Annotated in this window: 59 protein-coding genes and 1 pseudogene; 30 read left to right on the top strand and 30 right to left on the bottom strand. The window is 66.1% G+C overall.

The features are described 5' to 3' along the window. Positions 1–677: 677 nt before the first annotated feature. From H7841_11600 to H7841_11590, 3 genes and pseudogenes are all read left to right on the top strand, one after another. A complete protein-coding gene (locus H7841_11600; GenBank protein ID MEO5337522.1) occupies positions 678–1,664 on the top strand; it encodes a hypothetical protein in 987 nt (328 codons plus the stop codon). 10 nt (positions 1,665–1,674) lie between these two features. After that, positions 1,675–3,327 carry a hypothetical protein gene (locus tag H7841_11595; protein MEO5337521.1) on the top strand — a complete coding sequence of 551 codons (1,653 nt, stop codon included), beginning with the start codon at positions 1,675–1,677 and terminating at the stop codon, positions 3,325–3,327. A gap of 12 nt (positions 3,328–3,339) precedes the next feature. Then, positions 3,340–3,432: pseudogene (locus H7841_11590) on the top strand (phosphoribosylformylglycinamidine synthase subunit PurQ). 4 nt (positions 3,433–3,436) lie between these two features. Here the strand turns inward: H7841_11590 and H7841_11585 are convergent. Continuing rightward, complete coding sequence (locus tag H7841_11585; protein MEO5337520.1) at positions 3,437–4,333, bottom strand: hypothetical protein; 897 nt, start codon at positions 4,331–4,333, stop codon at positions 3,437–3,439. A 99-nt stretch (positions 4,334–4,432) separates the two neighbouring features. On the opposite strand from H7841_11585, the gene purL reads away from it, so the two are divergent. From purL to H7841_11525, 12 genes are all read left to right on the top strand, one after another. Further along, positions 4,433–6,646 (top strand): phosphoribosylformylglycinamidine synthase subunit PurL, encoded by a 2,214-nt coding sequence (purL, locus tag H7841_11580; protein ID MEO5337519.1) that lies wholly within the window; start codon positions 4,433–4,435, stop codon positions 6,644–6,646. A gap of 12 nt (positions 6,647–6,658) precedes the next feature. Next, positions 6,659–6,898, top strand: a complete 240-nt coding sequence (locus tag H7841_11575; protein ID MEO5337518.1) for a BolA family transcriptional regulator — start codon at positions 6,659–6,661, stop codon at positions 6,896–6,898. Positions 6,899–7,032: 134 nt separating this feature from the next. Further along, positions 7,033–7,302, top strand: a complete 270-nt coding sequence (grxD, locus tag H7841_11570; protein MEO5337517.1) for a Grx4 family monothiol glutaredoxin — start codon at positions 7,033–7,035, stop codon at positions 7,300–7,302. Beyond that, the gene (locus H7841_11565; GenBank protein MEO5337516.1) at positions 7,303–9,330 is read left to right on the top strand and encodes a tetratricopeptide repeat protein; all 2,028 of its coding nucleotides are present in this window, start codon (positions 7,303–7,305) and stop codon (positions 9,328–9,330) included. It begins immediately after the preceding gene. 92 nt (positions 9,331–9,422) lie between these two features. After that, positions 9,423–11,126 (top strand): SpoIIE family protein phosphatase, encoded by a 1,704-nt coding sequence (locus H7841_11560; protein MEO5337515.1) that lies wholly within the window; start codon positions 9,423–9,425, stop codon positions 11,124–11,126. Between the two features lie 13 nt (positions 11,127–11,139). Beyond that, positions 11,140–11,472, top strand: a complete 333-nt coding sequence (locus H7841_11555; protein ID MEO5337514.1) for an STAS domain-containing protein — start codon at positions 11,140–11,142, stop codon at positions 11,470–11,472. A gap of 1 nt (position 11,473) precedes the next feature. After that, positions 11,474–12,295 carry an ABC transporter permease gene (locus H7841_11550; GenBank protein ID MEO5337513.1) on the top strand — a complete coding sequence of 274 codons (822 nt, stop codon included), beginning with the start codon at positions 11,474–11,476 and terminating at the stop codon, positions 12,293–12,295. After that, on the top strand, positions 12,295–13,131 hold the full coding sequence (locus tag H7841_11545) for an ABC transporter ATP-binding protein (protein ID MEO5337512.1): 837 nt from the start codon (positions 12,295–12,297) through the stop codon (positions 13,129–13,131). Before H7841_11550 ends, H7841_11545 begins: the two co-directional genes overlap by 1 nt. Then, positions 13,128–14,135, top strand: a complete 1,008-nt coding sequence (locus H7841_11540) for an MlaD family protein (GenBank protein MEO5337511.1) — start codon at positions 13,128–13,130, stop codon at positions 14,133–14,135. Before H7841_11545 ends, H7841_11540 begins: the two co-directional genes overlap by 4 nt. Further along, positions 14,132–14,743 (top strand): PqiC family protein, encoded by a 612-nt coding sequence (locus H7841_11535; GenBank protein MEO5337510.1) that lies wholly within the window; start codon positions 14,132–14,134, stop codon positions 14,741–14,743. The genes H7841_11540 and H7841_11535 overlap by 4 nt, the downstream gene beginning before the upstream one ends. Further along, a complete protein-coding gene (locus tag H7841_11530) occupies positions 14,740–16,005 on the top strand; it encodes a class I SAM-dependent RNA methyltransferase (GenBank protein ID MEO5337509.1) in 1,266 nt (421 codons plus the stop codon). The genes H7841_11535 and H7841_11530 overlap by 4 nt, the downstream gene beginning before the upstream one ends. Positions 16,006–16,160: 155 nt before the next feature. Then, complete coding sequence (locus H7841_11525) at positions 16,161–16,325, top strand: hypothetical protein (protein MEO5337508.1); 165 nt, start codon at positions 16,161–16,163, stop codon at positions 16,323–16,325. A gap of 7 nt (positions 16,326–16,332) precedes the next feature. On the opposite strand, the gene elbB is transcribed toward H7841_11525, so the two are convergent. Both elbB and H7841_11515 read right to left on the bottom strand, forming a co-directional pair. After that, the gene (elbB, locus tag H7841_11520; GenBank protein MEO5337507.1) at positions 16,333–16,992 is read right to left on the bottom strand and encodes an isoprenoid biosynthesis glyoxalase ElbB; all 660 of its coding nucleotides are present in this window, start codon (positions 16,990–16,992) and stop codon (positions 16,333–16,335) included. Between the two features lie 7 nt (positions 16,993–16,999). Next, positions 17,000–17,242 carry a DUF2312 domain-containing protein gene (locus tag H7841_11515; GenBank protein MEO5337506.1) on the bottom strand — a complete coding sequence of 81 codons (243 nt, stop codon included), beginning with the start codon at positions 17,240–17,242 and terminating at the stop codon, positions 17,000–17,002. A gap of 158 nt (positions 17,243–17,400) precedes the next feature. Here H7841_11515 and H7841_11510 point away from each other — a divergent pair, with 158 nt between their 5' ends. Further along, the gene (locus H7841_11510; GenBank protein ID MEO5337505.1) at positions 17,401–18,474 is read left to right on the top strand and encodes a response regulator; all 1,074 of its coding nucleotides are present in this window, start codon (positions 17,401–17,403) and stop codon (positions 18,472–18,474) included. Here H7841_11510 and H7841_11505 read toward each other — a convergent pair. From H7841_11505 to H7841_11495, 3 genes are all read right to left on the bottom strand, one after another. Beyond that, complete coding sequence (locus H7841_11505; GenBank protein MEO5337504.1) at positions 18,437–19,261, bottom strand: N-formylglutamate amidohydrolase; 825 nt, start codon at positions 19,259–19,261, stop codon at positions 18,437–18,439. The two genes, H7841_11510 and H7841_11505, sit on opposite strands and share 38 nt — an antisense overlap. Further along, positions 19,258–19,650: a YbaN family protein gene (locus H7841_11500; protein ID MEO5337503.1), complete on the bottom strand. Its 393-nt coding sequence runs from the start codon at positions 19,648–19,650 to the stop codon at positions 19,258–19,260. Before H7841_11500 ends, H7841_11505 begins: the two co-directional genes overlap by 4 nt. An 84-nt stretch (positions 19,651–19,734) precedes the next feature. After that, positions 19,735–19,905 (bottom strand): hypothetical protein, encoded by a 171-nt coding sequence (locus H7841_11495; GenBank protein MEO5337502.1) that lies wholly within the window; start codon positions 19,903–19,905, stop codon positions 19,735–19,737. A gap of 615 nt (positions 19,906–20,520) precedes the next feature. On the opposite strand from H7841_11495, the gene H7841_11490 reads away from it, so the two are divergent. Beyond that, the gene (locus H7841_11490) at positions 20,521–20,766 is read left to right on the top strand and encodes a hypothetical protein (protein ID MEO5337501.1); all 246 of its coding nucleotides are present in this window, start codon (positions 20,521–20,523) and stop codon (positions 20,764–20,766) included. Here H7841_11490 and yacG read toward each other — a convergent pair. The 15 genes from yacG to nifA all read right to left on the bottom strand — a co-directional run bounded on the left by yacG (position 20,656) and on the right by nifA (position 31,258). Beyond that, positions 20,656–20,895 carry a DNA gyrase inhibitor YacG gene (gene yacG, locus H7841_11485; GenBank protein MEO5337500.1) on the bottom strand — a complete coding sequence of 80 codons (240 nt, stop codon included), beginning with the start codon at positions 20,893–20,895 and terminating at the stop codon, positions 20,656–20,658. The two genes, H7841_11490 and yacG, sit on opposite strands and share 111 nt — an antisense overlap. Next, positions 20,892–21,944, bottom strand: a complete 1,053-nt coding sequence (locus H7841_11480) for a ribonuclease E/G (GenBank protein MEO5337499.1) — start codon at positions 21,942–21,944, stop codon at positions 20,892–20,894. Before H7841_11480 ends, yacG begins: the two co-directional genes overlap by 4 nt. Then, the gene (locus tag H7841_11475; GenBank protein ID MEO5337498.1) at positions 21,923–22,510 is read right to left on the bottom strand and encodes a Maf family protein; all 588 of its coding nucleotides are present in this window, start codon (positions 22,508–22,510) and stop codon (positions 21,923–21,925) included. Before H7841_11475 ends, H7841_11480 begins: the two co-directional genes overlap by 22 nt. Before the next feature lies 1 nt (position 22,511). Beyond that, positions 22,512–22,730 carry a translation initiation factor IF-1 gene (gene infA, locus H7841_11470; protein MEO5337497.1) on the bottom strand — a complete coding sequence of 73 codons (219 nt, stop codon included), beginning with the start codon at positions 22,728–22,730 and terminating at the stop codon, positions 22,512–22,514. Between the two features lie 62 nt (positions 22,731–22,792). Then, the gene (locus H7841_11465; protein MEO5337496.1) at positions 22,793–23,236 is read right to left on the bottom strand and encodes an arsenate reductase ArsC; all 444 of its coding nucleotides are present in this window, start codon (positions 23,234–23,236) and stop codon (positions 22,793–22,795) included. Between the two features lie 2 nt (positions 23,237–23,238). After that, on the bottom strand, positions 23,239–23,712 hold the full coding sequence (locus tag H7841_11460; GenBank protein ID MEO5337495.1) for a UPF0262 family protein: 474 nt from the start codon (positions 23,710–23,712) through the stop codon (positions 23,239–23,241). Positions 23,713–23,718: 6 nt separating this feature from the next. Then, the gene (gene hisD, locus H7841_11455) at positions 23,719–25,017 is read right to left on the bottom strand and encodes a histidinol dehydrogenase (GenBank protein ID MEO5337494.1); all 1,299 of its coding nucleotides are present in this window, start codon (positions 25,015–25,017) and stop codon (positions 23,719–23,721) included. Continuing rightward, complete coding sequence (gene hisG, locus H7841_11450) at positions 25,001–25,675, bottom strand: ATP phosphoribosyltransferase (protein ID MEO5337493.1); 675 nt, start codon at positions 25,673–25,675, stop codon at positions 25,001–25,003. Before hisG ends, hisD begins: the two co-directional genes overlap by 17 nt. Before the next feature lie 48 nt (positions 25,676–25,723). Then, a complete protein-coding gene (locus H7841_11445) occupies positions 25,724–26,554 on the bottom strand; it encodes an SIR2 family protein (GenBank protein MEO5337492.1) in 831 nt (276 codons plus the stop codon). Continuing rightward, entirely contained in the window at positions 26,547–26,759 is a 213-nt protein-coding gene (nifT, locus tag H7841_11440; GenBank protein MEO5337491.1) for a putative nitrogen fixation protein NifT, read from the bottom strand. The genes H7841_11445 and nifT overlap by 8 nt, the downstream gene beginning before the upstream one ends. Beyond that, positions 26,756–27,025 carry a nitrogen fixation protein NifZ gene (locus H7841_11435; protein ID MEO5337490.1) on the bottom strand — a complete coding sequence of 90 codons (270 nt, stop codon included), beginning with the start codon at positions 27,023–27,025 and terminating at the stop codon, positions 26,756–26,758. Before H7841_11435 ends, nifT begins: the two co-directional genes overlap by 4 nt. After that, positions 27,015–27,773 carry a hypothetical protein gene (locus H7841_11430; GenBank protein MEO5337489.1) on the bottom strand — a complete coding sequence of 253 codons (759 nt, stop codon included), beginning with the start codon at positions 27,771–27,773 and terminating at the stop codon, positions 27,015–27,017. The genes H7841_11435 and H7841_11430 overlap by 11 nt, the downstream gene beginning before the upstream one ends. A 6-nt stretch (positions 27,774–27,779) precedes the next feature. Further along, positions 27,780–27,974: a 4Fe-4S binding protein gene (locus tag H7841_11425; protein MEO5337488.1), complete on the bottom strand. Its 195-nt coding sequence runs from the start codon at positions 27,972–27,974 to the stop codon at positions 27,780–27,782. A 16-nt stretch (positions 27,975–27,990) separates the two neighbouring features. Further along, positions 27,991–29,454, bottom strand: coding sequence for a nitrogenase cofactor biosynthesis protein NifB (gene nifB, locus H7841_11420; GenBank protein MEO5337487.1), 1,464 nt, complete (start codon positions 29,452–29,454; stop codon positions 27,991–27,993). 133 nt (positions 29,455–29,587) lie between these two features. After that, complete coding sequence (gene nifA / locus H7841_11415; protein ID MEO5337486.1) at positions 29,588–31,258, bottom strand: nif-specific transcriptional activator NifA; 1,671 nt, start codon at positions 31,256–31,258, stop codon at positions 29,588–29,590. A gap of 252 nt (positions 31,259–31,510) precedes the next feature. On the opposite strand from nifA, the gene H7841_11410 reads away from it, so the two are divergent. The 3 genes from H7841_11410 to H7841_11400 all read left to right on the top strand — a co-directional run bounded on the left by H7841_11410 (position 31,511) and on the right by H7841_11400 (position 33,679). Continuing rightward, the gene (locus tag H7841_11410) at positions 31,511–32,413 is read left to right on the top strand and encodes a D-hexose-6-phosphate mutarotase (GenBank protein ID MEO5337485.1); all 903 of its coding nucleotides are present in this window, start codon (positions 31,511–31,513) and stop codon (positions 32,411–32,413) included. Between the two features lie 151 nt (positions 32,414–32,564). Then, positions 32,565–32,948, top strand: coding sequence for a response regulator (locus tag H7841_11405; protein ID MEO5337484.1), 384 nt, complete (start codon positions 32,565–32,567; stop codon positions 32,946–32,948). Positions 32,949–32,977: 29 nt separating this feature from the next. Further along, on the top strand, positions 32,978–33,679 hold the full coding sequence (locus tag H7841_11400) for a TIGR04283 family arsenosugar biosynthesis glycosyltransferase (GenBank protein ID MEO5337483.1): 702 nt from the start codon (positions 32,978–32,980) through the stop codon (positions 33,677–33,679). On the opposite strand, the gene H7841_11395 is transcribed toward H7841_11400, so the two are convergent. Both H7841_11395 and H7841_11390 read right to left on the bottom strand, forming a co-directional pair. Continuing rightward, entirely contained in the window at positions 33,622–34,464 is an 843-nt protein-coding gene (locus tag H7841_11395) for an undecaprenyl-diphosphate phosphatase (protein ID MEO5337482.1), read from the bottom strand. The two genes, H7841_11400 and H7841_11395, sit on opposite strands and share 58 nt — an antisense overlap. A 53-nt stretch (positions 34,465–34,517) precedes the next feature. Then, positions 34,518–35,522 carry a DegT/DnrJ/EryC1/StrS family aminotransferase gene (locus H7841_11390; GenBank protein MEO5337481.1) on the bottom strand — a complete coding sequence of 335 codons (1,005 nt, stop codon included), beginning with the start codon at positions 35,520–35,522 and terminating at the stop codon, positions 34,518–34,520. 38 nt (positions 35,523–35,560) lie between these two features. Here H7841_11390 and H7841_11385 point away from each other — a divergent pair, with 38 nt between their 5' ends. Further along, positions 35,561–36,178: a class I SAM-dependent methyltransferase gene (locus tag H7841_11385; protein ID MEO5337480.1), complete on the top strand. Its 618-nt coding sequence runs from the start codon at positions 35,561–35,563 to the stop codon at positions 36,176–36,178. 232 nt (positions 36,179–36,410) lie between these two features. Here the strand turns inward: H7841_11385 and H7841_11380 are convergent, their stop codons facing one another. The 6 genes from H7841_11380 to H7841_11355 form a co-directional block, all read right to left on the bottom strand. Beyond that, positions 36,411–36,818: a hemerythrin family protein gene (locus tag H7841_11380; GenBank protein MEO5337479.1), complete on the bottom strand. Its 408-nt coding sequence runs from the start codon at positions 36,816–36,818 to the stop codon at positions 36,411–36,413. A 34-nt stretch (positions 36,819–36,852) separates the two neighbouring features. Beyond that, the gene (locus H7841_11375; GenBank protein ID MEO5337478.1) at positions 36,853–37,272 is read right to left on the bottom strand and encodes a plastocyanin/azurin family copper-binding protein; all 420 of its coding nucleotides are present in this window, start codon (positions 37,270–37,272) and stop codon (positions 36,853–36,855) included. 178 nt (positions 37,273–37,450) lie between these two features. After that, a complete protein-coding gene (locus tag H7841_11370) occupies positions 37,451–37,921 on the bottom strand; it encodes a cytochrome c (GenBank protein MEO5337477.1) in 471 nt (156 codons plus the stop codon). 129 nt (positions 37,922–38,050) lie between these two features. Continuing rightward, on the bottom strand, positions 38,051–38,971 hold the full coding sequence (locus H7841_11365) for a hypothetical protein (GenBank protein MEO5337476.1): 921 nt from the start codon (positions 38,969–38,971) through the stop codon (positions 38,051–38,053). Positions 38,972–39,137: 166 nt separating this feature from the next. Beyond that, positions 39,138–40,805: a NapC/NirT family cytochrome c gene (locus tag H7841_11360; GenBank protein MEO5337475.1), complete on the bottom strand. Its 1,668-nt coding sequence runs from the start codon at positions 40,803–40,805 to the stop codon at positions 39,138–39,140. A 165-nt stretch (positions 40,806–40,970) separates the two neighbouring features. Then, positions 40,971–42,572 carry a nitrite reductase gene (locus tag H7841_11355; protein ID MEO5337474.1) on the bottom strand — a complete coding sequence of 534 codons (1,602 nt, stop codon included), beginning with the start codon at positions 42,570–42,572 and terminating at the stop codon, positions 40,971–40,973. 178 nt (positions 42,573–42,750) lie between these two features. Here H7841_11355 and cobA point away from each other — a divergent pair, with 178 nt between their 5' ends. The 9 genes from cobA (at position 42,751) to rnr (ending at position 50,544) form a co-directional block, all read left to right on the top strand. After that, positions 42,751–43,548 carry a uroporphyrinogen-III C-methyltransferase gene (gene cobA / locus H7841_11350; GenBank protein ID MEO5337473.1) on the top strand — a complete coding sequence of 266 codons (798 nt, stop codon included), beginning with the start codon at positions 42,751–42,753 and terminating at the stop codon, positions 43,546–43,548. Next, the gene (locus H7841_11345) at positions 43,541–43,855 is read left to right on the top strand and encodes a cytochrome c (GenBank protein MEO5337472.1); all 315 of its coding nucleotides are present in this window, start codon (positions 43,541–43,543) and stop codon (positions 43,853–43,855) included. The genes cobA and H7841_11345 overlap by 8 nt, the downstream gene beginning before the upstream one ends. A 17-nt stretch (positions 43,856–43,872) precedes the next feature. Then, positions 43,873–45,033 (top strand): protein nirF, encoded by a 1,161-nt coding sequence (locus tag H7841_11340; GenBank protein MEO5337471.1) that lies wholly within the window; start codon positions 43,873–43,875, stop codon positions 45,031–45,033. Next, a complete protein-coding gene (locus tag H7841_11335; protein ID MEO5337470.1) occupies positions 45,033–45,494 on the top strand; it encodes an AsnC family transcriptional regulator in 462 nt (153 codons plus the stop codon). The genes H7841_11340 and H7841_11335 overlap by 1 nt, the downstream gene beginning before the upstream one ends. After that, complete coding sequence (locus tag H7841_11330; GenBank protein ID MEO5337469.1) at positions 45,485–45,982, top strand: AsnC family protein; 498 nt, start codon at positions 45,485–45,487, stop codon at positions 45,980–45,982. The genes H7841_11335 and H7841_11330 overlap by 10 nt, the downstream gene beginning before the upstream one ends. Continuing rightward, positions 45,979–46,446: an AsnC family transcriptional regulator gene (locus H7841_11325; GenBank protein MEO5337468.1), complete on the top strand. Its 468-nt coding sequence runs from the start codon at positions 45,979–45,981 to the stop codon at positions 46,444–46,446. Before H7841_11330 ends, H7841_11325 begins: the two co-directional genes overlap by 4 nt. Continuing rightward, the gene (locus H7841_11320; protein ID MEO5337467.1) at positions 46,443–46,916 is read left to right on the top strand and encodes an AsnC family transcriptional regulator; all 474 of its coding nucleotides are present in this window, start codon (positions 46,443–46,445) and stop codon (positions 46,914–46,916) included. Before H7841_11325 ends, H7841_11320 begins: the two co-directional genes overlap by 4 nt. Further along, positions 46,917–48,059 carry a heme d1 biosynthesis radical SAM protein NirJ gene (gene nirJ / locus H7841_11315; GenBank protein MEO5337466.1) on the top strand — a complete coding sequence of 381 codons (1,143 nt, stop codon included), beginning with the start codon at positions 46,917–46,919 and terminating at the stop codon, positions 48,057–48,059. It begins immediately after the preceding gene. A 247-nt stretch (positions 48,060–48,306) separates the two neighbouring features. Continuing rightward, complete coding sequence (rnr, locus tag H7841_11310; protein MEO5337465.1) at positions 48,307–50,544, top strand: ribonuclease R; 2,238 nt, start codon at positions 48,307–48,309, stop codon at positions 50,542–50,544. Here the strand turns inward: rnr and H7841_11305 are convergent. Then, positions 50,536–50,913: DUF2064 domain-containing protein (locus H7841_11305; protein MEO5337464.1), on the bottom strand; the 378-nt coding region annotated here is incomplete at its 5' end. The genes rnr and H7841_11305 overlap by 9 nt on opposite strands.

Below are 50,913 nucleotides of genomic sequence, written 5' to 3'. Positions count from 1 at the left end.
ACGACAGAGAAAATGTTCCACTACATTTTTCGCCAGGTCCGGATTTCAGGCCAAAAAACCCAATATTTTCAATAGGGGCCTCTCCCAAAACGCCCCTCCACTGTTCAAGTTGGGTATGAGAAGCTCATGAAGAGCAAAAAGCTGGGTGAGGCGATCCAAATTGCAGAGCAGATGTATATGCTAGACGATAGGTCGATAAAGCTATTGCTATCTGCTGTACAATCCAAAGATAGAACGCCACAAGATGCTGCGCGTCATGTGCTGCACAGACTAGAATTGATAACTACAGAACACCGCCCCAGTAACGCAAGGAATGCTGTATGCAATGCTATATCTGATTATGTTACAAGGCCGCGGGAATACAACTCTGACATGGTATCTCTTGATTTGTCTGAAAAATACCTATGCGACTCAATACTCCAATTCATACATGATATGTACAGCTTGGGGGGGGAGGGATGCTGTGGTAGAAAAATACGACAACAAAGAGGTCACAATTGATGCAATAAATGATATGGTTGCGAGAATGGAGAGTGTTTGTTACAAAATTCAGTTCCCGACTGGATCAGGGCATAGCATTTGCAAGTTTCCCGAAGATAAGCTGCATGCACGCAAGGGAGGATAATACTATGTTGGGATTGTGTGGATTTAGAACCACATTTGCAGTCATGTATACCATGGCATTCCTGTTGCCGTTGCCAGCGGATGCTCAGGCGTTGCCTGGGGTAAATTGCGGGCTTATTGAGCCTGTCGAAGGGGATGATCCCTTGTGGCTCGTGATACCGCTTCCGCTGATCGATGTTAGCTCTAATGTCCAGGAAGTGACTCAGCTACCCGAACAGACCGCGATAGCCACGTATTTGGCATCCGGATTGAAGAATAAGTTTTTAGGCATACACAAGGCGCTTGGCATTGAAGTTGATCGACAAAATATTAATACCTACAGGGTACATAGATGTTGGTCTGTGTTCACTAGTGCGGATCAGAGAGATCCGGTACGTAAAATGAAGAACGTTGTCGCTGCGGGCAATAGGCAAATTCGCGAGAGCGGCAGAGAAAGGCGCGTATTTGCAGCCGCAAGATTTCTTAGCACAGATACGGGTAACTTTGTATCCACGGGAAAGATGGATCAGTTGCGAATGAGCTCAATCCAAATTGCCGTGGAGCCTACACCCAATAAGATTGTTGATGATATCTATCTGCTTTGGAATGGAAGAGAGGATGTCGGGTATCGTGCTGCATGGCTTCGGATATACGGTGCGTTTGTCGACTCCTGGATTGGGTTGATCGAGAAGCGAAGGATCATCGGAAGGCAGACAGACGGTACAATCGGCCGGGGGGATTTTCAATGTAATTCGCCCGAGGTCCTGGATTCGATCAGCCGCGCAAGATTGCTTAAGGAAAATATCCGCCGAGGATCGGTCGAAGATTTGGTTCATGCCGAGTGGGACAACACGACAAAGACGCTTTTCGGTCGAGATTTTTCGAACCACGCATACGCACATGGGTATGAAATAGGAAAAACGTTGGCATCGACCTTGCGTCAACTGGACGAGCTGATCGGCCTTTGTCCGACAGCGGGCGAGCCGACGAATCCGGAGTGTGTAGCCGGGGAAGCCGGCGAAGATTATCAAAGACCCGTAGCCGGTTGTGCGGAATCCTAAGGAGGGTACGATGGCTTTCCAACTCAAGAGCGTTGTCGTTGCCGTATCTGTGGCGGGGGCCGCTTGCAGCGGTTGCACAGGGCTTGAAGTTCCGGCTGCAGCGGTCGTGTACGGTGGCAACACGGTCGATGGCCTGTTCAATCTTTCCGGGATCTCGTGGGAAGAGACCGTTACTTGCGCGGATCTGCCGAAGGCCATCGACAGGACCGACAGGCCGTTGGTGGTGATCGCGTTGCCGTATGTCTATGACGGCATGGCGGATGACCAGCAAGCGGAGGCGAGGGGTATCGATCCGGGAGTCGATGTGGTCGCGCGGTCCATGCCTGTGCTGCTGCGCCGGGATATTCTCTTCAATCCGAGGGATCGCCAAGTGGCGGACATGACCGCGGGATACGAGGTGATCGCCGTAAAAGACGATAGTGGATGTACCGTTGCCGCCGTGGAGGAAACGCTGCTCCGGGATCGGACGGACGTGAAGAGGCACCGTATCGCGGCGATTTTGAGCGGGCGATTCTTCCATGGCGGAAGGGATGTCTACATGCAGACGGCGGCCCGCTTTCTGCGGATCCGGCCGGGCGGACAGGCCACCCTGTCGGGCGAAGTCATCGAGACCAGGGTATCCACCAATGGGCAGAATTTTCGGTTCAAAGCCGACCTGCCGGTCGGAGAGTTCGAGTTTCCGCGACGGACGGTAGGAAAGGCCGATTTGGCTGGCGCTCGGGAAAAGATGGAGAAGAGGGCGAGCGCCAATCCCGACGGATGGCGCCAATATGTCTATCCCATTTCCAGGGAACTGAACGCCTATCGTGGTGACGTCATCGCGGTGGAAGGCGACGAGATCGTTTTCTGGGATGCTGGTTCCTGGGGTGTGGGACCATGGAAGTGGCGCGCCAAGATTGCCGATGTCGATTTGCGGAAATTGGTTCCCGAGTTGGATTTCGTCGATGCTGCCGCCGAATTCCTGACCCTGGCGGACCGGTTGGAAAATCCCGACAGTCACCATGCAAGCAAATCGCTTGCAGCCTACCAAAACATATTAAGGGCGACGGAATCGTATACGGCGCGGGAGAAGGAAAGGCAAAAGGTCGATGGAACATCGAACATCGAACTGGCTTTTCCGCTGGGCTTGGCTCAGTCCATGGGCGCTGTCGCGGCCTTGGTCGCGGCGGGGGAAGGGGCTCAGGCACAGGGGACTGTGGATCCTTCCAGGGAATTCGCCAAGGACCTGGACGACACGCGCCAGTTCCTGCCGTCCCATCCGGGCATCGGCAACATCCGTGGCGCCTTGGCTATGGCCATGCTGAGTCTCGAACAGGGAAAGGCCGAGCGTCATTTGGCTCCACGCGATGCGTTGGGCGGATTCTTCGATGCAGTCCGGCTGGCATCTTCCAATCCTCTATATGTGGAAAATCTGAAGGCGTTCTACGAATATTTTGCTGCCGCCGATCGAAAGCTCGACTTGTCCACTCCTGAAAAGCGCACGATCCTGGAGCCAGAAGTTCTGAGGGCGCGCGTCGAAAAGCTGGACGCCGCCAAGCAGAATCTCGGTCCTACTCCGCACAAGGAGGCAACCATCGTTTTGTCCTTCCCCCATCCAATAGCGGACGATACCGGGGACGTGCCGCCGATGCGGACATCCTGCGCCTGTCCGGAGGAAAACTGACCCTGGAATGCCCTGCTGCCCCACCCGGAACGCCTGATCGAACCCGCCTTGGGCGGCACCGACGGCAAGCCCATGTTCGATTCGCTGCTGGCGGCCTTCGGCTGAAGACTCAGCCCCCGCGGCCGGAAGACCGGTCCCCGGCCAGGTGGGCCATGCGCTGGGCCAGCACCTGCTGGTTGGTCAGATCGAGCCGCTCCGAGAAGGCGCGCCGACACATCAGGCCCTTTTTCAGGTCCTCGGGCAGAACGGCCAGGCGGGCGATCAGGTCGTCGTAATCCTCGATGCCGCCGACGATGACGTCCGACCAGTTGAGGCGCGCGTCGGCGATCGCGGGCAGGCGGTTCAGTTCCAGGCAGAGCCGGCCGATCTTGGTCGCCTGGTCCAGCAGGATGATGTCCATCCCGAATTCCTCGGCGGCGATGCGTCGGCGCAGCGACAGGTCCCAGCGGATGCTGATCTCGGGCAGGAAGATGTAGCGCAGCCCGGACACCAGGGCCACGGACCCCTGTCCCGCGGGAATGGTGGTGAAACCGTCGATGGGCCAGCCTTCGCCGGGGAAATTGCCGATCAGGTCGATCAGGCCCGCCAGGTCGCGGATGCGCTGCGGCTGGCGGAAGCGCACCGTCAGGCTGGGCCGCGAGCTGTCGGTCCATTCGTCGTCGTGCAGCTTCCGGGCGATGAAGGCGTCGGTCTGGCCGTGATCGCGGGCCAGGCGGAACAGCGCCGCCGCCAGGTGCATGGCCTTGAAGTTCCGCCCCACCGAGAAATCCAGGCCCAAGGACAGCTCCAGACTGCGGCCGTAGCGGCCGAGGACGGCCCCGACGTGGCAATGGCGGACCTCCGGGTCCTCGGCCTTCAGCAAGGACAGCATGGGGCGACCGAATTCGAGCACGTCGGCGGCGCGCGGATAGACCAGGTTGGCCGGCCGGACCACCGACGACCCCAGGCGGGCGATGCCGCCCGCGTGCCGCTGCTTGGTGATTCCGACGAAGTATTCGTCCCACATGGCCTTCCCGTTTCGAACCGGAGGCCAAGGTAACCCGTTTGCGCCCGCGCGGTCATCTGCTATGAACGGGCTACCGGATTCACCAGGAACGCCGATCCCATGACCGCCATCACCCCCGACGTCGTCGCCGCCCACGGCCTCACCGAAGAAGAATACGAACTGGTGCTCCAGATCCTGGGCGGGCGGGCCCCGAATCTCACCGAACTGGGCATCTTCTCGGTGATGTGGAGCGAGCATTGCTCCTACAAGTCCTCCAAGAAGTGGCTGAAGACCCTGCCTACCAAGGCCCCCTGGGTGATCTGCGGGCCCGGCGAGAACGCGGGCGTCATCGACATCGGCGACGGCCAGGCGGTCATCTTCAAGATGGAAAGCCACAATCATCCGTCGTTCATCGAGCCCTACCAGGGCGCCGCCACCGGCGTGGGCGGCATCATGCGCGACGTCTTCACCATGGGCGCCCGCCCGGTCGCCAACCTGAACGCGTTGCGCTTCGGCGCCCCCGGCAATCCGAAAACCCGCCACCTGGTCTCGGGCGTGGTGGCCGGTATCGGCGGCTACGGCAACTGCATGGGCGTGCCCACCGTGGGCGGGGAGTGCGAGTTCCACGCCTCCTACGACGGCAACATCCTGGTCAACGCCATGACCGTGGGCATCGCGCCCGCCGACCGCATCTTCTATTCGGCCGCCGCCGGCGTCGGAAACCCGGTGGTCTACGTGGGTTCCAAGACCGGGCGCGACGGCATCCACGGCGCCACCATGGCCTCGGCCGAATTCAACGAGGATTCCGAGGAAAAGCGCCCCACCGTCCAGGTGGGCGATCCGTTCACCGAGAAGCTCTTGCTGGAAGCCTGCCTGGAACTGATGGCCACCGACGCCATCGTCGCCATCCAGGACATGGGCGCCGCCGGCCTGACCTCGTCCTCCTTCGAGATGGCGTCGAAGGGCGGGGTCGGCATCGAGATGGACCTGGACCAGGTCCCCCAGCGCGAAGCCAACATGACGGCTTACGAGATGATGCTCTCCGAATCCCAGGAACGCATGCTGATGATCCTCAAACCCGGCAAGGAGGATATGGCGCGCGCCGTCTTCGAGAAATGGGACCTGGAATTCGCCGTCGTCGGTCACCTGACCGATACCGGCCGCATGGTTATCCGCCACCGGGGCGAGACGGTCGCCGATCTACCCATCGACCCCCTGGCCCTGGCTTCCCCCGAATACAACCGCCCCTGGATTCCGACCCCCGCCCGCCCGGCCCTGGACCCCGAGGAGGTGCCGGCCCCCCAGAGCCTCGTCGAGGCCCTGAAGACCCTGGTCGGCGGCCCCGACGGTTGTTCCAAGGCCTGGATCTGGCAGCAGTACGACCACATGGTGATGGGCGATACCTTGGCTGTCGGCCGGCCCGGCGGCGACGCCGCGCTGGTGCGGGTGCACGGCACAAGCAAGGGCCTCGCCATGACCAGCGACGTGACGCCCCGCTACTGCCTGGCCGACCCGGCGCAAGGCGGCAGGCAGGCGGTCGCCGAAAGCTGGCGCAATATCACCGCCTGCGGCGCCACGCCGCTGGCGATCACCGACAACATGAACTTCGGCAATCCCCAGAAGCCCGAGATCATGGGCCAGTTCGTCGGCTGTATCGAAGGCATGCGCGACGCCTGCGAGGCCCTCGACTATCCGGTCGTCTCCGGCAACGTGTCGCTTTATAACGAAACCGCCGGCAAGGCCATCCTGCCCACGCCCACCATCGGCGGCGTCGGCCTGATCGACGACGTGACCAAGGCGGTGGGCATCGCCTTCCGGGAAGCCGGCGAGACGATCATGCTGATCGGCGAGACCCAGGGCCACCTGGGGGCGTCCATGTACCTGCGCGACGTCTGCGGTCGCGAGGAAGGCGCCCCGCCCGGCGTCGATCTGGCCGTCGAACGGCGCAACGGCGATTGCATCCGCCGCCTGATCCTGGACGGCAAGGTCACCGCCTGTCACGACTTGGCCGATGGCGGCCTGGCGGTCGCCCTGGCGGAAATGGCCCTGGCCGGCAACCTCGGCGCCCACGTGGATGCTCGCCCGCCCGCCGACCTGCCGGCCCATGCCTTCTGGTTCGGCGAGGACCAGGGCCGCTATCTGGTAACGACTCGCGACGCCACGGCGGTGACCACCGCCTGCGTCCATGCCGAGGTTCCGGCGCTCAAGCTGGGCAGCACCGGCGGCACCCACCTGACCCTGGCCCCGGGCGAGACCATCGCCCTGGCGGACCTGAAAGCCCTGCACGACGGGTGGCTGCCCGGCTTCATGGCCGCCCCCGACGCCACCGCCTGAGGAGCCCGCCCCATGGCCATGGACGCCCATGAAATCGAACGCCTGATCCGGGAGGGGATTCCCGACGCCCAGGTGACCATCGAGGACCTGCGCGGCGACGGCGACCATTACGCGGCGCTGGTGGTATCCGCCGCCTTCAAGGGCAAGAGCCGGGTGCAGCAGCACCAGATGGTCTACGCGGCGCTGCAGGGCCGGATGGGCGGCGAACTCCACGCCCTGGCCCTGCAGACGGCCGTTCCGGGAGAGGCCTGACGCCGTTGACAGAACGGGAGGGGGGGCCCATATCAAGGCCGCTTCACCAGTCAGCGAGGATTCCTCCCGTGAATACCAATCCCGTCTTTACCCGCATCCAGAAGGAAATCGACGACAACCCGGTCGTGCTGTTCATGAAGGGCACGCCGATGTTTCCCCAGTGCGGCTTTTCCGCCGCCGTGGTGCAGGTGCTGAGCCAGCTAGGCGTCAAGTTCAAGGGCATCGACGTGCTGCCCGATCCGGAACTGCGCGAAGGCATCAAGCAGTTCGCCAATTGGCCGACCATTCCCCAGCTTTACGTGAAGGGCGAGTTCGTCGGCGGCGCCGACATCGCGCGCGAGATGTTCGCGTCGGGCGAACTGAAGCAGCTTCTCGAAAGCAAGGGCGTGCCCTTCGCCCGCTGAATGGGAAGCGATCTGGACGACGGACTGGCGAAATTCCGGGCCGGCGACCCGCAAGGGGCCGCTGCCTGTTGCCGCCGCGTCCTGGACGGCGATCCCAGGAATTCCGAGGCCCGGCACCTGCTGGGCCTCGCGCTTTTCCAGACCGGGGATCTGGCGGAAGCGGTCTCGCAGATCCGCCGGTCGGTGCTGCTGGAACCGGCGAACGTGGCCGCCTGGCTGAACCTCGGGGTCGGGCTGAAGCGCCTTAAGAGGCGCGACGATGCGGAAGCCGCCTTCCTGGAAGCCCTGAACCGCGACCCGTCCTTTGCCGGCGCTTGGTTCAACCTGGGCAATCTGTACCTGGAATCGGCCCGCCCCTGCGAGGCCGAATCGGCCTACCGCCGCGCCCTGGACATCGATCCGGACGATGGCCGGCCGCTGCAGAATCTGGCGGTGGCGCTCAGGGACATGGGAAGGCTGGAGGAGGCCGAGGCTCTGCTGCGCCAGATCGTCGCCGCCCAGCCCGCCGACGTCGGCGCCCTCAACAACCTGGGCAACGTGCTCCGCGAACGCAAGCGGGCCGATGCCGCGATCCCGCTGCTGGAGGAAGCCGCGAGCCGGGACCCGGCGTCGGCCGACGTGGCCTACAATCTGGGGGCCGGCCTGGCTGAGGAAGGCCGGACCGGCGAGGCCGATCGGGCTTTCGGCCGCGCGGTGGTCTTGCGGCCCGCCTTCGTCAAGGCGCGCTGGGCGAAGGCGCTGGCCCTGCCCATCCTCTACGATAGCGAAGACGAGATCGAGGATTGGCGTTGCCGCTATGCGGCCGGCCTCGCGGAACTGGACCAAGGCCTGCGCCTGGATTCGCCGTCGGAGATCGCCGAAGCCCTGGAAGCGATCCGGGAACGCACCAATTTCGCCCTGCCGTACCAGGGGCGGAATGACCGCCAACTGCAGATGCAGTATGGCGCCCTGGTCCACCGCATCGCCGCGGCCGCATTTCCCCGCCATGCCGAACCGTTGGCTCCGCGAAGCCGGAACGGGCGCCTCAAGGTGGGATTCGTCTCCGCCCACTTCCGGCAGCATACGGTGCTCAAGCTGTTCGGCGGCTGGCTGACCGGGCTCGACCGCGACCGCTTTGCGGTCCATGGCTTCACCACCGGCCTGCTGACCGATCCGGTCACCGAGAACATCCGCGCCCGCCTGGACGGCTTCCATCCGGCTACGGTCGAAACCCTGGCGGCGGCGGCCTGCGACACCTTGATCTACCTGGACATCGGCATGGACCCCCGCGCCCAGGTTCTGGCCGCCCTTCGCCTTGCGCCACGCCAGTACGTGGCCTGGGGCCATCCGGAGACTACCGGTCTTCCGACTCTCGACGGGTTCCTGTCCAGCAGCGGAATGGAGCCGGAAGATGGGGAATTGCACTACACCGAGTCCCTGATCCGTCTCCCCAACCTGTCCATTTCCTACCCCCGTCCGCCGGCGCCCCCGGCGGAACTACGAAAGGATGGCCCGCCGATCCTGCTGTGCGGCCAGAGCCTGTTCAAGCTGCTCCCCCGCTTCGACGCCCTGGCGGTGCGGCTGGCGCGGGAGATCGGGGCCTGCCGGCTGGAGTTCATCGCCCACCCGTCGGACGCCGTGACCGGGAAGTTCCGCGCCCGGATCGGCGCCGCCTTCCGCGCCGCCGGCCTGGACGAGGACCGCATCCGCATCCATCCCCGCCTGTCCCCGACCGACTTCCTGGCGGTCAACCGGAATGCCGACCTGGGCCTGGACAGCCTTGCCTGGTCGGGCGGCAACACGACCCTGGAGGCCCTGGCCTGCGGCTTGCCGGTCGTTACCCTTCCCGGCGACCTGATGCGCGGCCGTCACAGCAAGGCGATCCTGGAGCGGGCCGGCCGCCCCGACCTGATCGCCCGCGACGCCGACCAGTATGTGGAAATCGCCGCCCGCTTGGCCGCCCGCCCGGAACGCCTGGATACCCCCGCGTCCCTGTTCGACGACCCCGAACCGGTCGCGGCTTTGGGCGATCGGCTGGAACGGGGCTGACGCCTGCCATTTCCTCCGATTGCCGTGCGGCGGGTTTCCGGGCATAGTGGGGCCGCATGGCTAAAAGGGGGAACGGAGCGGATCGGGAAACATTGCAGGCCGACAACGGCTTGGCGGGTCCGCTTGCCCTGATGGCCGACATGAGCCAGGATTTCGCCGCTTCCCGCGACTTGGAAGACACCTTGCGCCGGGCGCTTGCCCGCATCTCCGACCATGTGGGCGCGGAAGGGGGAGCCCTGTTCCTGCTGGACGAGGGGGCGACCAACCTGAATTGCCATGCCTGCGTCGGCCCCATCGACATCACCGGCCTCACCCTGCAGGCCGACCAGGGCATCGTCGGCCGCTCGGTGCAGAACAACATCCCGGAAATCGTCCGCGACGTGGAAAGGGACCCCAATTTCCACAAGACGGTGGACGACAAGACCGGCTTCACCACCCGCTCCATCCTCTGCGCCCCGATGGCGGTCAAGGACAAGCGGATCGGCGCCATCGAACTGGTCAACAAGAAGGGCGGCGACGGGCTGTTCTCCAGGGCCGATCTTCAGGTGTTGCAGGTGCTGTCCTCTTCGGCCGGCATGGCGATCCTCAACGCCCGCATGGCCGAGGCCCTGGTCGAGCAGGAGCGCACCCGCCACGAACTGGAATTGGCCGCCGAGATCCAGCGCGGCCTGCTGCCCGAGGCGGGGAGCGACGACTTCCCGGTGGCCGGGGTCAACGTGCCGGCCCGCATGGTGTCGGGCGACTTCTACGACTTCTTCACGCTGGAAGACGGCCGCATCTGTTTCGCCATCGGCGACGTTTCCGGCAAGGGCATGAACGCGGCCCTGCTGATGGCCAAGACGGCCAGCGTGTTCCGCTGCCTGGGCCGCACCGTGCACGAGCCGGGCCGCCTGCTGTCGCTGATCAACCGCGAGGTCTGCGAGACCACCACGCGGGGCATGTTCGTCACCATGGCGGCCGGCATCTTCAATCCCGCCAGCGGACGGGCCCGTCTGGCCAACGCCGGCCACGAACCGGCCCTTCTGCTACGCGCCGACGGAACGGCAGAGCGTTTCGAGGCCGACTCGCCACCGCTAGGCATCTCGCCCCTGCTGGTCCCCGAGCACGCCTTTCCCGAAGTCGAGATCGACCTGACCGGAGGAACGCTCTACCTGTTCACCGACGGCGTCACCGAGGGTACGGTCGAGGACGGCTCTGCCCTGGGCTCCGAGGGCTTCCAGCGGATGGCCGGCCGGGGACGCGAACGGCCGCTCGCCGAACGCCTGGCGGCGATCTCCGCCCTTCTGGCCCGACCCGGCGCCACCTTGCACGACGACGTCACCATCTTGGCCGTCGAGGATCGCGGCGGGGACCGGGCGGATGTTTTCGCCCCCACGGCCATTTCCGGCGAACGCTTGGTGAAACTTTCCTTCCCGGCCCGGCCCGACCGTCTCAAGCTGGTGCGTAGCGCGGTTTCCGAGGCGGCGCGCATCTGCGGCATGGGGGACGAGACCGTGCTCGACGTGGTGCTGGCGGTCGACGAAGCCTGCCAGAACGTGATCCGCCACGCTTACAAGAACTCGGGCGAGGGCCTCGTGGCCCTGGAAATCCATCGCACGGCCGACGAGATGACGATCCTGCTGCGCGACTACGCCGAACCGGTGGACGTCAGCAAGATCAAGCCGCGCGATCTGGACGACATCCGGCCGGGCGGCCTGGGCACCCATTTCATCCGCGAGGTGATGGACTCGGTCGAATTCCTGCCCACTCCCCCGGATGGCGGCAACCTGCTAAGAATGGTCAAACGCATCGGATGACACGAGGCGGAAAATGAAACACGACGTAAGGGATGAGGGCAAGGCGGTCGTGGTGGCCTTCCAGGGGGACGTGGACCTGGAAAGCTCCCGCGAGGCGCGCAAGGTCCTCTTGGAAGCGGCGGGACGCAAGAAGGCCCTGCTGGTCGATCTGTCGGGGGTTTCCTACATCGACAGTTCGGGCGTGGCGTCCCTGGTGGAGGCCCTGCAGACCGCCAAGAAGAACGGTCAGGCCCTGGCCCTGGTGGCGGTCAGCGAGGCCGCTCTCCGGGTGCTCAGGCTGGCCCGGCTGGACAAGATATTCGTCATCCACCCCACCGTGGCCGAGGGCCTGAACCTGGTTCCCTGACATGTCCGCCCCCGATGACAAGCCGCCCAGCGCCGCCGTCCGCTTCACCGAGAAGGTGGGGCGCAACGTCGTCGTGGCCGTCGAGGAAATCGGCAACTGCGGGGTCCTGCTGGGCGAAAGCCTGTTCTGGATGCTGCTGGGCCCCAAGTACCGCCAGCCGGTGCGCATGGTGTCCATCGTCGCCCAGATGATGGAAATCGGCATTCGGGCGGTGCCCATCATCGCCCTGCTGGCCGCCACCATCGGCGTCATGCTGGCCATCCAGGGCATCCACACGCTCCGGCTGTTCGGCGCCGAATCGCGCGTCACCATCGGCATCGCGTTGTCCATCACCCGCGAGTTCGCCCCCCTTATCACCGGCATCCTGGTGGCCGGCCGGTCGGGCTCGGCGCTGGCCGCCCGCCTGGGCACCATGAAAATCAACCAGGAAGTGGACGCCCTGCACGTCATGGGCATCAACCCGGTCCGCTTCCTGGTCGCCCCCGCCCTGTTCGCCATGATCGTCATGGTGCCGGCGCTGACCTTCTTCAGCGACCTGGTGGGACTCTATGCCGCCGGGCTCTACGTGGGCTTCGATCTGGGCATCAGCATGGCCGCCTACATCGACCAGGTGCGCGAAATACTCAACAACGACCACTTGGCGCACGGCCTGGGCAAGAGCCTGATCTTCGCCGTCCTGATCGCCGTCATCGCGGTGGTCAACGGCGCCTCGGTCTCGGGCGGCGCGGAAGGAGTCGGCAAGGTGACAACCCGCGCCGTGGTGCAGTCCATCTCGGCCATCGTGGTCACCGACATGATCTTCGCTTTCGTGGTGACCCGCTGATGAATGCCCCGGCGACCGCTTCCGGCCGTACCAAGGTGATCGAGGTCGACGACCTGGTCACCCACTATGGTCCCCGCCTGATCCTCAAGGGCATCACCATGGATGTCCGCGACGGCGAGATCATGGTCATCATGGGCGGCTCGGGTTCGGGCAAGAGCACCCTGCTCCGCCATCTGCTGGGCCTGGAACGCCCGACAACGGGGGCCATTCGCATCCTGGGCCAGGACATCACCAAGCTGACCATGAAGGAGATGTTCGCGCTCCGCCGGCGTTTCGGCGTCGCCTTCCAGGGCGGCGCCCTGTTCAGTTCGATGACCGTCGGCCAGAACATCATGCTGCCTTTGGTCGAGCATACCGACCTTGATCCCATGACCATGGAGATCATGGCCCGCATGAAGCTGGAGGTGGTCAACCTGGCCGGCTTCGAGAACCTGATGCCGTCCGAACTGTCGGGCGGCATGATAAAACGCGCCGCCGTGGCCCGCGCCATTGTCATGGACCCGCAGATCCTGTTCATGGACGAGCCGTCGGCAGGCCTGGACCCGGTGGTATCGGCGTCCCTGGACGACCTGATCCTGCGTCTGCGCGACGCCATGGGCATGGCCATCGTGGTGGTGACCCACGAACTGGAAAGCGCTTTCAAGATCGCCGACCGCATCACCGTCCTGGACAAGGGCAACATCCTGTTCGTCGGCACCGTCGAGGAAGTGCGCAACCATCCCAGCGAGCGCATCCAGAATCTGCTGAACCGACGCACCGAGGAAGACAACGTCGATCCCGAGGAATACCTGCGCCGGCTGATGGGGGAAGAAACCATGGGGAGGGCCAGGCTGTGAAAAGCAACAAGATCAATTACCTGCTGGTGGGCAGCTTCGTACTGGTCATGGTGGCGGCGCTGATTTTCGTTACCGCGGTGCTGTCGGGACGGACGGGAACGGCGGATGCCTACTACGCCATCTACAAGAACGTCACCGGCGTCAAGTTCGGCACCCAGGTGCTCTATGAAGGCTATCCCATCGGCCAAGTGGAAAAGATCACGCCGATGGCGGAAAAGGGCGGCATGCGCTTCCGGGTCGACCTGACGGTCAACCAGGGCTGGATGATCCCGGAAGACAGCGTGGCCAGCATCCGCGCGCCGGGCCTGCTGTCGGCCATCACCATCGCCATCGACGCGGGCAAGAGCGAAAGGCCGCTCACTCCCGGCGCCCAGATCAAGGGCCAGGATGCCGCCAACCTCTTCTCCGTGATGTCCAACGTGGCCTCCGACCTGGGCAGCCTGGCGGATACCCATCTGCGCCCCCTTCTGATCACCTTGGACCGCACGGTTGCGGTCTTCGGCAACCTCCTGGAGAAAGACGGCGAGCGCTTGGTCGGCGAGATCATCTCCCTGATCCAGGATATCAACAAGCGGGTGCCCAAGGTGGCGGAGGACATCGAGATCTTCAGCGGCGAGATGAGCAAGGCCAGCAAGGAATTGAGCGCCTTCCTCTCGCCGGCCAACCGCAAGGCGATGGAAGACATGATCGGCAACCTGGATGCCGCGTCCAAGGATTTGCACGGCGTTTCCGGCAAGGCCAACGCCCTGCTCGACAACTCCAACAAGCTGGTGACCGATACCGACGGCGTGGTGGTCAAGAACCGCGAGAAGATCGAGGCCTCGGTCAACGACATGCGCCATGTGCTCGGATCGTTGTCCCGCCACATCGACTCGATCAACCAGAATCTGGAAGGCACGGCGCGGAACATGTATGAATTCAGCCGGGAAATCCGCCAGAACCCGGGCCGCCTGCTGGGCGGTTCGAGTCCGAAGGACGAAGCGACGGAGGGGACCAGACGATGAGCAAGCTGAAGCCGATCATCCTCGCGCTGGGATTGTCGCTGGCCGTTGCTGCCTGCGGCGGCGGCGGCGGCCCGGTGCCGCAGAACACCTTTTATCGTCTTCAGGTGGCGGCGCCCGCCGCGTCCGGGGCGGCCGCGATCCTGCCGGGCATCCTGGAAGTGGACCGCTTCGTCGTCGAGGGCCTGACCGCCGGCCGGGCGATCGTCTATAGCGATAGCGCCAAGCCCCAGGAATTGCACGAGTACCACTACCACCTTTGGACCGAGCCCCCGGCCACCATGCTGCGGGACGAACTGGTCAACTTCCTGCGTGCCGGCAAGGCCGCCGCCCAGGTGGTCACCCCCGAGGTGCGGGTATCGCCCGACTACATGGTGCGCGGCCGCATCCTGCGCCTGGAGCGGGTCGTCGGAGGAACCCCTGGGGCCCTGGTGGAACTGGAGATGTCGGCCCGCAAGATCCGCGGCGACGAGTTGCTGCTGCTCAAGACCTACAAGGCCCAGGTGGTGCCTTCCGGCGACGCGGTGGGCGAGGTGGCGACCGCCTTCGGCAAGGCCCTGACCGACGTCTATGGCCGCTTCCTGGGCGACCTGGCCGCCGCGAAAAGGTGAGCCGCACCTTCGAGGCGACCGTCGAGGCCCTGGGCAGCCAGGGCGACGGCTTGGCACGGGCGGCGGACGGCACCCGCCTCTATATTCCCTTGGCCCTGCCCGGCGAACGGGTGCGGGTACGCATCCGCGACAAGCGCGGCGACGGCCTGCTGGCCGAAATGGAAGAGTTGCTCGAACCCGCACCCACCCGGGTCGCACCCTTCTGTCCCCTTTTCGGAAGCTGCGGCGGCTGCGCCTTGCAGCATGCCGATGCGGCCAGCCATGCGGCCTGGAAGGTGCAACAGGTCACCGAGGCCTTAGCCCATCGCGGTATCGAAGCCACCGTCGCGGCGCCGGTCATGGTGCCGCCCGGCCGGCGGCGACGCGCGACCTTCAGCGTCATGCGGCTCCAGGCCGGGGTCGTGCTGGGATTCAGCGAGCGGCTCGGGCGTCGGGTGGTGGATGTGCGCCGCTGCCCTTTGCTGCTGCCCGCCCTCGACGACCGCCTGCCGGCCTTGCGCGAGGCCCTGGCCGGCGTCTTGCGCCAAGGAGAGCGGGGCACCTTGCGCCTCACCCTGGCGGCGGAAGGACTGGACTTGGTGCTCGGCCTGGCCCGCCGCCCTGGCCCGGAGGAAGGCCTGCGGCTGGCTGCTCTGGAAGGGGTGGGGCGGGTTTCCTGGCAGAAGTCGGAAGCCGAGCCCGCCGAGTTGCTGGCCCAGCGCCGGCGCCTGCACATCACCCTGTCCGGCATCGCCGTGGAACTGCCGCCGGGCGGCTTCCTCCAGCCCAGCGCCGAAGGCGAAGCGGTCCTGGTCGGCTTGGTGCGCGAGGCCCTGGGCCGACCCAAGCGGGTTCTCGATCTTTACGCCGGCCTCGGAACCTTCGGCCTGGCTCTGGCGGGCGACGGGCTTTCCGTCCAGGCGGAAGAAGGCAACGCGGCGGCCGTCGACGCCCTGCGGCAGGCGGCAGGCCGGGCCGGCCTGGGCGGCCGCCTGGCGGCCGAGGTCCGCGACCTGGACCGTCGGCCCCTGGCTGATGCCGAACTCAAAGCCTTCGATGCCGCGATCTTCGATCCACCCCGTGCCGGCGCCCGCTTCCAGGCCGCCGCCCTGGCGCGGAGCCCTTCGATCCGGCGCATCGCCGCGGTGTCCTGCAATCCCGCCACCCTGGCCCGCGATCTGCGCCTGCTGGTCGACGGCGGCTTTCGGCTCCTCAAGGTGGTCCCCGTCGACCAGTTCCCCTACGCCGCCCACGTCGAGGCCGTGGCCATTCTTGCCCGCTGACCGGCAGAATTTGCCGGGCAGAAATTACCGCGGGCAGCGGAACGCTTTCGTTAACCTGTTGACGCTACACTATTTCCCGTGAGTTGCCGGACGATTTCCCGCTGGCACGGTTCCTGAAAGGGTAAGGGCAGGACCCGAAGGAGAGGAGGCCCACCATGAAGACCCCCGCCAAGATCGCCCTCTGGGACGTTCCCCCGCTTTACCGGCGCCGCCCCGACCAGCCGACCTGGCCGACCACGGTGGTCTGGCAGGTCGTCCCGGCATCCGAGCGCCGCTACCGCGTCGTCCCCGCCGCCCCCGGCTGGACGGAAGTCGTTTAGTCCGGCGTCATACCAGTTCGAGGAGCGCCCTGACCGCATTGTCCGCGCCGTCGGCGATCTGGCCGATAGTGGAATCCAGCATATAGCAGGGCGTCGTGACCAGCTTCAGGCGCCGGTCCACCACCACCTCGCCATGGCCGGCGATCTTGTGGCGGCCGCCCATGGCGACGATGGCTTCGGCCGTGGCGGCGTCGTGGCCGATGGTCACCTCCGCCCCTTCCAGCACTCGGGCCATCAAGGCCGGCGCGATGCAGAGCGCGGCGATCGGCTTGCCGGCCGTCACGGCCCCGCGGACGACCCGGACCACTTCGGGATCGACTTCACAGCCCGCACCGTCGAAGGCCAGGCCGCACAGGTTCTTGGCGACGCCGAAGCCACCGGGAAACAGCAGGGCATCGACCTTGCCGGGGTCCAGATCGCTTAGCGGCTTGATGTCGCCGCGTGCGATGCGGGCCGATTCCGCCAGAACGTTGCGCTTGCCGGTCTCCGGCTGGCCGGTCCGGTGATCGACCACCTGGGCCTGGTCGATGTCGGGAGCATAGCATCGGTAGGCAGCCCCCCGGCGATCCAGGGCCAGCAGACTGAGCACCGCTTCATGGATCTCGGCCCCGTCGAACACGCCGCAGCCGGACAGGACCACCGCCACCAGAGGTTTGCGTTCGGCCATGGTCGGCCTACATGTCTAGCGCGCGCTTGTAGAGTTCCATGATCTCCTCCTGCTCCTTGCGGTCGGCATGGTCGAGCTTCCGCAGGCGGACGATCTGGCGCACGACCTTGATATCGAAGCCTGCTCCCTTGGCTTCCGCGTAGACGTCGCGGATGTCCGCTGCAAGGGCGGCTTTCTCCTCTTCCAGTCGCTCGATCCGTTCGATGATGGTACGCAGGCGATCCGCCGCGATTCCCCCGACATCGGTCATGGCTAGGCCTCCCTTCGACAACCGGCGTATGAACCGGCGGCGGGCACCATAATCGGCTTTTCCGCGGATTTGCAAGGGATTCGCGCCGCAGGACGAAAGCAAGGGTTGCGGGATCGCGCGGGATTGCGCAACATCGCAGCCGAGAATGGGAGAATCATTTGGCGCCATACAATCTCGAACGGGTTTCGATCCTGTTGGTCGAGGATAACCGGTACGTCCGGAACATCATCCAGGACTTGTTGCGCCATTTCCGTTTCGGCCGTGTTTCGGTCTGCTCCAACGGGGAGGAAGCCATCGACTTCCTCAAATCCATGGGATCTGCGGCCATGCCGGGCGGAACGGCGGCACTCGACATCGTGATTTCAGACTTGGTGATGTCGCCGATCAACGGCCTGCTGTTGCTGCGCTGGCTGCGTTCGGCCAAGGAATCTCCCAACCGCTTCCTGCCCTTCATCATGCTGTCGGGAGCTGCCGACCGGGAATATGTGAATGCCTGCCGCGACCTGGGCGGCACCGAGTTCCTGGCTAAGCCCTTTGCCGTCGAGACGGTCTACCGGCACATTCTTGAGGTCATCGACTATCCGCGCCAGTTCGTCGCGACCCAGCACTATTTCGGGCCCGACCGACGGCGTCGCGTCCTGCCTCCGTCCGATGGCCATGAGCGGCGCATCGCCCGCGAGGAAGACGCCGTCGTCGTCTATTCCTCGGAGAGGGTGGTGAAGCCGCAGGAAACAGCCGATGTCTGGTTCTTCCGGCTGCCCAACCGCCTCAAGGAGAAAGCCGGCGGCCTGGGCAAGGGAGGAGGGGAACCCGGCGACATCCCCCTGGACCTTCTCAGAGAGGCGGAGGCCATGCTAGACCGGGCCGCCCTGGATTTTGCCCAATGGGCCACCACCTATTTGGCGAAGCTGTCGGACCTCTGCACCGACGCCGTGATGAAGCCCGGGCGCCGCGACAGCTATTTCCGCGAGATCAATCTGCTGGCCCACGAACTGCGCGGCCAGGGCGGGACCTTCGGCTATCCGTTGGTCAGCATGTTCGGCAAGATGCTCTACGACCTGACCGGCGAGAACTGCCGCGAGGACGACAATGCCGTCGAGATCGTCAAGGCGCACATCGACGCCATGCGGGCGGTGCTCCGCGAGAAGATTGCGGGCGATGGCGGCAAGATCGGCCGCGACCTGCTGGTCTCGCTCAACCAGGCCCTCGACAAGTATTCGGTAGTCCGCTGAAATCGACGTGCATATCCTCCAGGATTCCCGCCAGAAGGTCCGCCCAGCGGTCGATACCCGCCTTCGATTCCAGATGATCCTGGCGAATTTCAACCGTCCCATGCGGCAGGCCAGCGGGGACCGCGTGCCGGTCGATGGTATAGGCGACGCCGCGGCCGGAATAGGGCTCGTTGTCGCCGACCGTCAGCCCCGCTGCACACAGCCGGGCCATCAGGGGCGCCGCCAAGCGCAGATCCCGGTTCCACAACACGCCCGCGTCCCAGGGCCGGACCACCCCGCCCAGGCTAGGCGTGAAGCTATGGACGGAAAGCAGCCAGGGGACCGTGCCCGCTTCCCGGAAAAGCCCGAGGCGGGCGGCAACGGCCCGGTGGTAGGGTTCGTGGATGGCGGCGAGGCGAAGGGCCCGCTGGCGGACGCTCAAGTGCCGGTTGCCGGGGATGGGGACGCCGTCGCTGATCGCGGGGATGCAGGTCGGATCGGCCGGGTCCCGGTTGCAGTCGACCACCAGGCGCGAATAGGCGGACAGGACCCGCGGGGCTTGAAGTCGGAGAGCCATGCGACGCACGACCGCCGCCGCACCGATGTCGTAGCCGATGTGCCGGGAGAATTCGGCTTCCGCCAAACCCAGATCGCCGAGGGCCAAAGGCACACGGTTTCCCGCGTGATCGGCGATCAGGAGGAATGGGCGGGGTACGCCGTCAGGTTCGCCGGTTTCAACCGCCGGGGGATCGTCCGGACCGATCAGCACCGCTTCCATTGCCGGTCCGAACGATGGATTCGCGGTCATTCGGCGATCTTCCTCGGCAGGCTGGGCCGCGACAGTACGAACCAAGCCCCATAGGCGATGAACAGGGCCATGCCCCCTACCGCCGGCCAGGGCGCCCCGGAAAACCCCACCACGTAGACGAGGCTGACCGCCATCGCGCCCACCGACAGGAACTTGACGCGGAGAGGAATGACGCCGTGCTGTTCCCAACGCTGCAACGGAGGGCCCAGTTGGGGATGGTGGTAGAGCCAGGCGTGGAAACGCCCGGAACTGCGTGCGAAGGCCCAAAGGGCGATGAGCAGGAACGGTGTCGTCGGCAAAACCGGGAGGAACGCCCCCACGACTCCGAGGACGACGAAGGACCATCCGAGCACGATCAGCAGATATCGCTTGGTGGCGGCCGCGAGCATGGGCGAGACGATCCGGACTTCAGGCTTCTTCCTGAAGATAGGGCGCCGGCCCGCGGCAGGCCAGTCCTGTTTTCTTCCGTCCGATCAGATCGCGGCCGGCGCCGGCTGCGCCTCGGCCTCAGGCTCCTCGATCGGCGCGGCCTGCAAGGCGGCCAGACTGAGGAAAGGCTTGAGGATCAGGAAATGGACGGCCAGCCCGATCACCAGGGCAGGCGGCTCCGGGTCCCGGCCAACATCTCCCGAAGCGCCCCGCATTCGCTATCCGGCGCCGAATCTTCCGATTGTTGTTCCATATGCTGGGTGATCGTCATCGACATGGCATCCCCGCCCTTTCATGCTCAAAGTCTAGCGTGGCGGAAGACGAACCACACCATACGACAGCAGTTCTCATTATGGCGTCGAGCGGCGGTTTCTGGGGTTGCTGGAAAAGGAGGGGGTTGGCTTCCGTCGATCAAGCGGTCTGTGGCGGTGGGACTCCGGTTCGGATGGAGCGGAAGAGACTGGCCCACGAGGGGAAGACGAGATAGGCGGTGATGGTGTGGATATGCTCGAAGAGCCGGGTTCGGGCGCCGAGTTCTTGTTTGGCCTCGCGCTAGAGCATTTTCCACTCAATCGCGATCATAACCGAAGATGGTCGTGAAAAGACAACCTTGTCAGACAGGAGGCCTCGCCGCCTCCGCCACTCCCCTACCGCGAAGCGGTTTCGTTCAATCCCCTGCGATTCCTGCTGAGCGGAAAATGCTCTAGGCCTGTCGTTACCGGGTTGTCTGGCCGGATTTTCAACCTGCGGCCGCGGCCTGCGGGGGCGCGAGCCAGGGCGGCTGATGAAGTTGCCGTCCGTGGAGATACTTGCGCAGGGCTTCGCCGAGGATGCGCAGCCAGATTTGCGGCTTCGTCATCTTGCTGGAGCGCCTGGCCGCAGGCGGCGGACTGAAGGGCGCCCTGGTGACCATCGACGCCATCGCCCCCGCCGAGGCCGCCGGATGGAACGTCGATTACCTCGCCTCAATCCTCGGATTCACGCCTCATTACCCTGGATTCGTTGCCCTCCTCGCCGTCGGAAAGGTCCGGAATCTCCGGACTTTCGTCGGTCTGGACACGATAGCCCTCGCTTAACCAGCGACCCAGGTCGATGTCGGCGCAACGCTTCGAGCAGAAGGGTTTGAACGCTACGTCGACCGGCTTGCCGCAAAGCGGACACTTCCGGGGCTTCAGCGAAACGACTTTCGCAGGGGTGTCCGTCATGGCGCAACCAGGATGTGGAATGTATCGGCGGGAAAGTCGGCACGCGCTTCCAAGACCACCGGGTGGCCAAAGCGATTCCCCGTTTCCGGCAGGGCGGCAAGAGCGGATGGTGCGGCCAGCAAGCGAAGGGTGCCGCCCGGCCGTGCCCGCGCCTCGCGCTCCAGGGCGGCCAGGATGTCGGCGGCGATCCGGTCGGGGGAAGGGATTCTCCCCGCCCCGCCGCAGGCAGCGCAGGGAACGGTGAGCAGCCGGGAGAGAGACTCGCCCGACTTGGTCCGGACCATTTCCACCAGTCCGAGAGCCGTGAAGCCTCGCACCTGGACGCCGGCCGGATCGGTTGCCACGGCCTCGCGGAGAGCGGTCAGCACTTTGCGGCGCCCTTCATCCCGCTTCATGCGCAGGAAGTCGACCACCAGGGAACCGGCCAGGTTGCGCAGCCGGATCTGGCGGGCGACCTCCGCGGCGGCCTCCCGGTTCACCGCCAGATGGGATGCCTCGCGTCCGCCCCCCGCGCCCGGACCGGCATTGACGTCGATGGCGACCAGGGCGGCCGTTTCCTCGATCGCCAGGCTGCCGCCCGATGGCAAGGGGACGTAAGGAACCAACGCCGCCGCGACGGCATCTTCCAACTCTTCGCCGAAGGCTTCCTCGCTCAAGGCGGCTTCGGGGAAATCGAGCCGCAGGCGTTCCGCCAGCGAAGGCGCGGGGCGCAAGCACAGGGGCGGCCGCAGGCCGGTAGCATCGCCGGGAACCTGGGCCAGCTTGGCCCCCTTTTCCCCTTCCGGGTCGCGGACCACGCGGACCGCCAGGGCGTCTCCCTCCGACAGGCCGTCGCTCAGAGGCAGGAAGCCGTCTCGCTCCAGCCCGATGTCGACGAACGCCGCCTGCAAGCCCTTCGCCACCTTGCGCAGCCGGCCCAGGTAGACGGCGCCCACCCGGCTCTCGCGGCCTGGCCGTTCGACGCGCAATTCAACCAGACGCTCCCCGTCCAGCAGGGCGGCGCGACCCAGGCCGGGACGGGAGTCGATCAGGATGCGGTCGATGGCCACCGGTAGCCGAGCCCCCTCAGCAGAGCGGCCGTTTCGAACAACGGCAAGCCGACGACGTTGGAATAGGACCCCACGATGCCCCGCACGAACAGAGCGGCCCGGCCCTGGATGCCATAGGCCCCAGCCTTGTCGCGCCACTCGCCGGAGGCCAGGTAGGCATCGATCTCCTCGCCCGACAGGCGCTTGAAGGCGACGGCCGTGACGACCATGCGCGAATGCACCTTGCCGTCGGGGCCGACGATGGCCACGCCACCGTAGACCCGGTGGCGGCGGCCCGACAGCAGATCGAGAAAGCGCCGGGCCTCCGCCTCGGTTTCCGCCTTGCCGAGGATGCGCCGGCCGCAGGCCACCACAGTGTCGGCTCCCAGCAGATAGGCCCCGGGAAAGCCGTCGGCCACGGCGCGTGCCTTCGCTTCCGCCAGCCGCTGGGCGTGGCGGCGCGGCAACTCGCGCGGACGAACGCTTTCGTCCACGCGGGAGGGTTGGATGGCGTCGGGGACGATGCCCACCTGGGCCAGCAGCTCCACCCGCCGGGGCGAGGCCGACGCGAGCACCAGGCGCGACATGTTACTTGTAGCGGAAGGTGATGCGGCCCTTGGTCAGATCGTAGGGCGTCATCTCGACGTTGACGCGGTCGCCGGCCAGGACGCGAATACGGAACTTGCGCATCTTGCCGGCGGTATGGGCCAGGATTTCGTGGTTGTTGTCCAGCTTCACCCGGAACATGGCATTGGGCAGAAGCTCGGTGACCGTCCCGGTAAATTCCAGGACTTCCTCTTTCGCCATCTAAAGAAACCTCTTTGTTGAGCCGCGGGCGGCTGAGACATTGGCCCCGCAGCCTTCGAAAATCAAGCCCCTTGGGACGCAGGCCCCATGGAATCGAAGCGGTCGCGGATTCTTTGCAACAACTGGTCACGCACGCGCCGATAGGCATCCAGCCGTACCTCGCGGCTGCCTTCGATCACGGAAGGATCGAAAGTGTTCCAGAATTCCAGGTCGCAGGCCATGATGCGGGTCATCTCCACCGCCTTGTGCTGGGCCTGTGGCGACAGCGAGACCACCAGATCGAAATAGGCGTCCTGGAGGTCGTCGAAGGTTTTGGGCTGGTGGTCGGCGATGTCGATGCCGATTTCGCGCATGACCGCCACCGCGAATCCGTCGTGCTGCCCGGCGTGGACGCCCGCCGAATCCACATAGATGCGACCGCCGTAAAGGTGTTTGAACAGGCCTTCGGCCATTGGCGAGCGAATGGCGTTCTGGGTGCAGGCGAACAGGACTGCTGTCGGTGCCATGGTCAAGACCGGATATGCATGACGCAAATCAACGTGAACAGCCGCCGGGCCGTCACCGTATCGATGGCGATCCTGGGAGCCAAGCGGTCGCGCAGCATCTCCGCGCCTTCGTTGTGCAGTCCGCGCCGGCCCATGTCGATGGCTTCGATGCGCGATGGGGTCGCATCGCCGATCGCTTTGTAATAGCTGTCGCAGACCATGAAATAATCTTTGATGATGCCGCGCAACGGTGCCAGGGACAAAGGAAAGGCGAACAGCGGTGTCTCGCTTTCGTCGCGGACGTCGAACAGCAGCCGCCCCTCGGCCAGACCCAGGTGGAGGACGAAGGGCCCCGACACCCCGTCGACGGGCTGGAAGGAATTCTCGTCAAGCAGGTCCTGGATGGCGATCCGGCGCTCGTGCTCGACGCGCGGGCTGAAGCGCACGACGCCGTGGGCGTCCAGGGTGAGGCGGGACAGGCGCTGGTCGGGCGCCACGATGACCTACCGGGGCAGGTTGAGGCGGATGGAGACCGACAGGGCGTGGGCATCCAGTCCTTCCGCCTTGGCCAAGGCCACCGCCGCCGGGCCGATGGCGTTCAGTCCTTCCACCCCGGCCCCGATGATCGATGACCGTTTGAGGAAGTCCAGCACTCCCAGGGGGGAAGAGAAGCGCGCCGTGCGTGCCGTCGGCAGAACGTGGTTCGGTCCGGCCACGTAGTCTCCCAAGGCCTCCGGCGTATGGCGCCCCAGAAAGATCGCCCCGGCGTTGCGGATGCGCCGCGCCAGGGCATCCGGGTCCGCGCAGGCCAGTTCCAGATGCTCGGGCGCCAGGCGGTCGACCAGGGGAATCGCCTGGTCCAGGCGTTCCACCAGGATGACGCAGCCGTAGTCGTCCCAGCTCTTCCGGGCGATGGCGGCCCGTGGCAGGGTCTTCAGGTGGCTTTCGACGGCTTCTTCCACCGCGAGGGCGAAGGCCGCGTCATCGGCAATCAGGATGGATTGGGCGGCGGTGTCGTGTTCGGCCTGGGACAGCAGGTCGGCGGCGATCCAGGCCGGATCGTTTGCGCCGTCGGCCACCACCAGGATTTCCGACGGTCCGGCGATCATGTCGATGCCCACGATACCGAAGACTTGGCGCTTGGCTGCCGCCACATAGGCATTGCCGGGACCGACGATCTTGTCCACCGGACGGATGGTCGCCGTCCCATAGGCCAGCGCCGCCACCGCCTGGGCGCCGCCGACCCGGTAGATCTCGTCCACGCCGGCCACCCGGGCCGCCGCCAGAACCAAAGGATTGAGCCTGCCGTCCGGCGAGGGCACCACCATCACCAGGCGTTCCACCCCGGCGACCTTGGCCGGCAGGGCGTTCATCAACACCGATGAGGGATAGGCCGCCGTGCCGCCGGGAACATAGAGCCCCGCCGCGCCCACCGCCGTCCAGCGATAGCCGAGGCGGATGCCGGCGGCATCGACGTAGTCCTGGTCCTCGGGTATCTGGCGCCGGTGGTAGTCGGCGATGCGTTCCGCCGCCACCTTCAGGGCCGCCAGGGTCTCGGGCGCGCAGGCAGCGGTCGCGGCTTCCATCTGGGCGACGGTCACCCGCAGGGTTTCCGCGGTCAGGTCAAGGCGGTCGAATTTTTTCGTATAGGCCAGCAGGGCCGCGTCACCGTCGCGCCGCACCTCGTCCAGAATGGCCGCGACGACGGCGTTGACGTCGGCCTCGGCCTCCCGCTTGGCGGACATGAGGGCGGCGAAAGATGCCTCGAAGCCCTGGTCGCGGATATCAAGACGCTGCGGCATGGACGGCCTCCCGGAACCTCTCGATCCAATGGTCGATCTCGGTGGGCCGGGTCTTCCACGCGGTGCGGTTGACCGCGAGACGCGACGAGATGTCGGCGATATGCTCGATTTCCACCAGACCGTTGGCCTTCAGGGTGGCGCCCGACGATACCAAGTCGACGATGCGGCGGCAAAGCCCCAGCTTGGGCGCCAGTTCCATGGCTCCGTTCAGCTTGATGCATTCGGCCTGTACGCCCCGCCGGGCGAAGTGGCGGCGCGTGATCTCGGGATACTTGGTGGCGACGCGCACGTGGCTCCAGGTCGCCGGATCGTCGCCGGCCACCATCTCCTCGGGCTCGGCCACCGCCATGCGGCACCTGCCGATCCCCAGGTCGAGGGGCGCGTAGATTTCAGGGAAATCGAATTCCATCAGCACGTCGCTGCCCGCGATCCCGAGTTGCGCGGCACCGAAGGCCACGAAGTTGGCCACGTCGAAGCTGCGCACGCGGATCAGGTCGATCTCGGGCCGGCTGGTGGCGAAGCGCAACTGCCTTGCGTCCTTGTCGGCGAAGGCGGCTTCGGGTTCGATGCCGGCGGCCTTCAGGATGGGCATCACTTCCTTGAGGATGCGGCCCTTGGGCAGCGCCAGGATCAGCTTGTCGGTCGTGGTGTCGGTCATGGGGCGGGATTAATGGCACGTTTCGTCCAGGCCGACCAGGGGGGTATCTTATCCCTTCGTCAATCGGTCCACGGCCGTCCCCAGATCCAGACCGACGGGCACGATGGCTTGCTCTTCCAGGAACCGCCGTTCGTTGCGGGTGAGATCGGCTTCGGGAAGCACGGCGTAATGGGGCCCGGATGAGCGCTTCATGATCTGGCGGGCATAGGTGCGCAGCATCTGGTCGTAGAAGCGGCAGCCGAGAAACAGGAACCCCCTCCCGGCCCGGCGGGCCTGCACCTCGGGCGGAATCGGCGTCTGGATGTCCAGTTCGGTCAGGGCTTCCACATAGTCCGAATCGGAAACCAGGAAGCTGCCGCCCGGCCGGACGCAGCCGTGCGGCTTGTAGACCAGGGTCTGCCAGCCCGGCGCATCGGCGGACTGGCACTCGCGTCCGGCGCAGTCGAAGTATTTGGCCCAGATGTCGAGGTTCTCCCCCGCCCGCGTCACGCCCTGGACCAGGCCCCAATTCCTTCGCCCGGCAAAGGCGGCCGGCAGGGTATCGTCGTACCAGACGTCGACCACCAGGGGCAGCCACTTCAACTCGGCGAGCCACCGGTGCAAGGCTGTGGGGGGGAGAGCGGGACCGAAGGTCTCGGACATCAATCGGGTAAGCGTAATTCTGTGGCGGTTGGATTCGATATATTGCGCCACCGACCAGACGTTCCCGCGGATGCGTGCCGGGACCGAGATCTTGGCGGCGAGGCGGGCCGCCAGTTCGCGAGGCGCGGTCGGCACCGGCGCGGCGCCCGCGAGGGTCAGCAGGTCGGGCCCCAGGTAGGGAATGAGCCGGCCTTCGGCAACCAGGCGGCCAATGGTTTCCATGGCGTCCTCAGTCATCTTCGCCGCGCTTGCGGGCGGTGACCGTGATAGGCAGGCGGGGTTCTTCGCTCATGGCCGGCAGGTCGAGCACCCAGCCGTTGGCCAGCTTGATCCAGCCGCCCCAGAGGCCGGGCTTTTCCTGTTCGACGACGGCTTCTTCCAGGTCCTTCTTCGGTACATAGGCCGACAGGATGCCGTCCGCCTTGCGAATCATCACCTTCATGGCTTGCCCTCCAGAGATTCCAGTTCGGCGGCGCGCATGCCGACGATGCGTCCCGTTCCGATGAATTCCACGGCATAGACATGGAACTGCTGCAGGAAGGTGCCGATGTCGCGCACATAGCCTTCCTCGCCCTTCCGTACCAAGACCTCACCGATCTCGGCGCCGGCGAAGGTCCCGTCGTTCTTGACGTTCTTCCGCGAGCGCACCTTTTGTCCGAAGTCGAAGACAGGATCGGAGAAGATGTCGACGTCCGGTTCACGGGGCATGAGCGCCCTCCTCGGCCAGGCGGCGCTGGACCAGGTCGCGCACCGCGTCGACCTCGTCCTCCGCCAGGGACACCAAGCAACTCACATCGATGCGTTCGGCCACGGCATAACGCACCCGGCAATCGCCGTCGCCCAGCATGGGCTCCAGGTCGGCCACCGGCAGGCGACGGGCGACTTCGATGCGCACCATGGGATCGGGGTCATGGGCCAGGTAGCGGAGCAGGCGCTCGCCGGCCCGCCTTGCCACCTCCCGCCGGACGATGGGTTCCGGGTCGGTGGCCCCGAGCGCGATGGATTCCTCGGGCAGGCGGCGGATGGCGACGACGCGCACGTAGTAGTCCTCGTCGTCCAGCATGGGCCTGAGTTCGGGACCCGACAGGCGGCTGGCCACCGCCAGGCGCACCGAGGGGTCGGGATCACGGCGCAGCGTAAGGATCTGGCCGACCGGCAGGCGTTGCGCCACCACGGTTCGCACTCCCGGATCGGGATCGTCCAGCAGGCCGCGGATGCGGAAGATGCTGGCGTGGCGGGCGGCCACGGCGCGCAGTTCGAAATAGGGATGGTCCAGGTAGCCGTCGGCCACGTCGGAGTTGGCGGCGAAGAAATGATCGATTGCCGAGGGCCGGCGGTTGCGCACGCAGGCCGTGGCCGGCCGGCAGCGACCTTCCGTCCGCCGGCCGGCATGGGGACAGGCCGCGCAATCCACGGACCCGCCCCGCCAGTCGAGGATGTCTTCGTCGCGGCCCATGGCGGTTCAGGCGGGCACGCAGGTGTCGGGCACCGGACAGACGGCGGCGCACTGGGGCGCATCGAACTTGCCGTCGCATTCGGTGCACTTGCCGGCATCGATGACGAAGATGTCGCCCTTCATCTTGATGGCGTTGTTGGGGCATTCGAATTCGCAGCCGCCGCAGGCGGTGCAGTTTTCGGCGACGATGGTGTAGGCCATGGGTCTTCTCCTTCGGTCAGGCGCAAAGGGCCGCTTTCCGGACGCCGGACGAGGCGGCGTACCAGGCGGCGGCGGCGGTTTCGATGTAGTCCTGGGCATAGGCATCGACGACCGCGATGCCGGCTTCGGCCAGGCGATCCTTGGGACAGCCTCCGACCTTGGCGCAGAGCACGGCGTCGACACCCGCCAAGGCTTCGACGATGGCTTCCAGATTGTCGTCCTCGCCCCAGCCGCCCCGGCAGTAATTGTCCGCCCGCCGCAGGCCGGAGAACCGCACGCCCCGGCCGTCCACCTCGTAGACCTGGAACTCGGTGGCGTGGCCGAAGTGCTGGTTGACCCGCCCGCCTCCCTTCGTGCAGACGGCGACCAGGCGGACGGGGGTCACGGGCGTCGTTTCCCGCAGGCCTTCGGTGGCGGCGGCCACGGCGGCGGCGCGGTCGGCCCGTTCGGCCTCGACCACGCTGCGGTAGGCCCGGCGGGCGGAGGGATCGACATCGATGGTCGCCGGCAGGGAAGCCAGATCGAATTCATGACCGCGATCCTCGCCCAGCAGGCCGACGGCGTCGGCCCGGCACTGGCGGCAGTGGCGCATCAGCTTGGCGCCTCCGCCCAGATCGTCCTGTAGCGCCTTCAGTTCCGTCGGCGTCGGGCCGCGCTGGCCGGCCAGCCCGAAATAGGTGCCGTGCGCCGGATCGGAGATCAGCGGCATGACGTTATGCAGGAAGGCGCCGCGCTTCTTGACCTCGGCATTGACCTCTGTCAGGTGGGCGTCGTTGACGCCGGGGATCATGACCGAGTTGACCTTGACCAGGATGCCGCGGGAGGCCAGCATCTCGAGGCCCAGCATCTGGCGCTCATGCAGGATTTTCGAGGCGTCGCGCCCGCTCCATCGACGGCGGTCGAAGTAGACCCAGGGATAGATTGCTTCTCCCACCCGAGGATCGACCATGTTGATGGTGATTGTCACATGGTCGACGTTCAAGGCGGCGATGGCTTCCACGTGCTCGGGCAGCGCCAGGCCGTTGGTCGAGAGACAAAGCTTGATGTCGGGAAGTTTCTCGGAGACCAGACGGAAGGTCTCGAAGGTCCGGTGATGGTCGTGCAGCGCATCCCCCGGCCCGGCGATGCCAAGCACCGAGAGTTGGGGCACCCGGTTGGCGACGGCGATCACCTTGCGCAGGGCCTGTTCGGGAGTCAGCCGTTCGCTGACCACGCCGGGACGGCTTTCGTTGGCGCAATCGAACTTGCGATTGCAGTAGTTGCACTGGATGTTGCATCCGGGGGCCACGGCCACATGCATGCGGGCGAAGAAGTGGTGGGCCTCCTCCGAATAGCAGGGATGATCCTTGACCTTGGCCCAGACTTCGGGCGGCAGGTCGCCGGACGCCTGGCTCGACCCGCAGGCGGAGGAGCGGCACCCACCCTGGCCCCTGGGGGCGGGGGCGGGCCGCAGATCGGCGAGGGCTACGAAAGCGGTCATTGGCGCCTCCTTGCGTGGCGGGGTCTCGCCTTCCCCTTCGCAAGGTCGGTGCCAACTCCGGAGCCCTCGAATTTCCGCGGATTCCGGCCGCAAGCGCCTGTCGACTGTTGGACAGGCTGTCGCGATCGCGACACTACAATTGCTTGACCTCGACGCCGTACTTCTTGAGGGCGTAGCCGATCTGGCGCGGGGTCAGGCCGAGCATCCGGGCCGCCTTGGCCTGTACCCAGCCGGCCGTTTCCATGGCCTGGATCAGCCGGTCGCGAGGCGACAGGGCGGCCCGATCGGGTTCCCGCGCCATGGGGGGAGCGCTGGGCAGGGGGCAGGAGGCCAAGGCCTCGCCAAACGCGGGGGCCGGTCCCAGGCCGCCCACCGGACGGGCGTCGGCGGGCCGGTGCTTCCACAGCGCAGAGGACAGACACTGGCCGCGTTGGCAGGCCATGTCGGAAGCGCGGATGACCTCCGCCTTGGCCATGGTGGCGACCCGGCTCACGCAGTTTTCCAATTCGCGGACGTTGCCGGGGAAGTAGCAATGCTGGAGCACCGCCAGGGCCTCGTCGGACAGGCGCAGGTCGCGCTTGTTTTCCTTGTTGAAGCGGGTGAGGAAGCAGCCGGCCAGCTTGGAGATGTCCTCGGGGCGGTCGCGCAGCGGCGGAACGAGGACCGGCACTACCGAGATGCGGTAGTAGAGATCGGCGCGGAAGGTGCCGTTGGCCACCGCTTCCTCCAGGTTCTTGTTGGTGGCCGAGATCAGGCGCACGTCGACCTTGATGGTCTTGTTGCCCCCGACCCGTTCGAACTCGCCTTCCTGCAACACGCGCAGCAGCTTGGCCTGGAAGGCCGGAGATATCTCGCCGATCTCGTCCAGGAACAGGGTGCCGCCGTCGGCCAGTTCGAACCGGCCCTTGCGCTCGTGACTGGCGCCCGTGAAGGCGCCCTTCTCATGGCCGAAAAGTTCCGATTCCAGCAGGTTTTCCGGCAGGGCGGCGCAATTGACCTCGACGAAGGCCGCCTTGGCCCGCTGACTGGCCTGGTGGATGGCGCGGGCGATCAGTTCCTTGCCGGTGCCGCTTTCTCCGCGAATCAACACCGTCGAGCGGGTCTGCGCCACTTGGCGGACCTGCGACAGCACCTCCTGCATCACCCGGCTCTGGCCGACGATGGAACCGGCGAGGCATCCCCCCTGTTCGTCCCTGGTTTCGTGGCGGCGGTGGTCGAGGGCCTTCTGCAGACGGGACTGTTCGATCAGCAGGCGTTCGCGGTCGGTGGCGATGTTCTGGCGCAGCCGTGCCGTCTGGCCGATCAGGTTGGCGATCATGGCGAGGAAGCGGACGTCGAATTCGAAATGGACGTCGCCCTCGTCGTCCCAGTCGCGTTCGATGGTCAGCACGCCAATGGGCTTGTCGGCCGCCTTGATGGGCACGCCGATGAAGGCCACCGGTTGGTCCGGCCGGCTCTTGGCGCCGCCGAAGAAACCGGCGAACATGGGGTCGCCCGCCATGTCGGCGACCACGTGGGGGATGTTGGCGGTCATGATGGCATCGACCACCGCCTTGGGCAGGCGGGCCTCGCCGCGTTCCAGTGCCTGGGGCGTCATGCCCGCGGCGGCGATCACCACCGGCTGGGCGCCCGCGTCCTTGTCCACCAGGGCCACCATGCCCCGGCGCATCAGCATGTAGGACGACAGCAGGTTGAGCACGTCGCGCAACGTGCTTTCCAGGTTCAGCGACGAACTCAGAATCTTGCTGGCTTCGTAGATTCCGTTGAGGGCAAGGGCGTTGGCCCGGGCATGATCGACGCGCATTGGCGGCCTCCGTCTTCGGGTTGGCACGATCCGGCGGGCCGCCACGGTCTCCCCCCGTCACGCTCTTGCCGGCGCCTAGCGGGAGGCTCGTCGGATGGGGCCACCATAGCCCCCCGGATTGTCGGATTCAAGACATTTGCACAAATGATAAGCAAATGTGCGTGTGCCTAAAAATTAGCCTTCGTCGCCGCCGTTTGCGAAGGAGGCGTCTTCGGTTACCATCGCGCCAAGCGAAAGATTGGGAGCCGCGCCATGACCGCCGAACGCCTGAACGCCGAATTCGCCATCGCCGGCCGCCTTTGGGTGGTCGATGGGAAGGGGGGGCTGCCCATGATCGAGATCGAGGCCTGCGGATCACGGGCGTCGATCTCCATCCATGCCGGACAGGTGCTGTCCTTCCGACCGGCCGGCCAGGACGAGGACCTGCTGTTTCTCAGCGACAAGGCCTATTACGCCGCGGGCAAGGCGATCAAGGGCGGCGCGCCCGTCTGCTGGCCCTGGTTCGGCCCCGATCCCGAGGGCAAAGGCCGTCCGGGGCATGGCTTCGTGCGCAACCGGCCCTGGACCCTGCGGAGCACCCAGACCCTGGCTGATGGCCGCATCCGGGTCCGCCTGGGCCTCTGCGACACCGAGGAGACCCGCGCCCTCTGGCCCCAGGCTTTCGATCTGGAACTGGCCGCCACGGTCGGCGAGGCCCTGGAAATCGCCCTGGTCACCCGCAACAAGGGGGCGGAGCCCTTTTCCTTATCCCAAGGCCTGCATACCTATTTCCGGATCGGCGACATCGGAAGCACCGAAGTCCTGGGCCTGGAAGGGCGGGGCTACATCGATAAGATGGACGGCGGAAGCGAGAAGCTGCAACGGGGCCCGGTGACAATCGTCGGCGAGACCGACCGCATCTATACCGGCGTGGCGGGAGACTTGGCGATCCGCGATACGGCTCTCGGCCGCACCATCCGCATCGCGTCGTCGGGTAGCGCCAGTGCCGTGGTCTGGAATCCGTGGATCGCCACCGCCGCTTCCATGGCCGACTTGAACGACGACGACTGGAAGGTCATGCTCTGCGTCGAAACCACCAATGCAGGACCGGATGTCATCCAGGTCCCGGCCGGCGGCGAACATCGATTGACCGCCACCTATTCCATTGCGGACTAGAGATGGACGGCATGCACGACAATACATCCATAGAGAGATAGTCTCCGGAGAATTCCTCTCGGGATAACGCATTTGTGAGCCAAGAGACGGCGGGCGACGTGCTACCCTTCGGCTGGGTCTGGAGTTTCGGCGGACGTCCGGGGAGGGACCAATGCCGCGTACCGTTTTCATCGTCGAAGATACGCGCAGCCACGCCATCCTGTTCGACAACCTGCTGCGGGCCCGAGGCCACAACGTCGTCCATGGGGAAGGGGGATGGGAAACCATCGCCGCGATCCGCGACACCCGCCCCCATCTGGTGCTGATGGACATCAAGCTGCCGATGGTCTCGGGGCTCGACCTGGTCAAGGCCCTGAAGGATGACGGGGAGCTTAAGGGTATCCCCGTCATCGCGGTCACGGCCCATGCCATGGAGGCCGATCGTGTCCGCTGCCTGGCCGCGGGCTTCGACGATTACGTCGCCAAGCCCATCGACGCCCTCAACTTCCTGAACCGGGTCGACCTGATATTGTCCGGCATCGACAGCCTGGGGTGATGCCGGACCGGTCGTGCTATGCTGCGCCGGTGTTGAGCCTTGTCGTCCCCACCCTGAACGCCGAAGCGGGCCTTGCCCGGATGCTGGAGACAGTCCGCGCCGGGGTAGACGACATCGTCGTCGCCGACGGCGGATCGACCGACCGCACCCTTGCCATCCCGGTCGGAACCCGGATCGTCGCCTGCCCGCCGGGGCGCGGGACCCAATTGGCGGCCGGCGCGGCGGCGGCCGGCGGCGACTGGCTGTTGTTCCTCCACGCCGATACCGTCCTGGCGACGGGCTGGCGGGAAGAAGCGGACCGCCACATGCGGGAGTCCCCGGACCGGGCCGCCGTCTTCCGCCTTGCCTTCGACGATTCCGCCGCCGCCGCTGAGCGCGTCGCCCGCTTGGCCAACTGGCGCGCCCGCACCTTCGGACTGCCCTACGGGGATCAGGGATTGCTGATTTCGCGCCGCCTCTACGACGCGGTGGGCGGCTTTCGGCCCCTGCCTTTGATGGAGGACGTGGACTTGGTCCGCCGCCTGGGCCGGTCCCGCCTCGCCTTCCTGGAAACGGCCGCCGTCACCTCGGCCGAACGCTATCGCCGGGACGGTTGGCTGCGCCGCCCGGCTCGCAACCTGTTCTGCCTGGGGCTCTACTTCCTGGGACTGCCGCCGCCCCTGATCGCCAAGATCTATCGGTCGCAGGAGGTGTCGAGGCCCAACAGGCCCTGCCAGTCCACCCAGCCATAGGCGACGCTGAACAGGAACAGGCCCAGGATCAGGCGGTAGACCACGAAGGGCGTGAAGGTGGACCGCTTCAGCCAGCCCATCAGCCCCCAGATGGCGACCAGGCCGGCGACGAAGGCCAGGCCGGCCCCCAGGATGGCGTCCTGGCCGATCCCGTTGCCCTGCTTGTAGAGTTCGTAGCCTTCCAGCAGGCCCGCCCCGAGGATGCCGGGTACCGACAGCAGCATGGAAAAGCGGGCCGCCGCGGCCCGTTCCATGCCCATCATGCGGGCCGCCGTGATAGTGATTCCGGAACGGCTGGTACCGGGAATCAGGGCCAGGCATTGGGCGAAACCGATGACCACGGCGTCGCCGTAGCCCAGGTGTTCGACGCGGCGCACCGTCATGCCGACGCGGTCGGCCACATAAAGCAGAATGCCGTACAGGGTCATGGTCCAGGCGACCACGGCGAGAGAGCGGATGCCCTCCGGCCAATAGTGCTTGACCAGAAGGCCGGCGGCCACCACGGGAACGGTGCCGACGATCAACAGCAGGGCGAGCTTGCCCGCCGGATCGCGCCGCCCGGCCATGAGCCGGAAGAAACCGGGGATCATCTCGGCGATGTCGCGCCAGAAGTAGGTCAAGACGGCACCCAGGGTCCCCACGTGCATGGCCACGTCCACGGCCAGTCCCTGGTCGGGCCAGCAGGTCAGGCGGGGCATGACCACCAGATGGCCCGACGACGAGATGGGCAGGAACTCCGTGACCCCTTGGATCAACGCCAGGATCGCCAGATTTTGAAGATCCAAGGGAAACTCCCGCTAGATGTTGCGGGCCCCTTATAACACCGGCCCCGCCGGACCTAAAGGCCCTTGACCCGGAAAAAGCGACGGATGGTTTCGGCGACGTAGATGCGCTGGGGCTTGCCCAGGCGCTCCCCCACGGGGATGGCGATCACGGCATCGCCTGCCCGTCCCGCCTTGCCGCGCGCCGCCGCCTCGGGCAGGCGGGTCGCGATGCCGCGCCGCTCCAGGTAGGTGCGCAGGCGGTCGCGGCGCCCGGTTCGCAAGGCATAACCGTCGAAGGCTTGGCGCTCCCCCGATTCCGCCTCGGGAAGGCCGGCCAGGCCCTTCAGGTGTTCGTCGTAGTAGCGGGCGTTCTCCTCGCGGCAGAGCAGGATGCCGTCCACCCGCTTGAGCCTTTGCACCAGCAGGGCCGCCTGCAGGGGATCGGGCGGCGCTTCGCCGCGCCCGGTGCGCAGTCGTTCCGCAAGTCCCGTGTCGTCGGTGACCACCAGCCCGGCCTCGCCCAGGCCGGCCAGCATGCCGCCGGGCCCCAGGTCGAAGCAGCCGGCGAGGCCACTGCCGCCCGCCTTGTGGCCCCGCCGTTCGGCGCCGAAGGACTTGGCGCCGTCCTCGATCACCGGCAGCCCGAGGTCCAGGTAGGCGTCCATGTCGCCCAGCCGGCCGCCCCAGTGGGTGGGCATGATGGCGCGGGTACGCGGCCCGATCAGGAACGGGAGCGCCGCCGGATCGACGCCGAGATCGTCGCCCGCAGGGCAGAAGACCGGCTTCGCCCCGGCCTGGCGGATGGCCCGCAAGGTGGCGGCGGACAGGAAGGGCGAGACGATGACTTCCGTCCCCCTGCCGATCCCCAGGGCCTGGAGAACGAGGCGGATCGCCTCGCCGCCCGAACGCAGCATGACCGCATGTTCGCGCCCCAGGCGGGCCGCGGCCTTGCGCTCCAGTTCGTCGGCCTCGGGGGAAGGGCAAAGCCTGCCGTGGTCGAGCACCTTCTCGACGGCCCGCAGCAGAGCCCGCCGCTCGCCCTCGCCTATGACCCGATGGTCGCAGAAAGGCACTTTCATGCCTGATTCTTAGCCCAGCCTGCCGTACAATGCCATCCATGAACACGCGCCGCGACCACTGGGAAGGCGTCTACGGGACCAAGTCGCCCTTGGAGGTAAGCTGGTACCAGTCCGCCCCCACCCTGTCCCTCGATCTCATCCGGGCCGCCGGTTTGAACCGGACGACGCCGTTGATCGACGTGGGCGGCGGGGCCTCGCCCCTGGCCGATGCCCTGCTGGCCGACGGCTTCGGTGACGTGACGGTGCTCGATATCTCGGCCGGCGCGCTCGACCAGGCCCGGCGGCGCCTGGGCGACAAGGGCGCGGGGGTGTGCTGGATCGCCGCCGACATCACCCTATGGCGCCCGGAACGCCGGTACGGCCTGTGGCACGACCGAGCGGTCTTCCATTTCCTTACCGAAGCGGCGGACCGCCGCCGTTACATGGCGGTTTTGAACGAAGCTCTTGCGCCCGGAGGGACGGTCGTCCTGGCCGCCTTCGCCCCCGAGGGACCGGAAAGATGCAGCGGCCTGCCGGTGATGCGCCACGGACCGGAAAGCTTCGCCGCGGAACTGGGCGGGAGCTTTTCGCTCCGGGATACGGTCTACGAGGACCACCCGACTCCGGCCGGCAAGACCCAACGCTTCTGCTATTGCCGTTTCCAGCTCACATCGTAAATCCCACCATCCGCTTGTGTCCCCTGATTGCCCGGCCTGGACGGTCCGATCTGGTCGGGCCCGCGGACACGGGATCGCGCGCTCCCGCGGGTCTTTCCCGGGGGAGCGCGGTTCCTGGAAATCGAGGCTTGGCCAGGAGCGGAAGTGTCCGTTCCCCTGCCTCCCGAAGGCGCCACCTACCGACTGCGGCGCGCCCCGGAAGGCGGGATCGAGCTGGAGGCCGTCCGGTAGTTCAGTGATGGCGGCCGTCGGTCTTGTTGTGGAGGGATTTGTCCTCGGTGGCGAAGTGACGGCCGAACCAGGAGGTCAGGCGCTGTCCGAGGCTGGTCCGCAAGCCGGGAGCTTGGCCGTCGCCCACGTCCTCGATGATTTCCCGGATCTGTTCCAGCAAATGGTCGTGGTCGGCCTTGTGCGCGGCATAGCGATCGTAACGGATGTCGCGCATGACTTTTTCCTCGAGGGCGAAGTGGGCCTCGATCAATCCGTCGATCTCGCCCAGGTAGCGGCGCACCTCGTCGCCCGAACAGCCGGCTTCGATCTTGCCGTATAGCTCGTTGATCAAGTTGATCAGGGTCTCGTGCTCGTAGTCGACGGACGCGAAACCGGTCCGGTATTCGGTCTTCCATTCAAGCAATGCCATTGGACCATCCTGATTGAAGGAGTGACGACGCCGGCTAGGGCGTCACGACGATCTTGCCGACCATTTTTTCGGATTCCCAGTGCGGGCCGCAGAGGTAGGGGAAATCGCCCGGACTGTCGAATTTCATGGACCAGCTTTCTTCGGGAAAATAGCGGGGACTTTCCTCCTGGCCCGCTTCCTTGAGCCAGACGCTGTGGCTGGTGCGGGCATCGACGTTGATGAAATGGACCGTGGTGCCCTTCCTGACCGTCAGCGTCTCGGGACAGAAACGGTACTTGTAGAGCAGAACGACGGCGTCGGTCGGGCCGGACGGCTTGGCGATGGCTAGGCCATCGTAGCGGACCTTAGCCTCGGCGCAGATCTTGGCGGTAAAGGCCTCATCCGCGACGGCCCCGCCCGACAGAGCCACGACCAGCACGGAGAGGCCGGCGAAAATCCATGGGTGCGCGTTCATGATATCCCTTTCCTCCGGCCGAAGGCCGGCCGCGAAATTTCGGATACCCATAATTTGTCATCTGGCGGTGGATTTTAAAGGCCACAGTCCGCCCACCCCTCGACCTTGGTCAAGTGGCAGGCGAAAAAAGACGCGGGGCATTGCCCCGCGTCTTCCTTTCCCCCGTCCGTCGTCGCGGCTACTTGCGGAACTTGGCGTGGCAAGCCTCGCAGGCCTTGTCGAGATTCTCGTATTTTTCCTTGAGGGCGGTGCCGGACGAGGTACTGCGCACCGAAACCATGAGCCCGTTCGCGGCATCCTTGGATTCGCCCAGGATCTTCATGAAGCCGTTCCAGTCGGTCCAGATTTCCGGCTTGGAATCGGACGGCGCCTTGCTGGGGCCGCCGGAGAAGGTCTTGGGCATGTCGTCCAATTCCGTGAGTAGCACCTGGACCGCATCGACGGCGTCCTGCTGGGCGAATTCCGCCTGTCCCCGGACCATGCGGCGCAGCGTCGCCATGGAGGAGCGAACGTCCTTCATGGACATCACACGCTTTTCGGCCAAGGCCTTGTCAGCCGCCTCGTCCGCCCAGGCCGGGCCGGCCGCCAAACCAAGAAGGACCGCGAACGCCCCCAGGGGGCGAAGAATCGTCTGTCTCCCGTGACTCATTTTCCTGTCTCCCGTGTCGACCCGTTCTTAAGGACGGGCTCAAGGCGATAGGGGAAAATACCATAGGTAAAAACACCATGGTACCCCCTATCGCTTGCTCACGGGAATTTGAGCCGGGAGATCAGCCGGTCACTTGCACCAAGCGCCCTGTTCGATCCAGCGGCCGAGCAGCAGGGTATTGGGATGGTTGGCCGCCTGCCCCGGATTGATGCCGGGCGGCATGCGGTTGTTGGTCAGACGCTGGTAGAGCGGACTGTCGTCGGCATGGGCAGGCACCACGATGGGCAGGCCGGGCTTGCCTTCCTTGCCGCGGGTGGTGGAGAAGGCCCCCTTCATGATCGACTCGTAGCTGGTCAGGTTGACTTCGTTGAAACTGGGCGGGTCGCGGAAAGACTGGTGGCATTCGATGCAGGCGGCGCTGCCGCCGAAGGCGTCGGCCTTGGCGAACAGGGGCAGGACCTGCTTTTGGAAGACCTCGTCGTTCTTGGCGCCGTCGTCGATCCACTTCTTCACCTTGGTGATGGAATCGGTGTCGACGGCCTGGAAGAAGGGTACGCCCAAGGGCATGCGGTTGTGCTGCAACCGTTGCATCAGTTGGCTCCGTTCCGGCTTGCCGGGGACGATCACCGGGCGGCGCGGTTCCTCGGTGACGCCGCGCAGAATGCCTTCGCAGGTGGATAGGTCGAGGCCGCGGTAGCTCTTGTTCGGGTCGTTGGAGCTATGGCAGACGATGCAGGCCGGCCCCTCGCCGAAGGCGTTCGGCGTGCGCATCAGGGTGGCGATGTAGTCGTAGGTAACCGGAATGTGGCGCTGTAGGACCAGGGCCTCGACCACCGCGTTGTCGCCGTGAATGTTGAGCTTGCCCAGCTTCATGTCCTTGTACATCTGCTGGGTCGCGCTGCCGCTCACATCCTTCTCGGCTGCGACGGGCGCCGGAGCCGTGACCGGGGCAGCAGCCGGCGCCGGCTTTGGATCGGCGGCGGCGGCGGAATGGACGGCCAAGCCCAAGGCGGCTGCGGCCACAAGCGCGGTGATGGGGGATTTCGACAAAGGACCCTCCTCAGGATGGAAAATAACGAAGAAATCATACCATAATTTTTTGAATTCTAAACTACCTGATCGAGTGGGATCTATCCGCTATCTGCCAAAATCCAGAAATAAAAAGGGCGAACCGAACCCGGTTCGCCCTTCAACTGAACTCGATAGCGACGAATTGTTACTTCTTTGCGGCGTTGATCTGGGCATCCGCCTTATCGAGGCCCAACTGGTATTCCAACGACACATGGTGGAACCGCGCGAAGCTGTAGTCGTCGTGGATCGCGAAGTTGACCATGTAGTCCTTGCCCGGCTCGATGGCCAGGGCTCCCGGCTCGTCCAGCTTGAGCGGACGAATCATGGTGACCACCCAGTTACCGCCTTCCAAGCCGCCCGAGAACTTGACCTTGTCGGTGGGCTTGAGGTCGCGCTGTTCGACGACGGTGCCGAACTCGGCCTTGTTGCCGCCACTCAGGTAACGGACGACGTCCATGGCTTGGCCGCCCTTCTTCAACGCGTCGATGTCGGCGGCGGGCTTCAGCTTGTCCCAGCCGCCGCGCGGCGAATTGCTCGTCTCGATGGCGCTGCGGCTTTCCCTGATGTACTTGGTGACGCCGGTCGCCAGGTTGAGGCGCGCCGCGGCATCGCCTGCCGGGCTTTTGGGATGGTCGGGCATGAAGCGGGAGTCGTGGTGGCAGGTCATCCAGCAGCCCGCCTGGCCGGCCATCTCGACTTTGTCGGCCGGCACCAGCATGACGGCCAGCTTGGTCTGGTTGGCGGCGTCCATCTTGCCGCCGTCGACGAAGGGCGCCGGGGCGTGGGGGGTGTCGGGCCACTGGAAGCGCATGAGCAGGTTGTTGCCGTCGTTGGCCGCCTTGACATTCATCGTGATGGCCGCCCGCTTGCCCGGAATGACCATGGCTTTGTCCTCGGCCTTCTCGCCGGAGACCATCTTGGCGCCCATCTGGGCCTGTTCGCCCTCGTGGCAACCGGTGCAGCGGTCGCCCGCCTTGACGAAGGCGCGGGCGCCGCCGTGGTCGGTGCCCTTGGAAACCCACTCGATGGAAGTCTGGCCGGGGAAGAACAGCGCGATGTCCTTGCCTGGGACGCCGTTCCAGTCGATACCGCCGGACGTGCCGCCGACGGCGGGAGCCGTGACCGGCGCCGGAGCCGGAGCCGGAACATCGGTCGTCGTGGCGGCGGCAGCCGGCATCGCCGCGCGCGGATCGGTGACGTCGAGCCGGCGCGGATCGGACTTGCCGTCATAGGGATTGTCGTTCTCGCCCAACAGGGTATGGACGGCCCGATGCGCGATGCCCTTGTGGCAGTCGATGCAGGTCATGCCGTCCTTCTGGGCGTTCTGGTGCTGCTTCCAGGCCCGCTGCTTCTGCTTGGAATCGGTCATGGCCTGCCAGGAATGGCAGTTGCGGCATTCCCGCGAGTCGGTGTCCTTCATGTTCTTCCAGACTTTCTTGGCCAACGTCAGGCGCTTGGCCTCGAACTTGTCCAGGGTGTTCACCGTTCCGAGCAGCCAGTGATAGATTTCCAGGGAAGCCTGAATCTTGCGGACGAACTTGTGCACCCAGGGATCGGGCACGTGGCAGTCGGAGCAGATGGCCCGCACGCCCGAGCGGTTCTGGAAGTGGACGGTCTTCTGGTATTCCGGATAGACCGCCTGATCCATCTCGTGGCACGAGATGCAGAAGGGCATGCTGTTGGTCGCTTCCATGGCCGTGTTGTAGGCACCCCAGAACAGGATGCCGACCACGAAAAAGACTGCCGCGGCGCCCAAGGGCGCCCCCAAAACCCGCATGCGCATCAAGCGTGCGAGCTTGCTGTTGTCGCTCATCGGTTTTTCCCCGCCAAGAACACGACCTTCCCCTCACCGCTTCGGCTTCCCCCCCAAGGCTGGCCGGCGCGAGCTAGGCAATGGGCAAGGAAGATAGCGAACCCCGTTACGACCAGACTTGAGTCAAGTCAAGTGCCCTGCCCGAAAAGATGGGGAAAAGCCCAACTATTTTGTGACCCTTCCGGATACGTTGAACTTCCCGGTCGGAGTCTCCAGCCCGCCGATGCGCGCCTTCTCCTTCAAGGTGGCGCTGTCGTAGACCACGACTTCCCCCTTCTGGCGTTCGGCCTTGCGGCCTTTGGCCCATACGGAAATCCACACCTCCGAGCCGTCGTGATTGAATTCGGGATGCAGGGCGACCCCTTTGGGATGGGCGGTAACCTTGAGGGTCTCGACCACTTGGCGTCGCCGGGTATCCAGCACCTTGATGCCCGAAGCCACCTCCACGTCCGGATGCAGGGCCTGGTCGGCAAATACGTGGGGTGAGTTGGGATGGCCCCGGAGGAACAGGCCCGGCCCTTCCAGCGGCAAGCTGTAGCAGAGCTTCCAGGCCATCTCCGGATGGCCCTTGGGATCGTTGCCCCAGACCGAGATGCGGCCTTGCCCCATGTGCACGGTGGCCCCGACCGGCCCGCACTGGGCATCGATCCAGTTGGCGCCAGGGCCCGGATGGGGCTTGCGGCCGGTTTCCAGCTGGCCCACCAGCTTGCGGGTCTGGCTGTCGACGAAGACCATGGCGTTGGAGGCGTTGGCCGCCACCTGGAAGAAGCGCTCCGTGGGATCGAAAAAGCCGTCGTGCAGGAAGCGGGCGGAATCGATCATCTCGATGCGCAGGTTGCGCAGGTCCGAATAATCCACCTGCCAGACCTGCCCCAATTCCTTGACCGCCACCATCCAGGTGGGACCGGCGGGGCTGGCGGCCAGGGCGGCGACGCGGGCCTCGCGCACGAAGCGCCCTTCCACGTCCATGCCGGAGGTGGAAACCACCTTGAGCGGTTCCAGGGTTTCCGTGTCGACGATGACGAAATGGGGCGGCCAGAAGCCGCCGGCGACCAGATAGCGGTCCTTCTGCGTTCCGAAGCGTGCCACGGCGATGCCGCGCGCGTCGTAGGCCACCTGGACCTCGGCCATGATACGCGGCGGATCGGACCACAGGTCCATCTTGGTCAGACGCCCGTCGCGGCCGATGGAAAACCAGTAGCGGCCGTCGCTGGTGCCTTCCGCCACGTGGACCGCGTAGCCGGTATCGATCTCGGCCACCACGTCTTTGCGATCGCCGTCCAGGATCGCCACCTTGCCGGCGTCGCGCAGGATGGTGACGAAGAAGTTCTTCCAGTTGCGGCCATGCTGGGGGGCCTTGGGCGCATCCTCGGGCCGCACCAGTTCGCGCCGGGTTTTCTTCATGTCGGCCAAGCTCATCTCGGGCGGCACCGGCACCGGCATCCGGACGTAGGTAGCCAGGCGGGCGATCTCGTCCTTCGTGAAGGTATCGTCGAATCCGTTCATGCCGCCATCGGTGCCCTGGGCGATGATGCGTTCCAGCTTCTCCTGGCCCAGCTTGCGGGCGGCGACCGGCTCCAGGCTGCGGCCCGTGGCGCCGCGGCGCAGAACCCCGTGGCAGCCGGCGCAATGCTGGAAGTAGTGCATGCGTGCCGCTTCGAATTCGGCGGGGGCCAGCCGGGGCTCTTCCCCCGAATCGGCTGCCTCCCCAGGGGCCGGCGCCATCAGCGCCGCCGCCAGGACGAGTGGATGGCTCCAATGCCGCATGACTTGCTCCCGATGTTCCGTCGCGGAGGTTAGCCTGTCGCCGCGCCGGAGGCCACGCCATTGACCCAGATCATTCTTCACGATTCCTTGAAAAGATAGCCTAGTGCCGGGAAACATGCTTGATTGGGAAAAACCCCGTAAGGGGACCCGAGACCAAGGTATGGATGGGAGGAGCCCTTTGGCGGAAGTCGGACGCGTCTTTCTGGTTGGGGCAGGGCCGGGCGATCCCGATCTGCTGACCGTCAAGGCGCAGCGTCTGCTGAGAGAGGCGGAGGCCGTGGTCTACGACCGCTTGGTGGCCCCCGAGATCCTTGACCATGTACCGTCTTCGGCAATCAAGGTATTCGTCGGCAAGGAAGGAGCCCGCCATCCGGTTCCCCAGGCCGAGATCAACGCCATCCTGGCCGGCCTCGCCCGCGAAGGCCGCAAGGTGGTGCGCCTGAAGGGCGGCGATCCGTTCATCTTCGGGCGCGGCAGCGAAGAAGCCCTTCATCTGGCCCGCGAAGGCATTCCCTTCGAGGTGGTGCCCGGCATCACCGCGGCAGCGGGAATCGGTGCCGCGCTCGGCCTGCCCCTTACCCACCGCAGCTTGGCGACCGGCGTGCGATTCGTCACCGCTCACAAGCGGACGGCCGGCGAGTTGGATATCGACTGGGACCGCTTGTCCGATCCGGACACGACCCTAGTGTTCTACATGGGCCTGGAAGCGCTGCCCGAAATCGTCGCCCGGTTGATCGCCCACGGCTTGCCGGCGGAAACCCCGGCGGCGGCCATCGCGCGAGGGACCACGCCGGATCAGCGTCAGTGCCTGTCCACCCTGGCGGCGCTGCCCGAAGCGGTGGGGGGCCTGAAGCTGGAGACCCCGGTGTTGTTCGTCATCGGCCGGGTGGCCGCGCTGGTGCGCGCGCTCAACTGGCAGGGCCTGTCCATCGAGGGCGAGACCCAATCCTTCCCGGAGCTTTCCGCCCATGCGTAACGCGGCCGCGGTCGGCATGCTGCTGCTTGCGGCGACTCCGGCGTCGGCCGAGCCGGACGCAGCCCGCCAGAAGGAATTGCTGTATTTGCTCAAGCACGATTGCGGCTCCTGCCACGGCATGACCCTCAAGGGCGGCCTGGGGGCGCCCCTGTTGCCGGAGATCCTGGCCCAGCGCAGGGACGACGAGTTGCTGGCCTCCATCCTGGACGGCATGCCCGGCACCGCCATGCCTCCGTGGCGGCCGCTGCTGTCCCCGGACGAAGCGCTGTTCCTCGTCGGGGCCCTGCGGAGGGGCGGGTTGGAATGATCGGAAGGAACTTGTCCATGCGCCGTCTGATTCCCCTATTTCTGGCCGCCGGCCTTTCCGCCTGCGCCGAAAGCCGCGCCACCGGCGATCTGGGCTTGGTGATCGAGCGGGCCGACAGTTCGGTCCTTCTGGTCAATACCACCCGTCACGAACGCCTGGCCCGCATCGGCGGGCTGGGCGATCTGTCCCACGCGTCGCTGGTCTATTCCCGCGACGAACGCTACGCCTACGTCTTCGGGCGCGACGGCGGGCTGACCAAGGTCGACCTGCTGACCGAAAGCGTGGTCAAGCGTGCCGTCCAGGGCGGCAATTCCATCGGCGGCGCCATTTCCCAGGACGGCCGCCTGGTGGCGGTGTCCAACTACGAGCCGGGCGGCGTGCGCGTCTTCGATGCCGGGACCTTGGAGATGGTGGCCGACATTCCCACCGTCGGCACCGACGGCAAGCCGTCCAAGACCGTGGGCTTGGTCGACGTGCCCGGCCAAAAGTTCGTGGTCAGCCTGTTCGAAGCCGGCGAGATCTGGCTGATCGACATGAAGAATCCCCGCCAGCCGGGCATCCGCAAGTACACCGATATCGGCAAGCTGCCCTACGACGCCCTCATCACCGCCGATGGCCGCTACTACCTGGCCGGCCTGTTCGGCGAGGACGGGCTGGCGATGCTGGACCTGTGGAATCCCGACAGGGGGGTGCGGCGGGTTCTCGACCACTACGGCAAGGGCGAGGAAAAGCTGCCGGTCTACAAGATGCCCCACCTGGAAGGCTGGACGATCGCCGGCAACGAGGCCTTCGTGCCCGCCGTCGGGCGCCACGAGGTGCTGGTAGTCGATTTATCCACCTGGAAGGAAGTGGGGCGCATCCCGGTGCGCGGCCAGCCGATCTTCGTGGTCGGCCGCCCCGACGGCCGCCAGGCGTGGGTCAACTTCGCCCTGCCGCACAACGATTCGGTCCAGGTGATCGACGTGCCCAGCCGCAAGATCGTCAAGGAAATCAAGCCGGGCAAGGGCGTTTTGCACATGGAATTCGCCCCGCGCGGCCACGAGGTCTGGCTGAGCGTCCGCGATTCCGACAAGGTGGTGGTCTATGACACCGAGACCCTGGAGCCGGTGGCCGAACTGCCCGCCTTGAAGCCGTCCGGCATCTTCTTCACCCCCAGGGCGCATCGTTCGGGATTGTGATGGCCAGGGCGCGCACCGAACTGGAACGGCGATTGCTGGACGAGTTCCAGCGGGACTTCCCGCTGGAGCCCCGCCCCTTCGCCGCCGTGGCGGAACGCCTGGGCGTCGACGAGGCCACGGTCATCGCCACCCTGGGCCGCCTGAAGGACGAAGGCTCGGTCAGCCGGGTGGGCGCCGTGTTCCGGCCGGGCGGCGTGGGCGAAAGCACCCTGGCCGCCATGGCGGTGCCCGTCGAGGACCTGCCCTACGTGGCCCAGTTGGTCAACGAGTACGAGGAAGTGAACCACAACTACGAGCGCGAGCACCGCCTGAACCTGTGGTTCGTCGTCTGCGGCCCCGATCGGGCGCGGGTGGAAGCGGTCCTGCGCGACATCTCGACCCGCACCGGCCTGGCCGTTCTGGACCTGCCCATGGTGCAGGACTACCACCTGGATCTGGGGTTTCCGCTCAGATGGAACTGACCGCCAAGGAAAAGGCCCTGGTCACGGCCCTGGGCGGCGGCCTGCCCCTGGTGTCCGACCCTTACGCCGAACTGGGGCGCCGGGTGGGCCTGAGCGAAGGCGAGACGATCGCCGTCATCGCCCGCCTGAGGGAGGCGGGCCTCATCAAGCGCTTCGGCGTGGTGGTCCGTCATCATGAATTGGGCTACCGCTCCAATGCCATGGTGGTCTGGGACATCCCCGACGCGCGGGTGGAGGAGATCGGGCGCCGCTTCAGCGCCTTCGATTTCGTCACCCTCTGCTACCAGCGTCCCCGCCGTCCGCCCGAATGGCCCTACAACCTGTTCTGCATGGTGCATGGCCGCGAACGGGACGTGGTGCTGGGCCAGGTCGAGGAACTGGCGGAAACCTGCGGCCTGGCCGGCGTGAAGCGCGAAGTGCTGTTTTCCACCCGCCGCTTCAAGCAACGCGGCGCCGTCTACTGCCTGGCGCCGGAGACGGCGGCATGACGCGGGAAACGAAGGCGACCCTCGACGAAGCCGACCGCGCCATCGTCAACGCCTTGCAGGGCGGCTTTCCCCTGGTGGACGAACCGTTTGCCGAAGTCGGTTCCCGCCTGGGCCTGCCGACGGACGAGGTGATCGAGCGCATCCGCCGCATGCTGGACGACGGCATCCTCTCCCGCTTCGGGCCCATGTACCATGCCGAGCGCCTGGGCGGCGGGCTGACGCTCGCGGCTCTCAGGGTGCCGGCGGAGCGCTACGAGGAAGTGGCGGCCATCGTCAACGCCTTTCCCGAGGTGGCCCACAACTACGCCCGCGAGCACGATCTCAACATGTGGTTCGTGCTGGCGACCGAGACGCCGGAAGGCATCGCCGATACCGTCGGCCGCATCGAGGCGGCAACCGGTCTGACAGTCTACAACATGCCCAAGCGGGAGGAATTCTTCGTCGGCCTGAGGTTCGAGGCATGATCGACGAAACCGACCGCAGGATCATCCGGGCGACCCAGGAAGGCCTGCCGCTGGAGGCCCGGCCCTACCACCGCATCGCCGCCGACCTGGGCCTGGAGCCGGCCGAGGTCATGCGCCGCCTGGGACGCATGCTCGAAGACGGCGTCATCCGCCGCATCGGCGTGGTGCCCAACCATTATGCGCTGGGTTACAAGGCCAACGGCATGACCTGCTGGGACATTCCCGACGACCGCATCCGGGATGCCGGCGCCAATGTGGGGGCGCTCGACTTCGTCAGCCATTGCTACTGGCGGCCGCGCCATCTGCCTTATTGGCCCTACAACCTGTTCGCCATGGTGCACGGGCGCGACAAGGCTTCCGTCGAGGCGCAGGTGGAAATCATCGCCCGCCTGCTTGGACCCGACGACCGCGGCCACCAGATTCTCTACAGCACCCGCATCCTGAAGAAGACCGGCATGAGGATCGGATAGATGTTCCGCCTGACCCATCTGCTGCGCGAACTGGACGAACCCACCCCGGTCAGGCCGCACCGCGACCCGCCCGGCCCGGTGGTGGTCTGGAACCTGCTGCGCCGCTGCAACCTGGGCTGCAAGCACTGCTACGCCGCCGCCTCCGACAAGGATTTCAAGGGCGAACTGACGACGCCCGAAATCCATGCGGCGATGGACGACCTGCGGGCCTTCCGGGTGCCGGTGCTGATCCTGTCGGGCGGTGAGCCCCTTTTGCATCCCGACATCTTCCCGATTTCCCGGCGGGCGCGCGAGATGGGCTTCTATGTGGCGCTTTCGTCCAACGGCACCCTGATCGACGAAGGGAACATCGGCGATATCGCCGCCATCGGCTACGATTACGTGGGCATCAGCCTGGACGGCATCGGCGCCACCAACGACCGCTTCCGGGTGCTGGACGGCGCCTACGACGCGGCGCTCAAGGGTATCCGGCTTTGCCGCAAGGCGGGGATCAAGGTGGGGCTCCGCTTCACCATGACCATGGACAACGCCCACGAACTGCCGGCCATCCTCAGGCTGCTGGAAGACGAGGGGGTGCAGAAGTTCTACCTGTCGCACCTGAATTACGCCGGGCGCGGCAACGCCAACCGCGACGACGACGCCTACCACGCCGTCACCCGCCAGGCCATGGACCTGCTGTTCGAGACCTGCCGCCGCCTGCAAAAGAATGGCGACGAGAAGGAATTCGTCACCGGCAACAACGACGCCGACGGCGTCTACCTGCTGCATTGGGTGCGCAGGCATTTCCCCGACCGGGCCGAACACATGCGGGGCAAGCTGGAGCAGTGGGGCGGCAACGCGACCGGCATCAACGTCGCCAACATCGACAACCTGGGCAACGTGCACCCCGACACCATGTGGTGGCACCGCATCCTCGGCAATGTGCGCGAGCGGCCCTTCTCGGCAATCTGGACCGACACCTCCGACCCCATCATGGCCGGCCTGAAGCGCCGCCCCCGGCAGGTGGGCGGGCGTTGCGCCCGCTGCGCCCACTTCGCCATCTGCAACGGCAACACGCGCGTGCGCGCCGAACGCCTCTACGGCGACCCATGGGCCGAAGATCCGGGGTGCTACCTGACCGCAGCGGAGATCCAGCAATTCTAAATCGATACATGGATGTGCTGCGGGAGCGGTGCGGGGCGTTGCCGGACAAGCAGTCTGGCAGCAACACGCGTTTCAAATCGGGGGACACAATACGTATTCGCCGCCTGCTCAGCGCGGGTTCCGTCCCGCCTTGCGATTCTCCGGCAGATTCGCCCGCACAGTCACGACATTCTGTCGGCATCGCTCTTGCCCGTAGTTGCCAAGGGGCCTAGGCTGAAGCCTCCCCTTCCGCAACACGGTCACGGCTTTGAACAAGAAACACGGCCCCCAGCCCCCCGTTCCCTTTCCCTCGCGGGACGCCATCCTGGAATTCATCCGCGAAAGCCCGGGCCGGGTCGGCAAGCGCGAGATCGCGCGCGCCTTCGACCTGAGGGGCGACCAGCGCCAGGAACTGAAGCGCCTGCTGCGCGAGTTGGAGGGCGAGGGCCAGGTGGACAAGGGGCGCGGGCGCCGCTTCGCCCAGCCGGGCACCTTGCCGGAAGTCACCCTGGTCATCGTGTCCGGCATCGACGTCGACGGCGAGGTCCTGGCCCGGCCCCAGAACTGGAACGAGGAAGACGGCCCGCCGCCCACCATCTACATGGCGCCCCAGCGCCACGGCGAGCAGGCCCTGGGGGTGGGCGACCGGGTGCTGGCGCGACTGTCCCGCCTGTCCGACCGCAACTATGAAGGCAAGACCATCCGGCGCATCGCCGCCGCGCCCCCGCGCGTACTGGGCATCTTCCACGCCCGGCCGGAGGGGGGCGGGCGCGTCCATCCCTCCGACAAGCGCCACCGCACCGACCTGATGGTCGCCAAGGGCGACGAAGGGGGGGCCCGCGAAGGCGACCTGGTACGGGCCGAGATCCTGCCCGCCAAGCGCCTGGGCCTGCGCTGGGGCAAGGTGACCGAATGCCTGCACGGCCCGGCCGCCGCCCGCACGGCCAGCCTGATCGCGCTCTACGACCACGACATCCCTTCGGTCTTTTCCGACGAGGCCCTGCGGGAGGCCGAGGCCATGGGGCCCGCCACCCTGGGCGAGCGGGAAGACCTGCGCGGCCTGGCTTTGGTCACCATCGACGGCGAGGACGCCCGCGACTTCGACGACGCCGTCTTCGCCGAACCCGACCCGGACCAGGACAAGAATCCGGGCGGCTGGCACTTGGTGGTCGCCATCGCCGACGTGGCCTGGTACGTGCGCCCCGGCATGGCCTTGGACGAGGATGCCTACCGGCGCGGCAACTCGGTCTACTTTCCCGACCGTTGCGTCCCCATGCTGCCCGAGGCGCTGTCCAACGGCTGGTGCTCCCTGAAGCCGGACGAAGACCGTCCGGTCCTGGCGGCGCACCTGTGGATCGACAAGGTCGGCAACCTGCTCCGGCACCGCTTCCTGCGCGGCCTGATGCGCTCCGTCGCCCGCCTCACCTACGCCCAGGTGCAGACCGCCGTCGAAGGCGGCGTCGACGAACTGACGGGGCCGCTGCTGGAGCCAGTCGTCAAGCCGCTCTACGGCGCCTACGCGGCACTGGCCGAGGCCCGGCTGGACCGCGGCGTCCTCGAATTGGACGTGCCGGAACGTCAAGTGATCCTGGACGACGAAGGCAACGTGGCGCGCATCGTCACCCGCGCCCGCTACGACAGCCACAAGCTGATCGAGGAGTTCATGATCCTCGCCAACGTGGCCGCCGCCCAGGCCCTGGAAGCCCATCGCCAGCCCTGCATGTACCGCATCCACGACGTCCCGGCCCTGGACAAGCTGGAATCCCTGCGCGAGTTCCTGGAAACGCTGGGCATCAAGTTCCCCAAGGGCCAGTCGGTGCAGCCGGCCACCTTCAACCGCATCCTGAAGAAGGTGGAAGGCACGCCTTACGCCCATCAGGTCAACGAGGTGGTGCTGCGCAGCCAGGCCCAGGCCGAATACGCCCCCGGCAACATCGGCCACTTCGGACTGGCCTTGCAGCGTTACTGTCACTTCACCTCGCCGATCCGCCGCTATCCCGACCTGCTGGTGCACCGGGCCCTGATCGCGGGGCTGGGTCTGGGCGAGGGCGGCCTGCCCAGGCATTCCGCCGATTTCGCCGAAGCCGGCCAGCACCTTTCGGGCACCGAGCGCCGCGCCGCCGCCGCCGAACGCGATGCGGTGGCCCGCTACGTGGCCGCCTACCTGTCGGGGCGCATCGGCGCCACCTTCGGCGGGCGCATTTCGGGCGTCACCCGCTTTGGGCTGTTCGTCACCCTGGACGAGATCGGCGGCGACGGGCTGATCCCCATCCAGACCCTGCCCGGCAACGACTACTGGGTCCACGACGAGGTCCGGCACCTGCTTACCGGACGGGCGAGCGGCATCGAATACCGCCTGGGCGACAGCCTCCAGGTGGTGCTGGAACAGGCCGACCCGATCACCGGCGGCATGATCCTCGCGGTAGCCGGAGGGGACAGCCACGCACCCCGGAAGCGTTGGGGCGCCACGCCTTCCCGGCCGCAGCCCCGCCGGCGGTCACGGTAAGGCGGCGCCGTCGTCCACGTCGACGAGGGTTTCCAGGAAAGCCACCTTCCAGCCCCTGGGCAGGCTGGCGAGGCTGTCGGCGAGCGCCTGGTCCGTCGACCAGCGTACGCGGGGAAACAGTGGCGGCAGCGCCCGGCGGCCCTTCAGGCCGACCAGCCAGTAGCCGCCGTCGGCCGCGGGGCCGAAGACCGCGTCGTGATGGCGGAGAGCCCGGAAGGCGGCGGCGACGTGGCGGGGCCGAAGGTCCGGGATGTCGGTGCCGACGATGGCGACCGGAGCCGGGCCCAGGCGGCGGAACGTCCGTTCCATGCGCCGTCCCAGGTCGCCCGTGCCCTGGCGAAGCCGGGGCAGGCCGGCGGGCCAGAAGCC

Origin of the sequence: Magnetospirillum sp. WYHS-4 (assembly GCA_039908345.1) — a bacterium.
GTDB lineage: Bacteria > Pseudomonadota > Alphaproteobacteria > Rhodospirillales > GLO-3 > JAMOBD01.
The sequence above is the reverse complement of the archived record's forward strand: the minus strand, read 5'-3'. Positions and strand labels throughout refer to the sequence as shown.

What these genes read in the sequence shown, in the direction of transcription:
- H7841_11330 (MEO5337469.1), top strand. Translation starts at nt 45,485, where the DNA reads ATGGAACTGACCGCCAAGGAAAAGGCCCTGGTCACGGCCCTGGGCGGC.
- H7841_11595 (MEO5337521.1), top strand. Translation starts at nt 1,675, where the DNA reads ATGGCTTTCCAACTCAAGAGCGTTGTCGTTGCCGTATCTGTGGCGGGG.
- H7841_11340 (MEO5337471.1), top strand. Translation starts at nt 43,873, where the DNA reads ATGCGCCGTCTGATTCCCCTATTTCTGGCCGCCGGCCTTTCCGCCTGC.
- yacG (MEO5337500.1), bottom strand. Translation starts at nt 20,895, where the DNA reads ATGACGGACACCCCTGCGAAAGTCGTTTCGCTGAAGCCCCGGAAGTGT.
- H7841_11445 (MEO5337492.1), bottom strand. Translation starts at nt 26,554, where the DNA reads ATGACTGAGGACGCCATGGAAACCATTGGCCGCCTGGTTGCCGAAGGC.
- hisG (MEO5337493.1), bottom strand. Translation starts at nt 25,675, where the DNA reads ATGACCGACACCACGACCGACAAGCTGATCCTGGCGCTGCCCAAGGGC.
- infA (MEO5337497.1), bottom strand. Translation starts at nt 22,730, where the DNA reads ATGGCGAAAGAGGAAGTCCTGGAATTTACCGGGACGGTCACCGAGCTT.
- H7841_11600 (MEO5337522.1), top strand. Translation starts at nt 678, where the DNA reads ATGGCATTCCTGTTGCCGTTGCCAGCGGATGCTCAGGCGTTGCCTGGG.
- H7841_11515 (MEO5337506.1), bottom strand. Translation starts at nt 17,242, where the DNA reads ATGACCGATGTCGGGGGAATCGCGGCGGATCGCCTGCGTACCATCATC.
- H7841_11535 (MEO5337510.1), top strand. Translation starts at nt 14,132, where the DNA reads ATGAGCAAGCTGAAGCCGATCATCCTCGCGCTGGGATTGTCGCTGGCC.
- H7841_11380 (MEO5337479.1), bottom strand. Translation starts at nt 36,818, where the DNA reads ATGGCATTGCTTGAATGGAAGACCGAATACCGGACCGGTTTCGCGTCC.
- H7841_11575 (MEO5337518.1), top strand. Translation starts at nt 6,659, where the DNA reads ATGGCCATGGACGCCCATGAAATCGAACGCCTGATCCGGGAGGGGATT.
- H7841_11550 (MEO5337513.1), top strand. Translation starts at nt 11,474, where the DNA reads ATGTCCGCCCCCGATGACAAGCCGCCCAGCGCCGCCGTCCGCTTCACC.
- H7841_11475 (MEO5337498.1), bottom strand. Translation starts at nt 22,510, where the DNA reads ATGTCGCGCCTGGTGCTCGCGTCGGCCTCGCCCCGGCGGGTGGAGCTG.
- H7841_11430 (MEO5337489.1), bottom strand. Translation starts at nt 27,773, where the DNA reads ATGGGCCGCGACGAAGACATCCTCGACTGGCGGGGCGGGTCCGTGGAT.
- H7841_11500 (MEO5337503.1), bottom strand. Translation starts at nt 19,650, where the DNA reads ATGCTCGCGGCCGCCACCAAGCGATATCTGCTGATCGTGCTCGGATGG.
- H7841_11525 (MEO5337508.1), top strand. Translation starts at nt 16,161, where the DNA reads ATGAAGACCCCCGCCAAGATCGCCCTCTGGGACGTTCCCCCGCTTTAC.
- nifB (MEO5337487.1), bottom strand. Translation starts at nt 29,454, where the DNA reads ATGACCGCTTTCGTAGCCCTCGCCGATCTGCGGCCCGCCCCCGCCCCC.
- nifT (MEO5337491.1), bottom strand. Translation starts at nt 26,759, where the DNA reads ATGAAGGTGATGATTCGCAAGGCGGACGGCATCCTGTCGGCCTATGTA.
- H7841_11565 (MEO5337516.1), top strand. Translation starts at nt 7,303, where the DNA reads ATGGGAAGCGATCTGGACGACGGACTGGCGAAATTCCGGGCCGGCGAC.
- H7841_11585 (MEO5337520.1), bottom strand. Translation starts at nt 4,333, where the DNA reads ATGTGGGACGAATACTTCGTCGGAATCACCAAGCAGCGGCACGCGGGC.
- H7841_11355 (MEO5337474.1), bottom strand. Translation starts at nt 42,572, where the DNA reads ATGCGGCATTGGAGCCATCCACTCGTCCTGGCGGCGGCGCTGATGGCG.
- H7841_11405 (MEO5337484.1), top strand. Translation starts at nt 32,565, where the DNA reads ATGCCGCGTACCGTTTTCATCGTCGAAGATACGCGCAGCCACGCCATC.
- H7841_11465 (MEO5337496.1), bottom strand. Translation starts at nt 23,236, where the DNA reads ATGGCACCGACAGCAGTCCTGTTCGCCTGCACCCAGAACGCCATTCGC.
- nirJ (MEO5337466.1), top strand. Translation starts at nt 46,917, where the DNA reads ATGTTCCGCCTGACCCATCTGCTGCGCGAACTGGACGAACCCACCCCG.
- H7841_11435 (MEO5337490.1), bottom strand. Translation starts at nt 27,025, where the DNA reads ATGCCCCGTGAACCGGACGTCGACATCTTCTCCGATCCTGTCTTCGAC.
- H7841_11505 (MEO5337504.1), bottom strand. Translation starts at nt 19,261, where the DNA reads ATGACCGCGAATCCATCGTTCGGACCGGCAATGGAAGCGGTGCTGATC.
- H7841_11360 (MEO5337475.1), bottom strand. Translation starts at nt 40,805, where the DNA reads ATGAGCGACAACAGCAAGCTCGCACGCTTGATGCGCATGCGGGTTTTG.
- H7841_11325 (MEO5337468.1), top strand. Translation starts at nt 45,979, where the DNA reads ATGACGCGGGAAACGAAGGCGACCCTCGACGAAGCCGACCGCGCCATC.
- H7841_11345 (MEO5337472.1), top strand. Translation starts at nt 43,541, where the DNA reads ATGCGTAACGCGGCCGCGGTCGGCATGCTGCTGCTTGCGGCGACTCCG.
- H7841_11375 (MEO5337478.1), bottom strand. Translation starts at nt 37,272, where the DNA reads ATGAACGCGCACCCATGGATTTTCGCCGGCCTCTCCGTGCTGGTCGTG.
- hisD (MEO5337494.1), bottom strand. Translation starts at nt 25,017, where the DNA reads ATGCCGCAGCGTCTTGATATCCGCGACCAGGGCTTCGAGGCATCTTTC.
- H7841_11545 (MEO5337512.1), top strand. Translation starts at nt 12,295, where the DNA reads ATGAATGCCCCGGCGACCGCTTCCGGCCGTACCAAGGTGATCGAGGTC.
- H7841_11490 (MEO5337501.1), top strand. Translation starts at nt 20,521, where the DNA reads ATGCGCAGCCAGATTTGCGGCTTCGTCATCTTGCTGGAGCGCCTGGCC.
- H7841_11495 (MEO5337502.1), bottom strand. Translation starts at nt 19,905, where the DNA reads ATGCGGGGCGCTTCGGGAGATGTTGGCCGGGACCCGGAGCCGCCTGCC.
- nifA (MEO5337486.1), bottom strand. Translation starts at nt 31,258, where the DNA reads ATGCGCGTCGATCATGCCCGGGCCAACGCCCTTGCCCTCAACGGAATC.
- H7841_11335 (MEO5337470.1), top strand. Translation starts at nt 45,033, where the DNA reads ATGGCCAGGGCGCGCACCGAACTGGAACGGCGATTGCTGGACGAGTTC.
- H7841_11385 (MEO5337480.1), top strand. Translation starts at nt 35,561, where the DNA reads ATGAACACGCGCCGCGACCACTGGGAAGGCGTCTACGGGACCAAGTCG.
- H7841_11555 (MEO5337514.1), top strand. Translation starts at nt 11,140, where the DNA reads ATGAAACACGACGTAAGGGATGAGGGCAAGGCGGTCGTGGTGGCCTTC.
- H7841_11410 (MEO5337485.1), top strand. Translation starts at nt 31,511, where the DNA reads ATGACCGCCGAACGCCTGAACGCCGAATTCGCCATCGCCGGCCGCCTT.
- H7841_11370 (MEO5337477.1), bottom strand. Translation starts at nt 37,921, where the DNA reads ATGAGTCACGGGAGACAGACGATTCTTCGCCCCCTGGGGGCGTTCGCG.
- H7841_11320 (MEO5337467.1), top strand. Translation starts at nt 46,443, where the DNA reads ATGATCGACGAAACCGACCGCAGGATCATCCGGGCGACCCAGGAAGGC.
- grxD (MEO5337517.1), top strand. Translation starts at nt 7,033, where the DNA reads ATGAAGGGCACGCCGATGTTTCCCCAGTGCGGCTTTTCCGCCGCCGTG.
- purL (MEO5337519.1), top strand. Translation starts at nt 4,433, where the DNA reads ATGACCGCCATCACCCCCGACGTCGTCGCCGCCCACGGCCTCACCGAA.
- H7841_11390 (MEO5337481.1), bottom strand. Translation starts at nt 35,522, where the DNA reads ATGAAAGTGCCTTTCTGCGACCATCGGGTCATAGGCGAGGGCGAGCGG.
- H7841_11425 (MEO5337488.1), bottom strand. Translation starts at nt 27,974, where the DNA reads ATGGCCTACACCATCGTCGCCGAAAACTGCACCGCCTGCGGCGGCTGC.
- elbB (MEO5337507.1), bottom strand. Translation starts at nt 16,992, where the DNA reads ATGGCCGAACGCAAACCTCTGGTGGCGGTGGTCCTGTCCGGCTGCGGC.